The organism is Actinospica sp., from assembly GCF_035552695.1.
Lineage (GTDB): Bacteria > Actinomycetota > Actinomycetes > Streptomycetales > Catenulisporaceae > Actinospica.
Genome location: NZ_DASZKT010000266.1, coordinates 1 through 57,671 on the forward strand (window position 1 = coordinate 1; position 57,671 = coordinate 57,671).

At 70.2% G+C, this 57,671-nt stretch carries 48 protein-coding genes and 2 pseudogenes (1 of these 50 running past the window's edge); 20 read left to right on the plus strand and 30 right to left on the minus strand.

Going from position 1 to position 57,671, the window contains the following annotated elements; translation table 11 throughout:
- Positions 1 to 468: 468 nt before the first annotated feature.
- Positions 469 to 1,473, minus strand: a complete 1,005-nt coding sequence (locus VG296_RS30055; RefSeq protein WP_325571874.1) for a stage II sporulation protein M — start codon at positions 1,471 to 1,473, stop codon at positions 469 to 471.
- A 104-nt stretch (positions 1,474 to 1,577) separates the two neighbouring features.
- Between VG296_RS30055 and VG296_RS30060 the strand changes: the two genes are divergently transcribed.
- Entirely contained in the window at positions 1,578 to 2,444 is an 867-nt protein-coding gene (locus VG296_RS30060) for an RDD family protein (RefSeq protein ID WP_325571875.1), read from the plus strand.
- On the opposite strand, the gene ahcY is transcribed toward VG296_RS30060, so the two are convergent.
- The 6 genes from ahcY to VG296_RS30090 form a co-directional block, all read right to left on the minus strand.
- A complete protein-coding gene (ahcY, locus tag VG296_RS30065; RefSeq protein WP_325571876.1) occupies positions 2,362 to 3,825 on the minus strand; it encodes an adenosylhomocysteinase in 1,464 nt (487 codons plus the stop codon). The two genes, VG296_RS30060 and ahcY, sit on opposite strands and share 83 nt — an antisense overlap.
- Positions 3,826 to 3,914: 89 nt before the next feature.
- On the minus strand, positions 3,915 to 4,211 hold the full coding sequence (locus VG296_RS30070) for a WXG100 family type VII secretion target (RefSeq protein WP_325571877.1): 297 nt from the start codon (positions 4,209 to 4,211) through the stop codon (positions 3,915 to 3,917).
- A 153-nt stretch (positions 4,212 to 4,364) separates the two neighbouring features.
- Positions 4,365 to 5,501 carry an SIS domain-containing protein gene (locus tag VG296_RS30075; protein ID WP_325571878.1) on the minus strand — a complete coding sequence of 379 codons (1,137 nt, stop codon included), beginning with the start codon at positions 5,499 to 5,501 and terminating at the stop codon, positions 4,365 to 4,367.
- A gap of 6 nt (positions 5,502 to 5,507) precedes the next feature.
- Positions 5,508 to 5,690 carry a Trm112 family protein gene (locus VG296_RS30080; RefSeq protein WP_325571879.1) on the minus strand — a complete coding sequence of 61 codons (183 nt, stop codon included), beginning with the start codon at positions 5,688 to 5,690 and terminating at the stop codon, positions 5,508 to 5,510.
- 13 nt (positions 5,691 to 5,703) lie between these two features.
- Positions 5,704 to 7,095 carry a phosphomannomutase/phosphoglucomutase gene (locus VG296_RS30085; RefSeq protein WP_325571880.1) on the minus strand — a complete coding sequence of 464 codons (1,392 nt, stop codon included), beginning with the start codon at positions 7,093 to 7,095 and terminating at the stop codon, positions 5,704 to 5,706.
- Positions 7,096 to 7,143: 48 nt separating this feature from the next.
- Complete coding sequence (locus VG296_RS30090) at positions 7,144 to 7,551, minus strand: DUF3499 domain-containing protein (RefSeq protein ID WP_325571881.1); 408 nt, start codon at positions 7,549 to 7,551, stop codon at positions 7,144 to 7,146.
- A gap of 101 nt (positions 7,552 to 7,652) precedes the next feature.
- On the opposite strand from VG296_RS30090, the gene VG296_RS30095 reads away from it, so the two are divergent.
- A complete protein-coding gene (locus tag VG296_RS30095; RefSeq protein WP_325571882.1) occupies positions 7,653 to 8,114 on the plus strand; it encodes a metallopeptidase family protein in 462 nt (153 codons plus the stop codon).
- A gap of 130 nt (positions 8,115 to 8,244) precedes the next feature.
- Here VG296_RS30095 and VG296_RS30100 read toward each other — a convergent pair whose 3' ends face one another.
- From VG296_RS30100 to VG296_RS30110, 3 genes are all read right to left on the minus strand, one after another.
- Positions 8,245 to 9,834, minus strand: a complete 1,590-nt coding sequence (locus tag VG296_RS30100) for a DUF5719 family protein (protein WP_325571883.1) — start codon at positions 9,832 to 9,834, stop codon at positions 8,245 to 8,247.
- A 5-nt stretch (positions 9,835 to 9,839) separates the two neighbouring features.
- Entirely contained in the window at positions 9,840 to 13,940 is a 4,101-nt protein-coding gene (locus VG296_RS30105; protein ID WP_325571884.1) for a glycosyltransferase, read from the minus strand.
- A gap of 172 nt (positions 13,941 to 14,112) precedes the next feature.
- Complete coding sequence (locus tag VG296_RS30110; protein WP_349259758.1) at positions 14,113 to 14,370, minus strand: WhiB family transcriptional regulator; 258 nt, start codon at positions 14,368 to 14,370, stop codon at positions 14,113 to 14,115.
- A gap of 652 nt (positions 14,371 to 15,022) precedes the next feature.
- On the opposite strand from VG296_RS30110, the gene VG296_RS30115 reads away from it, so the two are divergent.
- Genes VG296_RS30115 through VG296_RS30125 form a run of 3 tightly spaced genes read left to right on the plus strand, consistent with a single transcriptional unit; the run spans position 15,023 to position 17,771 of the window.
- Positions 15,023 to 15,388 (plus strand): hypothetical protein, encoded by a 366-nt coding sequence (locus VG296_RS30115; protein WP_325571885.1) that lies wholly within the window; start codon positions 15,023 to 15,025, stop codon positions 15,386 to 15,388.
- 47 nt (positions 15,389 to 15,435) lie between these two features.
- Positions 15,436 to 16,422 carry a 2-phospho-L-lactate transferase gene (cofD, locus tag VG296_RS30120; RefSeq protein WP_325571886.1) on the plus strand — a complete coding sequence of 329 codons (987 nt, stop codon included), beginning with the start codon at positions 15,436 to 15,438 and terminating at the stop codon, positions 16,420 to 16,422.
- Positions 16,419 to 17,771, plus strand: a complete 1,353-nt coding sequence (locus VG296_RS30125; protein ID WP_325571887.1) for a coenzyme F420-0:L-glutamate ligase — start codon at positions 16,419 to 16,421, stop codon at positions 17,769 to 17,771. Before cofD ends, VG296_RS30125 begins: the two co-directional genes overlap by 4 nt.
- Positions 17,772 to 17,828: 57 nt before the next feature.
- Here VG296_RS30125 and VG296_RS30130 read toward each other — a convergent pair whose 3' ends face one another.
- The 3 genes from VG296_RS30130 to VG296_RS30140 all read right to left on the minus strand — a co-directional run bounded on the left by VG296_RS30130 (position 17,829) and on the right by VG296_RS30140 (position 21,530).
- Positions 17,829 to 19,286 (minus strand): GNAT family N-acetyltransferase, encoded by a 1,458-nt coding sequence (locus VG296_RS30130; RefSeq protein WP_325571888.1) that lies wholly within the window; start codon positions 19,284 to 19,286, stop codon positions 17,829 to 17,831.
- Between the two features lie 172 nt (positions 19,287 to 19,458).
- Positions 19,459 to 20,403 (minus strand): DNA-3-methyladenine glycosylase 2 family protein, encoded by a 945-nt coding sequence (locus VG296_RS30135; protein WP_325571889.1) that lies wholly within the window; start codon positions 20,401 to 20,403, stop codon positions 19,459 to 19,461.
- A 29-nt stretch (positions 20,404 to 20,432) separates the two neighbouring features.
- The gene (locus tag VG296_RS30140; RefSeq protein ID WP_325571890.1) at positions 20,433 to 21,530 is read right to left on the minus strand and encodes an NDP-sugar synthase; all 1,098 of its coding nucleotides are present in this window, start codon (positions 21,528 to 21,530) and stop codon (positions 20,433 to 20,435) included.
- 168 nt (positions 21,531 to 21,698) lie between these two features.
- Here VG296_RS30140 and VG296_RS30145 point away from each other — a divergent pair, with 168 nt between their 5' ends.
- Positions 21,699 to 22,439 carry a TIGR03089 family protein gene (locus tag VG296_RS30145; RefSeq protein ID WP_325571891.1) on the plus strand — a complete coding sequence of 247 codons (741 nt, stop codon included), beginning with the start codon at positions 21,699 to 21,701 and terminating at the stop codon, positions 22,437 to 22,439.
- A 95-nt stretch (positions 22,440 to 22,534) separates the two neighbouring features.
- Here VG296_RS30145 and VG296_RS30150 read toward each other — a convergent pair whose 3' ends face one another.
- Positions 22,535 to 23,551 carry a glycosyltransferase family 2 protein gene (locus VG296_RS30150; RefSeq protein ID WP_325571892.1) on the minus strand — a complete coding sequence of 339 codons (1,017 nt, stop codon included), beginning with the start codon at positions 23,549 to 23,551 and terminating at the stop codon, positions 22,535 to 22,537.
- Between the two features lie 25 nt (positions 23,552 to 23,576).
- On the minus strand, positions 23,577 to 24,095 hold the full coding sequence (locus VG296_RS30155; protein ID WP_325571893.1) for an acyl-CoA thioesterase: 519 nt from the start codon (positions 24,093 to 24,095) through the stop codon (positions 23,577 to 23,579).
- A gap of 72 nt (positions 24,096 to 24,167) precedes the next feature.
- Here VG296_RS30155 and VG296_RS30160 point away from each other — a divergent pair, with 72 nt between their 5' ends.
- Positions 24,168 to 25,499, plus strand: coding sequence for a hypothetical protein (locus VG296_RS30160; protein WP_325571894.1), 1,332 nt, complete (start codon positions 24,168 to 24,170; stop codon positions 25,497 to 25,499).
- Here VG296_RS30160 and VG296_RS30165 read toward each other — a convergent pair.
- Positions 25,484 to 27,232, minus strand: coding sequence for an APC family permease (locus VG296_RS30165; RefSeq protein WP_325571895.1), 1,749 nt, complete (start codon positions 27,230 to 27,232; stop codon positions 25,484 to 25,486). The two genes, VG296_RS30160 and VG296_RS30165, sit on opposite strands and share 16 nt — an antisense overlap.
- A 279-nt stretch (positions 27,233 to 27,511) precedes the next feature.
- Between VG296_RS30165 and VG296_RS30170 the strand changes: the two genes are divergently transcribed.
- On the plus strand, positions 27,512 to 27,862 hold the full coding sequence (locus VG296_RS30170) for a hypothetical protein (RefSeq protein ID WP_325571896.1): 351 nt from the start codon (positions 27,512 to 27,514) through the stop codon (positions 27,860 to 27,862).
- Complete coding sequence (locus tag VG296_RS30175) at positions 27,859 to 28,080, plus strand: hypothetical protein (RefSeq protein ID WP_325571897.1); 222 nt, start codon at positions 27,859 to 27,861, stop codon at positions 28,078 to 28,080. The genes VG296_RS30170 and VG296_RS30175 overlap by 4 nt, the downstream gene beginning before the upstream one ends.
- Before the next feature lie 101 nt (positions 28,081 to 28,181).
- Here the strand turns inward: VG296_RS30175 and VG296_RS30180 are convergent, their stop codons facing one another.
- A complete protein-coding gene (locus tag VG296_RS30180) occupies positions 28,182 to 29,348 on the minus strand; it encodes an acyl-CoA dehydrogenase family protein (protein WP_349259759.1) in 1,167 nt (388 codons plus the stop codon).
- 123 nt (positions 29,349 to 29,471) lie between these two features.
- Between VG296_RS30180 and VG296_RS30185 the strand changes: the two genes are divergently transcribed.
- Positions 29,472 to 30,815: a UDP-glucose/GDP-mannose dehydrogenase family protein gene (locus tag VG296_RS30185; RefSeq protein ID WP_325571899.1), complete on the plus strand. Its 1,344-nt coding sequence runs from the start codon at positions 29,472 to 29,474 to the stop codon at positions 30,813 to 30,815.
- Between the two features lie 6 nt (positions 30,816 to 30,821).
- On the opposite strand, the gene purE is transcribed toward VG296_RS30185, so the two are convergent.
- Together purE and VG296_RS30195 are read right to left on the minus strand one after the other, a co-directional pair.
- The gene (gene purE / locus VG296_RS30190; protein WP_325571900.1) at positions 30,822 to 31,331 is read right to left on the minus strand and encodes a 5-(carboxyamino)imidazole ribonucleotide mutase; all 510 of its coding nucleotides are present in this window, start codon (positions 31,329 to 31,331) and stop codon (positions 30,822 to 30,824) included.
- The gene (locus VG296_RS30195) at positions 31,324 to 32,499 is read right to left on the minus strand and encodes a 5-(carboxyamino)imidazole ribonucleotide synthase (protein ID WP_325571901.1); all 1,176 of its coding nucleotides are present in this window, start codon (positions 32,497 to 32,499) and stop codon (positions 31,324 to 31,326) included. Before VG296_RS30195 ends, purE begins: the two co-directional genes overlap by 8 nt.
- A 205-nt stretch (positions 32,500 to 32,704) precedes the next feature.
- Here VG296_RS30195 and VG296_RS30200 point away from each other — a divergent pair, with 205 nt between their 5' ends.
- Positions 32,705 to 33,256, plus strand: coding sequence for a GtrA family protein (locus tag VG296_RS30200; protein ID WP_325571902.1), 552 nt, complete (start codon positions 32,705 to 32,707; stop codon positions 33,254 to 33,256).
- Positions 33,257 to 33,423: 167 nt separating this feature from the next.
- Here VG296_RS30200 and VG296_RS30205 read toward each other — a convergent pair whose 3' ends face one another.
- Positions 33,424 to 34,668: a HAMP domain-containing sensor histidine kinase gene (locus VG296_RS30205; protein WP_325571903.1), complete on the minus strand. Its 1,245-nt coding sequence runs from the start codon at positions 34,666 to 34,668 to the stop codon at positions 33,424 to 33,426.
- Between the two features lie 29 nt (positions 34,669 to 34,697).
- Positions 34,698 to 35,369, minus strand: a complete 672-nt coding sequence (locus VG296_RS30210) for a response regulator transcription factor (RefSeq protein ID WP_212518839.1) — start codon at positions 35,367 to 35,369, stop codon at positions 34,698 to 34,700.
- A gap of 222 nt (positions 35,370 to 35,591) precedes the next feature.
- Here VG296_RS30210 and VG296_RS30215 point away from each other — a divergent pair, with 222 nt between their 5' ends.
- Positions 35,592 to 37,511, plus strand: coding sequence for an RICIN domain-containing protein (locus VG296_RS30215; RefSeq protein ID WP_325571904.1), 1,920 nt, complete (start codon positions 35,592 to 35,594; stop codon positions 37,509 to 37,511).
- Positions 37,512 to 37,572: 61 nt separating this feature from the next.
- On the opposite strand, the gene VG296_RS30220 is transcribed toward VG296_RS30215, so the two are convergent.
- Together VG296_RS30220 and VG296_RS30225 are read right to left on the minus strand one after the other, a co-directional pair.
- Positions 37,573 to 39,483: an ABC transporter ATP-binding protein gene (locus VG296_RS30220; RefSeq protein WP_325571905.1), complete on the minus strand. Its 1,911-nt coding sequence runs from the start codon at positions 39,481 to 39,483 to the stop codon at positions 37,573 to 37,575.
- Complete coding sequence (locus VG296_RS30225) at positions 39,480 to 41,189, minus strand: ABC transporter ATP-binding protein (protein WP_325571906.1); 1,710 nt, start codon at positions 41,187 to 41,189, stop codon at positions 39,480 to 39,482. The genes VG296_RS30220 and VG296_RS30225 overlap by 4 nt, the downstream gene beginning before the upstream one ends.
- Before the next feature lie 386 nt (positions 41,190 to 41,575).
- Here VG296_RS30225 and VG296_RS30230 point away from each other — a divergent pair, with 386 nt between their 5' ends.
- The 3 genes from VG296_RS30230 to VG296_RS30240 all read left to right on the plus strand — a co-directional run bounded on the left by VG296_RS30230 (position 41,576) and on the right by VG296_RS30240 (position 45,057).
- Positions 41,576 to 41,779 (plus strand): cold-shock protein, encoded by a 204-nt coding sequence (locus tag VG296_RS30230; RefSeq protein WP_325571907.1) that lies wholly within the window; start codon positions 41,576 to 41,578, stop codon positions 41,777 to 41,779.
- A gap of 147 nt (positions 41,780 to 41,926) precedes the next feature.
- Entirely contained in the window at positions 41,927 to 42,781 is an 855-nt protein-coding gene (fdhD, locus tag VG296_RS30235; protein WP_325571908.1) for a formate dehydrogenase accessory sulfurtransferase FdhD, read from the plus strand.
- Positions 42,782 to 42,984: 203 nt separating this feature from the next.
- Positions 42,985 to 45,057 carry a S53 family peptidase gene (locus VG296_RS30240; RefSeq protein WP_325571909.1) on the plus strand — a complete coding sequence of 691 codons (2,073 nt, stop codon included), beginning with the start codon at positions 42,985 to 42,987 and terminating at the stop codon, positions 45,055 to 45,057.
- Between the two features lie 82 nt (positions 45,058 to 45,139).
- Here VG296_RS30240 and VG296_RS30245 read toward each other — a convergent pair whose 3' ends face one another.
- The 7 genes and pseudogenes from VG296_RS30245 to VG296_RS30270 form a co-directional block, all read right to left on the minus strand.
- Complete coding sequence (locus VG296_RS30245; RefSeq protein WP_325571910.1) at positions 45,140 to 45,742, minus strand: class I SAM-dependent methyltransferase; 603 nt, start codon at positions 45,740 to 45,742, stop codon at positions 45,140 to 45,142.
- Between the two features lie 95 nt (positions 45,743 to 45,837).
- Positions 45,838 to 46,494: a GNAT family protein gene (locus VG296_RS30250; RefSeq protein WP_325571911.1), complete on the minus strand. Its 657-nt coding sequence runs from the start codon at positions 46,492 to 46,494 to the stop codon at positions 45,838 to 45,840.
- A gap of 27 nt (positions 46,495 to 46,521) precedes the next feature.
- Positions 46,522 to 47,103, minus strand: coding sequence for a GNAT family N-acetyltransferase (locus tag VG296_RS30255; protein WP_325571912.1), 582 nt, complete (start codon positions 47,101 to 47,103; stop codon positions 46,522 to 46,524).
- Positions 47,104 to 47,306: 203 nt separating this feature from the next.
- A pseudogene (locus tag VG296_RS33085) lies at positions 47,307 to 47,516 on the minus strand (response regulator transcription factor); the annotation flags it as partial.
- A gap of 210 nt (positions 47,517 to 47,726) precedes the next feature.
- Positions 47,727 to 47,885: pseudogene (locus tag VG296_RS33335) on the minus strand (response regulator transcription factor); the annotation flags it as partial.
- A gap of 364 nt (positions 47,886 to 48,249) precedes the next feature.
- Entirely contained in the window at positions 48,250 to 50,073 is a 1,824-nt protein-coding gene (locus VG296_RS30265; RefSeq protein WP_325571914.1) for an ABC-F family ATP-binding cassette domain-containing protein, read from the minus strand.
- Positions 50,074 to 50,139: 66 nt separating this feature from the next.
- Complete coding sequence (locus tag VG296_RS30270) at positions 50,140 to 51,927, minus strand: dolichyl-phosphate-mannose--protein mannosyltransferase (RefSeq protein ID WP_349259760.1); 1,788 nt, start codon at positions 51,925 to 51,927, stop codon at positions 50,140 to 50,142.
- A gap of 46 nt (positions 51,928 to 51,973) precedes the next feature.
- On the opposite strand from VG296_RS30270, the gene rsmI reads away from it, so the two are divergent.
- The 5 genes from rsmI to rsmA form a co-directional block, all read left to right on the plus strand.
- Positions 51,974 to 52,837 carry a 16S rRNA (cytidine(1402)-2'-O)-methyltransferase gene (gene rsmI, locus VG296_RS30275; protein ID WP_325571916.1) on the plus strand — a complete coding sequence of 288 codons (864 nt, stop codon included), beginning with the start codon at positions 51,974 to 51,976 and terminating at the stop codon, positions 52,835 to 52,837.
- Between the two features lie 26 nt (positions 52,838 to 52,863).
- Positions 52,864 to 54,462 carry a methionine--tRNA ligase gene (metG, locus tag VG296_RS30280; protein ID WP_325571917.1) on the plus strand — a complete coding sequence of 533 codons (1,599 nt, stop codon included), beginning with the start codon at positions 52,864 to 52,866 and terminating at the stop codon, positions 54,460 to 54,462.
- A gap of 52 nt (positions 54,463 to 54,514) precedes the next feature.
- Positions 54,515 to 55,411 carry a TatD family hydrolase gene (locus VG296_RS30285; RefSeq protein ID WP_325571918.1) on the plus strand — a complete coding sequence of 299 codons (897 nt, stop codon included), beginning with the start codon at positions 54,515 to 54,517 and terminating at the stop codon, positions 55,409 to 55,411.
- Positions 55,412 to 55,694: 283 nt separating this feature from the next.
- Positions 55,695 to 57,527 (plus strand): ubiquitin-like domain-containing protein, encoded by a 1,833-nt coding sequence (locus VG296_RS30290; RefSeq protein ID WP_325571919.1) that lies wholly within the window; start codon positions 55,695 to 55,697, stop codon positions 57,525 to 57,527.
- 31 nt (positions 57,528 to 57,558) lie between these two features.
- Positions 57,559 to 57,671, plus strand: partial view of a 16S rRNA (adenine(1518)-N(6)/adenine(1519)-N(6))-dimethyltransferase RsmA gene (gene rsmA / locus VG296_RS30295; protein ID WP_325571920.1) — the 5' end (the start) only. The gene runs 817 nt beyond the window's last position; only the first 113 of its 930 coding nucleotides appear in the window; its start codon is at positions 57,559 to 57,561; its stop codon lies beyond the right edge, outside the window.

The window sequence follows — 57,671 nt, forward strand, 5'->3', positions numbered from 1 at the left end:
CTCTCCAAAAAAGAATTCCATACCTGGCCAATCAACATCCCGACGGAGGTCGGGATCAAATCAGCCAAACAAAACATTTGGCATCATAGACAAATGACACACTGTTGAGTTCTCAAGAAACAGACACACTCACCGCCTACCCGAACCCCAACGAGTCCGTATCAGCGACCGGCGCTACTTCGGTTTTGTTGCTCTGCGGTAAACCTTACCACAGTCGGCGATTGCCTCTTGCGCTTCACTTGATTTGGTCTTAAGCTGATGCTTTTCGACCTTATCGCTGCGTCTCGCTTGACCGCAACCCTTCTACCCTAGCCATCCGACCCTCTCGGGTCAAGCGGCCGGAGTCCCGAACTTCTCGGTCCGTTCCTCCGGGGCGGTGTTTAAGAGTATGCACCACGGGGCAGCGTTCTGGCCAATCCCCAGGTGACGTGAAGTCAGAAGCCTTGGGGCGGCCGGTTCAGCACGTGGCTAGGCCACGACCGGAAGCTCGTCGCTGCGGTCCATCGCACTCAGGTCACCGGTCTCGCCACGCAGGTAGGCGCGCCGACCGAGGACGAAGACGTAGCCGAGAAACGCCAGCTCAACGACCCCGCCAATGCCGATCCGGGCCGCGGTCGGCAGACCCGAGGGCGTCACGAAGGCCTCGATCAGCCCAGAGCAGGCCAGCGTCAGCATCATCCCGATCGCGACCACGCCGGTGATCCGGCCCTCCTGTTGCAGGGCCATCACACGGGAACGCGCTCCCGGCGCGATCAGTGTCCAGCCCAGCTTGAGGCCGACTCCCGCGGCGATGAAGACGGAGGTCAGTTCGAGCATCCCGTGCGGCAGGATCAGCTCGAAGAAGACGTTGCCGCGACCCGCCGAGACCATGTACGCGCCGTCCACGGCGATGTTCGCGCTGTTGACGAACAGCATGGGCAGCACCGGGATGCCGAGCAGGATCCCGGAGAACAGCGCCTCCCACGAGATGAAGAAGTTGTTCGTCCAGACCTTGAACGCGAAGTCCCGCGCCGGCGCCGAGCGGTAGTACGTCTCGAAGTCACCGCCCGGCTTCGTCAGCTGCTGCACGTAGTCCGGCGGCAGCAGCTCGTTGCGCGCGGCCGCGTCGTGGGCCAGCCAGATTCCCAGCACCAGGGCCAGCAAAAGCGACAAGATCGCGGTGATTCCCCACCACCAGCGGGCGCGGTAGAGCGCCGCGGGCAGTTTCGCCGTGAAGAAGTCACCGACCACCGTCCAGCGGGCCACGCGTGGCGCGGTCAACGCGGCCCGGGACAACGCGAGCGTGCCCGAGAGCCGGCCGACCATCTCGGCGTCCGGCAGGTTCGTGCGCACCACGGACAGGTCGCGAGCCGTCGCCTGGTGCAGCGCGAGCAACTCGTCCACCTCCGTGACGGTGAGGCGGCGCTGCCGGGCCAGGCGGTTGAGCCTGTTCCACTTGGGAGCGTTCTTCACCACGAACGCGTCGATGTCCACGGGCACACGCTAGTGGTCCGCGCGGGTTCCCGGCCAGGGCGGCGGTGCCGTAGCTTGGTTCTCCGCAGCAGATCCGTGGACCGATGCGAGGGTGGGAGCAGGCCGTGTCCGAACTGGTGGTCGCCGAAGGGGTCGCGCTGGAGCTGCGCCCCGCCAGGCTCGGCAGCCGGGCCGCGGCGCTCGTACTCGACCTGATCCTGATGGCCGTGCTGTATGAGATCTGCTACCAGCTGCTGCGGGCGCTCGCCGGATCCGGCGCCTCCGACGACACGGTCTCCGCGCTGGACATCGTCTCGATCCTGCTGGTCGCGGTCGGCTATCCGCTCGTGTGCGAGACGATCAGCTCGGGACGCTCGGTCGGCAAGCTCGCGGCGGGGCTGCGCGTCGTGCGGCTCGACGGCGGCCCGGAGCGCTTCCGGCACGCGATGGTGCGCGCGATGGCCTTGCTGTTCGCGGACATCGGGCTGCCGATCACGCTCATCACCGGGCTTCCGGTGCTCATCCTGCTCGGCCTGCCCGGCGCCGTCGCGGTGGCCTGCTCACGGCAGGGCCGGCGGCTCGGCGATCTGCTCGCCGGGACGATCGTGGTCCGGGAGCGCAGCGAGACCAGTCCGGGCACGATGCCGATGCCCCCGCATCCGGAGCTGGCGCGCTGGGCGACGACGGCCCGGGTGGAGGACGTGCCGCCCGGACTGATCCTGGCGGCACGTCAGCTGCTCTCCCGCGTCTTCGAACTCGACCGGACCGCCGCGGCCGAACTCACCGAGGAGCTGGCCCGGCAGGTCGCCGAGCACGTCTCCCCGCAGCCGCCCCGCGGTGTCGCGCCGTACCAGTACCTGGTCGCGGTCACCGCGGAGCGGTATCGCCGGGAGATCGGCGTCAACGATCCTAGTAACGGTACGTATCGGGCTTATAGGGGCCCTCGACCGGGATTCCCAGGTACGAGGACTGGCGCTCGGTCAGCGTCGTGAGCTTCACGCCCAGCGCGTCGAGGTGCAGCCGGGCGACGCGCTCGTCGAGCTGCTTCGGCAGCGTGTAGACGCCGATCGGGTACTCGTCGGGCTTGGTGAACAGCTCGATCTGCGCGAGCACCTGGTTCGCGAACGAGTTGGACATCACGAACGACGGGTGTCCGGTGGCGTTGCCCAGGTTCAGCAGCCGGCCCTCGGAGAGCACGAGCACGGTGTGGCCGTCCGCGAAGCGCCACTCGTGCACCTGCGGCTTGATCTCCTCGCGCACGATCCCCGGCGTCTTGGCCAGGCCGGCCATGTCGATCTCGTTGTCGAAGTGGCCGATGTTGCCGACGATCGCCTGGTGCTTCATCCGGCCCATGTGCTCGGCCAGGATGATGTCGCGGTTTCCGGTGCAGGTGACGAAGATGTCGCCGATGCCGACCACGTCCTCGAGGGTGGTCACCTGGTAGCCGTCCATCGCGGCCTGAAGGGCGCAGATCGGGTCGATCTCGGTGACGATGACGCGCGCTCCCTGGCCGCGCAGCGATTCGGCGCAGCCCTTGCCGACGTCGCCGTAGCCGAGCACGACCGCGACCTTGCCGCCGATCAGCACGTCGGTGGCCCGGTTGATGCCGTCGATGAGCGAGTGCCGGCAGCCGTACTTGTTGTCGAACTTCGACTTGGTGACCGCGTCGTTCACGTTGATCGCCGGGAACTTCAGGGTGCCGGCCTGGGCCATCTCGTACAGCCGGTGCACGCCGGTGGTGGTCTCCTCGGTCACGCCCTTGATCGAGTCGGTGACGCGGGTCCACTTGGTCGGGTCCGCGGCGAGCGAGGCGCGCAGCGTATCCAGGATGACGAGCCACTCCTCGGCGTCGTCGGCGGCGGCGTCCGGGACTTCCCCCGCCTTCTCAAACTCGGCGCCCTTGTGCACGAACAGGGTCGCGTCGCCGCCGTCGTCCAGGATCATGTTCGGGGTCTGGCGCTGTGCCTGATCATCTGGCCAGGTCAACGCCTGCTCGGTGCACCACCAGTACTCCTCCAGGGTCTCGCCCTTCCAGGCGAAGACCGGCACCCCGCGCGGCTCCTCGGGGGTGCCCTCGGGGCCGACCGCGATGGCCGCGGCCGCGTGGTCCTGGGTGGAGAAGATGTTGCAGGAGGCCCAACGCACCTCGGCGCCGAGCGCGACGAGGGTCTCGATGAGCACCGCGGTCTGCACGGTCATGTGCAGCGAGCCGGTGATCCGCGCCCCTTGCAGGGGACGGGAATCGGCGTACTCGCGGCGCACCGCCATCAGGCCGGGCATCTCGTGTTCGGCCAGCCGGATCTCCTTGCGGCCGAAGTCGGCCAACGAGAGATCCCGCACCTTGAAATCGGTCAGCACTGCGAGCTGGGTCATGACGACCAGATCCTCCACGCTAGTTAGGCAGGCACTACGCAGCGCGAGTCTAGTCACGACGGTGATTCCGCGTCATGAGGCGGGCGGGATCACGCCGTCCAGATCGTCGCGACCTCGGCCTCGGCCTGGCTGTAGCTGTCATGGGTTTCCAACAGCAGGGTGGCGATGTCGCGCAGCACGGTGTTCAGGTCGTCCGAGGCGTTGGCCCATTGCTGGTGCTGGTACTGGAAGGTCTCGGCCGCGGCACCCGCCCACGTCGCGAACAATGGGGCCACCTGGCGATAGAGGTCGTCAAGCAGCGCCTGGATGGCCGAGTTGGTAGACCCGGCCTTCCCTGCCATGTCCTCGATCTGCGCGAAGGTGACCTGCACTGCCCCGTCGGCCATGGTCGAGCTTCCCCCGGCTCCCTGTGCCTCTGTCGCCGCTGTTGCCGCTGTTGCTGCCGCATCGCTCACTTTATGAAATGCTACCGGCCCAGCGGCCTATGACAGAACCCCGTTATAGCTTAGTTAGTAACTCCGCTCGGTTACCGCGGTCGATCACTGCGCGGTGCGCAGCTTGAACTCCTCGATCGCCTTGCCCTGATCCGGTCCCGCGCCGACGGCGATCGCCAGGTAGCACGCGGTGAAATCGGCCAGCGCGATCAGGTACGCGGCGCGTTCCAGCGTCGTCGCCTGCTCGGCGACGACCGTGCTGAGCGGCAGATTACGTTCGTTCAACATGGCTTCGACGACGGCCGCGCGCGGCTCGACCTGGGCCTCGGAGAGCAGCACGAAGGCGGGCGCGGCGCTGCCGGTGCGCGGGCCGTCGACCTCCGGGTCGTAGAAGAGGTCTGCTTCGGATGAGGCCGCCGCGGAACCGTCGAGCAGGCCGAGCTGGCCACGGCCGAGATCCGGCAGCGAGGCGTGCAGAACCGGACGTCCGGCGCGCAACGCGGCCTGGTCCGCGAGACGCCCCGCGGCGACTGTCGCGATGGGTCCGGCCGACCACGCGGCGAGCGGGTGCTCGGCGCAGCGCAGCGCGATCTCCTTGGCCGGGTTGACGAACGGCTCCTGGCTCGGCCGGAAGCGCACCGCCGCGTCGTCCGCCGCTGCCGCCGCCGCCTCGTAGGACTGGGCCGGCAGGATCCCCGCGGCCTCGACCGCGAGCAGCGCCGGAATGGCGACGGACCACAGCCGGGCCCACACCGGTGCCGAGGCGTCCGCCATGCCGAGCAGGGCCGCCCTGGCGGGCCCGGCGAGCCGGGCCAGCTCGGAGGTCGGCGGGGCCACCACGACGATGCGGCAGCCGCGCCGGCCGGCCTCGGTCAGCGCGGCGGCGATCTCCGGGGAGCGGCCGGTGGTGGAGGCCACCACGACCAGGTCCAGCGGGCCGATCCAGCCGGGCAGGGCGGGGCCGGGCACCGAGAGGATCGGCACGCTCGCCCCGGCGCCGACCACGGCCGAGATCAGCTTGGCCACGGTGGCGCCGGTGCCGTAGCCGAGCAGCACCAGGGCGCGCGGACGGCCGTCCGCCGCCACCGCGTCCAGCACCGGCCCGGCCTCCGGGTCCAGCTCGCGCAGCGCGGCGGCCCGGCGGATCCGGGCGCCGCTCATCGCGACCAGGCGCAGCGTGCCGCCCTGGTCGGCCTCCTCCAGGGCCTGCGGGTCGGCCAGCAGCTCCTCGGGATTCGTCACGGCGGGTTACGCGGCCTTCCGCGCCTCGTCGATCAGCAGCACCGGGATGTGGTCGCGCACCGGATAGGCCAGCCCGCAGGCGGCGTCGGTGCACACCAGCTCTCCGGCCTCCGCCTCCTCGCGCAGCGGCGCGTGGCAGTTCGGGCAGACCAGGATCTCCAGCAGGCTCGGCTCGATCAGCGTGCTCATGTACTCAGGCCTCCTAGGCGCGGACGATGGCGAGGACCTCGTCGCGCAGCGCGGCGACCTCGTCGGTGCTGCGCGCCTCGATGTTCAGGCGCAGCAGCGGCTCGGTGTTGGACGGACGCAGGTTGAACCACCAGCCCTCGGCGGCCAGCGCCACGGTCATCCCGTCCAGGTCGTCGATCTCGATCCCGGGCCGGTCGGCGAAGGCGGCGCGCACCGCGGCGGTGCGCCCGGCCTGGTCGGCCACCTCGGAGTTGATCTCGCCGGAGGCGGCGTAGCGCGAGTACTCGGCGGTCAGCTCGGACAGCGGGCGCGGCTGCTCGCCGAGCGCGGCCAGCACGTGCATCGCGGCCAGCATGCCGGTGTCGGCCTTCCAGAAGTCCGCGAAGTAGTAGTGCGCGGAGTGCTCGCCGCCGAAGACCGCGCCGGAGTTCGCCATCTCCTGCTTGATGAAGGAGTGGCCGACGCGGGTGCGCACCGGGACGCCGCCGTGCTCGCGGACGATCTCCGGCACCGCGTGCGAGGTGATCAGATTGTGGATGATCGTAGCGCCCGGGTGCTTGGCCAGCTCGCGCACCGCGACCAGCGCGGTGACCGAGGACGGGGAGACCGGCTCGCCGCGCTCGTCCACCACGAAGCAGCGGTCGGCGTCGCCGTCGAAGGCCAGGCCGATGTCCGCGCCGACCTCGACGACCTTCTTCTGCAGGTCGACCAGGTTCTTCGGGTCAAGCGGGTTGGCCTCGTGGTTCGGGAAGGAGCCGTCCAGCTCGAAGTACATCGGCACCAGGTCGAGCGGCAGGCCGTGGAAGACGGTCGGCACGGTGTGCCCGCCCATTCCGTTGCCCGCGTCCACCACGACCTTGAGCGGCCGGATCCCGGTGAGGTCGACCAGCGAGCGCAGGTACGCGGCGTACGCGGTGAGCAGGTCGCGCTCGGAGATCGAACCCTGCTTCTCGGCCGGGGTGAAGACCGAGCCGGGCTCGGCCAGCTCCCGCGCGGCCAGCTCGCGGATCTCGGAAAGGCCGGTGTCCTGGCCGACCGGGGCGGCGCCGGCCCGGCACATCTTGATGCCGTTGTACCTGGCCGGGTTGTGGCTCGCGGTGAACATCGCGCCGGGCAGGTTCAGGTGTCCGGAGGCGAAGTAGAGCTGGTCGGTGGACGCCAGGCCGATCTTGACGACGTCGGCGCCCTGGCCGGCCGCGCCGCGCGCGAAGGCGTCGGACAGGTCCGGGGAGGAGGGCCGCATGTCGTAGCCGATGGTGATCGCCGTGGCGCCGAGGACGCGCACGAAAGCCGCGCCCAGGGCCTGCGCGATCGACTCGTCGAGCTGGTCGGGTACGGTGCCGCGGACGTCGTAGGCCTTCACCAGGTGGGTCAGGTCGCCTGCGGTCGGGTGCGGGGCGGTCACGGTGTCTCGGCTCCGTTTCGGGTCGGTCGGGGTCCGTCCCGGCAGAGCCTACCGGTTGGCCGTGAAGGCGGTGCCGTCCGAGTCGTCGACCGGACGCAGGTGGCCGCGGCGCGGCGGCCGGTCGCCCTGGTGCACCACGCGGTTGGGCGCCTCCGCGGGCGGGGCGGGCGCGGGCGCCGGGGCCCGGGCCGCCTCGCGCACCGCGTTGGCCAGCGCCTCGAGGTCGTCGGTGGACGGGGCGCGGCGGCCGGTCTCCGGCGGCGAGAGCCTGACGATCTGCCAGCCGCGCGGCGCGGTCAGCCGCTCCGAGTGCTCGGCGCACAGGTCGTAGCAGTGCGGTTCGGCGAAGGTGGCGAGCGGTCCGAGCACGGCGGTCGAGTCCGCGTAGACGTAGGTCAGCGTGGCGACCGCCTGGCGACTGCAGGCGCTGCGCGAACAGCGACGGACAAGGCTCACGTGCGCGAGTGTATTGCGATACGGGGCCGGGCGGCCATACGCCGCGCCCGTCGTTCTTCACACGAACGCGAGATGCCTGACTGTGTATTACTGTCAGTGGCGTGCATGGTAAGTCGGGTATCCCCTCCTCGCCGCCGCCTGGCCAGCCGCGACGCCGCAAGACGCGCGACCGCCGGGGGCGTGGCATCCGCGGGCCGCTGGCCCCGGCCGAGCTGCCGCTCAGCCTGACCCGCGCGGAGAAGTTCGACGATCTGGTGCTGGACGCGGTCGAGCGGCTCGAGCAGCGCTGGCCGCAGCTGGCGGCGGTGGAGTTCGCCGTGGAGCAGGTCCCGCCGCCGGGCGCCGAGTTCTGGTCGGCTGACCCGGTGCCGCTGGGCCGGGCGATCCGGGCGGCCAGTGGCGAGCCGGACCGGATCGTCGTCTACCGGCGGCCGACCGAGGTGCGCGCGGCGACCCAGGCCGAGCTCGTGCCGCTGGTGTACGAGGTCGTGGTCGAGCAGGTCGCCGAGCTGCTGGGGCTGGACCCGGAGATCATCGACCCGGAGACGGACGACGAGGAGTGACGGCCGGCAGCCGAATGCACGTCAGGTCGGATATCCGTTAAGTCAGCTGTCCGTCAAGCCGGCTGTCCTTCAGGTCGGCTGTTCTTCAGGTCGGCTGTTCTTCAGGTCGGCGGCCGCCGGTTCGCGCCGCTCAGTTCTGCGGCACGAGCCCCGAGGAGTCCTGTCCGACGGCCGGCACGGTGACCGTCTCGGCGGCCGTGGTCAGCGTCTGGATGCTCAGGTTGCTTCCCGTGGCGTAGATCCGCGCGGCGTAGACGTGCTGCGCGCCGTTCAGCGGCGTGACCATGAGTGCGAAGTCGCCGCTCGCGCCCTTCGGCTCGGCCAGCGGGGCGTTCACGGTCTGGCCGGCGGGCACCGAGACCGTGGCCCTGGCGCTCGCCGGGTTGTTGCCCGAGCCGGTCTCGGTGAGCTTGACCTGAGCCGCGCTGCTGCCGTTGTTGGTCAGCGTGACCACGGAGTTCGAGGTGTTGTCCGCCACGATCCCATCACCGCTGAGCGGCAGCACGGGGCTGATGTACGCGGTGTCCTGGCCGCCGTTGTCCGACTGGCTCACCTTCACCTCGCCGACGAGCGGGATCGCGCCGCCGCTGCCACCGGCGACCGGCAGGCACTGGTTGGAGGCGCTGTTCGCGCCGCACACCTCCAACGCGGCGAACTCCCCGGACTGGGGCACGGAGCTGAGGTCGACCGTCGCCGTCTTGCCTTGGACCAGGTTGCCGGAGAACGAGGAGCCGCCGACCGCCGGCTGGATCGTGGAGTGGCCGACCCAGCGCAGCGCCACGGCCGCGCCCGCGGTCGGGGACAGCACCGTGAGCTGAACCTTCTCGTTGTTCTCCGACTGCGGGATGCCCGGGAAGACGAGCATGGTCGCCGACTTCTGGCTGTCGACGAAGTCGCGCCCGCCGCCGTTGCCGTCCCAGTCGAGCACCGAGGCGGCGATCCGGCCGGAGCTCGCGACGACGTGGATCGCGTACGGCGCGCCCTGCTTCTGCGTGTCGAGCGTGTTGACCAGCTCGGACTTCTGCGACTTGGGCGAGATCGTGATGCCCTGCAGCGAGGTCGCCTCCTCGCCCTGCGCAAGCTGGCCGCCCGCGGTGTACATCGTGATGCTGACGCTGGCCGACTGGTTGTCCGCGTTGACCATGTTCAGCATCGCGTACGCCGAGGAGTCGGTGCCCAGGCCGACGAACCACATGTCGGTGTCCGGGCTGCCGCAGTTCTGCGAGGCCAGGCCGCGGGTGTTGCTGTTCGAGCCGGAGGGCATGGTCTCGGTCACGGTGAACCCGGCCGCGTCGGCGCCGGTGGCCGTGGCGATCACCGGGTTGTTGACGTCCTCCGCGGCCTCCGACCCACCGGAGACGCCGGACGCGGTGCTCAGCGTGCCCGCCTTGCCCGCGGTGAGCAGGCTGTTGCTGCCCTGCAGCTGGCCGACGGACTCGCCGGAACTGCCGGAGACCGACACCGTTCCCGGGGTGAAGGTGCTGATGTTCGTCGAGCTGCTGTCCTTGACCAGCGGGCAGACGACCGTGGCGCTGCTGATCGGGGTGGTCGTGGACTGCGCGGCCGACTTGCTTGCCGAGGCCGCCGAGCTGGCCGCGGGCTTGGCGTAGCCGTAGCCGACGCCGATCACCAGCGCGGCGATGACGACACCGGCGACCTGAATCCGCCGCCCGGCGCTAGCGGCCGGACCGAGCCGGGAGGACTTCTGATTGCTGCTCACCGGCCCTACCACCCTTCCTGACCGTGCTGCGGTTGCTGCTGCGGTTGCTGCGGTTGCTGATCTGGCTGCGCGCCGTAGCCCGGGTACTGCTCGAACTCCGGATAGTGCTCGGCGGCGGGCGACGGCTGCTCATGCTGCGGGTACTGCTCTTGGGGGTACTGCTCCTGCTGCTGGTACTGCTCTTGTTGCTGGTACTGCTCCTGCGGATATTGCTCGTGCTGCGGGTACTGCTCCTGCGAGTACTGATCTTGCTGCGGGTACTGCTCTTGCGGGTATTGCTGGTACTGCGAGTCCCGATATTGCTGCGGCTGCTCGTAGGGCTGCGGCTGCTCGTACGGCTGCTGCTGCTCGTACGAGGCGTACTGCTGCTGGGGCTGCTCCGCATAGCCGTACTGCTCATACGAGGCGTACTGCTGCTGCGGCTGCTCCGCGTACGGCTGCTGCTGTTCCGGGTAGCCGTACTGCTCGTAACCCTGCTGCGGGTACGCCTCGTACGACTGCTCGTAGTTCTGGTTCTGGTTCTGGTTCTGGTACGCGCCGGATTCGTAGCCGTACTCGGCCTCCGGCTGGTAGACCTCGGCGTTGACGGCCTGCGCGGTCTCGTAGACCGGGGCGTCGTATGTCTCGACGGCGGGAGCCTCGGCCTGCGTCGGCATGCTGACGGGCTCGGGCTCTTCTTCGTACGCCGCCGGGGCCGGCTCGTACGCGGGTTCCGGTGCGTACGCCGGTGGTGCGGGCTCGTACGCGGGCGCCGTGGCCCTGACGGGAGCGGGCTCGGGCTCCGCCTCGACGGCCGGGTCCGGCTCCATCTTGCCCGGCTCGCCGGCCGCCGCCGCGGCCTGCGCGTACTCGTCCTCCTCGTCGTGCTCGTTCTCGGGCCGACGGCCGAAGGGCAGCGCCATGATCGTGGCCGCGGCGAACGCGAGGGCCTCGCCGAGCAGCCAGAAGGTGTGCGTGTACGACTGGTAGCCGATGCTGATCGTGCCCGCGCCGGACGGGACGGTCCAGGCCTGCAGGCCGTTGGCCAGCGTGGTCGAGGGCAGCTTCTGACCGTTCTCCTTCGCGGTCCAGCCGCCGTCCGCCGCCTCGGCGAGCACCAGCACCCGGCCCGACGCGCCGGCCGGGACGTTCACCGACGCCGTCACGTCCTGGGAGCAGACCGCGGCGGAGCCCCGGGCCGTGCTGCCCGGGCTCGAGGTCGAGCCGGTGCACTGATACTGCAGCTGGATGGCCGCGCCCTTCGCGTCCTGCAGGGCGACCCGGCCGACGGTGCCGTTGACCTGCCAGTACTCGGTCGAGCTGCCGGTGCTGCCGGTCAGCGTGTCCTGGGTGAGGCCGGAGGTGCTGCCGAGCCCGTGGGTGATCGCGTCGGGCACGGAGGCGGCCGCCCAGATGTAGCCGATGTCCAGGCTGGCCAGGCCCTGCGCCACGTTGCCGCCGCTGCCGGAGAGCAGTTGGCCGACGATCCCGTCGAGCTTCGTGGTCTGAGCGGCCGTCAGGTGGATGTCCGCGTCGCCGATGATCGGGCCGGAGCCGCGGGCGACGGTGTAGGCCACGGTGCCGTTGGCGCCCGCGGTGAGCGTCAGGGTGCGTACCTGCGCGGCGCTCGCGTTCTCGGCCGCGAGGTACTGCGGCAGGCCCGCGGCGACCCGGCCCACGGGGTTCTCCGCGCCGCGCAGCAGCCACCAGCCGCCCGCGGCGACCGGGGCGAGCACGGCGGCGGCGGTGACCAGCACGCTGACCGGCTGGCGCCAGCCGAACGCGGCCCCGGCGATCCGCTCGCGGGCGCCCTCGGCGCCGACCATGGTCGCGGTGATCAGGCCGAAGCCGAGCAGCGCGGTGGACACGCCGGGCCACGGCACGACGCCGACCGCGGCGTCGGTCGGGGTGACGGTGGTGCGGGTCAGGACGAGCGCGGAGCCGAAGCCGAGCAGCGTGATCATCCACGCGGAGACCACGACGCGCCGCCGGGTGCCGCGCAGCAGCGCGGCCAGCGCCGTCAGCAGCAGGCCGGCGCCGAACCAGAACGGGTAGGTGCCCGGGCCGCCCGGGTCGCCGAGCAGCAGGCCGAGCGGCGAGGAGGTCGGCGAGTCCAGGCCGTAGCCCGCGGCGCCCATCTCGGTCAGGAACGAGCTCGGGTGCTGCAGCAGCGTGAGCGACCAGGGCGCGAGCACCACCATCGGGGTGCCGAGCACGATCGCCATGCGGATCGCGGTGACGAAGAGGTTCGAGCGGGTGCGCCAGGCGACCGAGACCAGCGCGACCGCGCCGGCGACCGCGGTGAGCGCCCAGACCACCGGGGCGAAGGCCGTCGCGAGCATCAGCATGAAGGCGCAGGTCCACGCGGAGCGGGTGTTGCCCGCGCGACTCGAGCTGCCGATCGCGCTCGCGGCCGTGGTGACGATCAGCGGCAGCAGCGCGACGGCCATCGCCGAGCCGAGCCGTCCGGTGGCGACCGCGCCGAGCGATACGGCGAGCAGGCCGTAGGCGTAGCCGCCCCAGATTCGCAGCCCGGCCGAGTCGGTCACCCGCTTGAAGGCGTAGGAGGCGCTCAGGCCCGCCAGCGGCACGGAGCCGAGCAGCAGCACCAGGACGGCGAGGCTGGCCTTGCCGAACAGGATCGTGCCGAGCAGCGCGACCAGGCCGAGGTAGGCGGGGGCGACGGAGTTGGTGCCGAGGCCGACGCCGTGCCAGGCGGAGACGTACTCGTGCCACACGTCGCTGGAGCCGCCGGGGGTGGGCAGCAGTGCGCCGCCCGCGAGCGTGCCGCTGAACAGCAGGCTGCGCCCGGCGATCAGCGCGACGGCGGTCAGGCCGATGCCGACCGCGATGATCGGCTTCCTGATCAGCCTCTTGACGAGGGCCAAGGAGTCGGTCTCCAGCGACTCGGCCTCCTCCGAGACCGGGCCGGACTCGGCCGAGCCGTGCCGGGAGGCGTTGACCCCGCCGTCCATGGCCTTGTCGCCGCGGATCTGCGTCCAGATGTTGTCGATCGCGGCCCGGGTGAGCGCGCCGCGCGGCGGCAGCAGCATGGCCACCTCGAGCGGGTCGGCCTCCCGGAACCTTCGGCGGGCCGCGCGGCCCCGCAGTATCCGGTCTGGCCGGGCGGCGAAGCCGAGCATCGCGAAGAACTCGTCGGAGGCCAGGCCCGGGCTCTTGGCGATCAGGTGGCCGAGCACCCGGAACAGGGTGCCGATGATCAGCCGGAGGTAGAGGAAGGGCCACAGGATGGACGGCCGGTTGACCGCCACGGCGTAGAGCGCGTGGGTGCGGTCGAGCAGCTGCGGCCGGTTGGGGCCGGCGTCCACCCGGCGGCGCTCGCGGGCCGAGGCCTCGGCGTGCCGGATGACGGCCTCGGGCGCGACGATGACGCGGTAGCCGGCGTTGTTGGCCCGCCAGCAGAAGTCGAGGTCGTCGCGGAACAGCGAGATGGCGCGGTCGAAGCCCTTGAGCTGGTCCCACACGTCGCGGCGGATCAGCATGCCGGCCGAGCCGACGGAGAGCACCGGGCGGACCTCGTCGTACTGGCCCTGGTCGTGCTCGCCGCGCTCCAGGCCGGTCCAGCGGCGGCCGTTGCCGGCGACCGTGACGCCGACCTCGAGCAGCTGCCTGCGGTCGTACCAGCCGTGCACCTTGGGGCCGATGGCGGCCACGTGGTCGCTCGGGTGCTCCGCGGAGTACTCCTCGGCGGTCAGCAGCAGCTGGCCGAGGCAGTCCGGGGACGGGGCGCTGTCGTCGTGCAGCAGCCAGACCCACTCGATGGGGGCGGCCGCGTCGTAGCCCATCTCGTCGAAGCCGACCGGCTCGGAGTTCTTCAGGCCGTAGGAGACCGCGGTGCCGTAGCCGGTGGAGCGCTTGCGCTCGAGCACGAGGTCCGAGCCGAGCGCGCCCCGCAACAGCTCGGCCGAACGGTCCCGGGAGCCGGTGTCGACGGCGATGATCCGCTGCACCGGGCGCTGCTGGCCGAGCAGCGACTCGAGCACGGTGGGCAGCCAGCGCTCGCCGTCGTGGCTGACCAGGACGGCGGTCACGACATGGCGGCGCAGCGCTTCGTGCGGGTTTGCGGCGTACGCGCGGGAGCGCGTTTGCGGTGCGTACTCTGACATGCGAGGCGACGACCCGGGTCTCGACGGCGGTTTTCACCCCGCCGCCACCACGCGTCCGCGCGGCTACGGCGGTTGCCCCACCCTAGTAGACGCGACCGGAAATCGGGGCGCCGTCGCGTTAATTGTCCGTATTGATACGGAAATCCGGGACAAAACGCAGGCTCGAGAAGGCTCAGGCAGCCTTCTTCTTCAGCCGTCGGCGCTCCCGCTCGGACAGGCCGCCCCAGATGCCGAAACGCTCGTCGTGGGCCAGCGCGTACTCCAGGCACTCGGCCTTGACCTCGCAGGCCAGGCACACCCGCTTGGCCTCACGGGTGGAGCCGCCCTTCTCCGGGAAGAAGGACTCCGGATCGGTCTGCGCGCACAGGGCGCGCTCCTGCCAGCTCATTTCCTCGTCGAAGCCGCCGAACAGCGGGAAGACCTCGGTCACGCCCTCGCCTCCCGTCCTGTGTGCCACGCACGGCGCGCGGAGGCTCGCCATCCGCCGCTGCCCCGGCATCGTCCGTACTTTTATCGCCATTGTCGTGCCGTATGAATACGGCCCGTGCCTATCGCGACCACCTCTGATGACGCGGCGTCACAAGCCGGTGGCCTGATGGAAATTACACGCGCGTCGTTCCACGGGCGTCAAGCCGGGATCTGATAGCGGGGGCCTTATTCACTCGGAGGGAGCAGCGGCAGGGGGTGCCACACGGCGTGTCCCGCAGCGGCGCCACCTGCGACGCGGTGAGCCGCATCGAAGGGCCCGTCGAAAGCGCTTGGTCCGATGAATTGCACCCGATCGAGTGAACAACCCTCTGACCACGGTGCGTAGGCACCCGAATGCACGGCGCCGTATGGGGGGTTGCGCGGCGACTTGTCGGGCCCGGTCGCCGTGCTACCCTCGACCCATCATGAGCGGGCCACGAGTAGTTCTCGGCACGCGCCCGGCCGGTCATCGGCCGGAGCGCGGCGCGAGCCTGCCCACGCTCATCTCCCGCAGCTGTTGTTGTCGCTGTAGCTGACCCCGTCCAGGGCGCGCGAACGCGGCGGACGGGGACTTCCTCCGCCGGCCGCAGCCCAACAGACGGGACTCACTCCTCATGGCTCCGCGTATCGCCGCGAACCCCGCCACCATCACGCCCGACCTGGCGATGGTGCTGCACGACGCCAAGCCGCACCCGCAGCTCGGCTCCCCCGCGCCGCGGCCGCCGAGCACCGCCCAGCTGGGCAACGCGGCGGCGGCCATAGCGGCCGGGCTCGCGCTGCCCCCGGGGGCGGACGCGGCGGAGCAGACGGACGCCGACCTCGCCGGGCTGCGCGCCTCCTATCTGCTGCCGCCGGGCACCCGCGCCCGGGTGCACCGGACCGGGCCGTCCGGCGTGCTGCTGCTCGCCCCGTCCGCCGCGCCGCGCGCCGTCGCGATGGCCGCGCCGGGCGTCTACGTGGTCGTCGAGGTCGCGGGCTGAGGGACTCCCCGGCCACGGCAGTCTGACGAGTGCCATAAGCTCATTTCGTGAGCGCTTTCGACAAGAAGAAGATCACTGTGCTGGCCGGCGGGGTCGGCGGGGCGCGGTTCCTGGAGGGGCTGCTGCACGCCGCGCCGGGGGCCGAGGTGACGGTGATCGGCAACACCGGGGACGACATCACGCTGCACGGGCTGCGGATCTGTGCCGACCTGGACACCGTGATGTACACGCTCGGCGGCGGCATCCATCCGGAGCAGCGCTGGGGGCGGGACGCGGAGAGCTTCGGCGTCGCGCGGGAACTCGCGGAGTACGGCGTCGGACCCGACTGGTTCACCCTCGGGGACAAGGACATCGCCACGCACCTGGTGCGCACCCAGATGCTCGAGGCCGGATACCCGTTGTCCGCGGTGACCGAGGCGCTGTGCAGCCGCTGGAAGCCGGGCGTGCGGCTGCTGCCCGCGACGGACGACCGGGCCGAGACGCACGTCGTGGTCCGCGACGAGGAGGGCAAGCGGCAGGCGGTGCACCTCCAGGAGTACTGGGTGCGGATGCACGCGCCGCTCGCCGAGCAGATCGTGTTCGTCGGCGCGGCCGAGGCCAAGCCCGCGCCGGGCGTGCTGGAGGCGATCGCCGAGGCGGACGCGATCATCCTGCCGCCGTCGAACCCCGTCGTCTCGATCGGCGCGATCCTGGCCGTGGGCGGCAGCGGCAAGAACATCCGCGAGGCGGTCATCTCCTCGGCCGCGCCGGTCATCGGCCTGTCCCCGATCATCGGCACCGCGCCGGTGCGCGGCATGGCCGACAAGGTGCTCGCGGCCGAGGGCGTGCAGACGACGCCGTCCGCGGTCGCCGCCTACCACGGCGCCGATCTGCTGGACGGCTGGCTGGTGCACGACGCGGACGCGGACCAGGTCGAGCCGGTCGAGCAGGTGGGCATCCGCTGCCGCGCGGTTCCGCTGCTGATGAAGGACCTCGAGGCGACGGCGGCGATGGCCCGCGAGGCGCTGGACTTCGCCGCGGAGCTCGCGCGATGAGCACTCGGGAAGGTCTCGCCGATCAGGTCTCCGTACACGCCGTTCCCGGCCTGCCGGAGATCCGGCCGGGCGACGACCTCGCCGCGCTGCTGTCCGACGCCCTGACGGCGCTCGCCGCGGCCGCCGGGCCGCGGCTGGAGGAGGGCGACATCCTCGTCGTCACCTCGAAGATCGTCTCCAAGGCCGAGGACCGGATCCGGCAGGCGGCCGACCGCGAGGCGGCGATCGACGAGGAGACCGTCCGCGTCGTGGCCCGCCGCGGTCCGCTGCGCATCGTGGAGAACCGGCTCGGCCTCGTGATGGCGGCGGGCGGTGTGGACGCGTCGAACACCGCGCCGGGCACCGTGCTGCTGCTGCCCGAGGATCCCGACCGCAGCGCCGTCGAACTGTCAGATGCCCTGCTCCGCACGCACGGTGTGCGCGTCGGCGTGATCGTCTCGGACACCTTCGGGCGCGTTTGGCGGGCCGGATTGGTGGATCAGGCGATCGGCGCTGGGTACGTGTCTGTAGTACGGGATCTGCGCGGCGCGGCCGATTCGCACGGAAACGAGCTCGCCGTGACGGTCACGGCGGTCGCCGACGAGCTGGCGGCCGCGGGGGAACTGGTCAAGGGGAAGCTGGGAGGGGTTCCGGTGGCGCTGGTCAAGGGCCTGAGCGCGGCGGTCACGAAGGATCCGGGTCCGGGAGCGCGGACGCTGCGGCGGCCGAGCGAGGAGGACCTCTTCTCGCTGGGCACCGCGGAGGCGCGGGCGCTCGGCCGGTCGGAGGCGGTGTTCGCTCGCCGCACGATCCGCTCGTTCACGCCGGATCCGGTGGACCCGCAGGCGGTCGAACGCGCGATCGCGGCCGCCATCACCGCGCCGGCGCCGCATCACACGACGCCGTGGTCCTTCGTCGAGGTGCGCACCCCCGAGGTGCAGTCGCGCCTGCTCGACGAGATGCTCGCCGACTGGATCAAGGACCTGCGCGGCGACGGCTTCAGCGACCTCGCGGTCGACAAGCGCACCAAGCGCGGCGACGTACTGCGCGGCGCCCCCGTGCTGCTGGTGCCCTGCCTCACGATGGAGGGCTCGCACACGTACCCGGACGCGCGGCGCAACGCCGGGGAGCGCGAGATGTTCCTGGTATCCACCGGCGCGGCGATCGAGAACCTGTTGGTAGCACTCGCCGTCGAAGGTCTCGGCGCGGCATGGATCTCCTCGTCGATCTTCTGCCGCCCCACCGTCCGCCGAGTGCTCGAACTGCCGGACCACTGGGACCCCATGGGCTGCGTAGCCGTCGGCCACCCCGCAGCCCCCGCCCCCGACCGCCAGCCCCGCAAGGTGGAGTCGTTCCTGCTGCGGCGTTAGTCGGGTTCGCGGGCTGCGGACAGTCAGTGTCCTGCGCGACTTTGACGTCTAGCCGGCCTAACTGCCGGCGAGCTGTTTGACCAGCCGTCGGCACACGTATACGCGCTCGAATTCGGCCCTGACCTGCTGTTCGTGCTCACGTTGGGCGTGCGCGAAGATGATCACCGGCCGGAACGGGTCGCGGGGCTCGGCCATGCGCGAGGTGTTGGCCGAGCCGTAGCCCGAGTACGCATGCAGATACGTGTGCTCCTCGACGAAGCCGTGTGCCGAGTACCAGGCCAGTGCTGACGCGTCCTCCCTGGTCCACGCGTCGAGTACCCGGGCCGGGCTGCCGTCGAGTCGCTGGATCGCCTCGCGCAGCAGGCGGGTCGCGATCCCGTACCGCCGGTGGTCCGGGTGAACGCACACGGTCTCGATCGTGGCCAGATCTCCGCGCACGGCGACGTCCAAGATCCCCACGACCTCGTCGCCGTCGACGGCGACGAGGTCGATGACCGCGTCCGCTTCCTCCACGGGTTTGCGCGGCTCGACTGCGTCGTAATAGGCGGTGTCGAGGAACGCTACGGCGCGGCATCGGGCCCATTCCGTTTCGTCGGCGGGCCGATAAGCACGAATGCGGGCCGGGTCCAGGTAGGCCTTGGCGTCCGCGAGTCCTCGCTCGTTCTCGGCCGGATCGGCGATGCCGGTCATGTCGCCGGTCGCGATCCGGTGCGCGAAGTAGTAGGCCTGACTGGCCCAGCGCCAGCCGAGCATCGCGCCGAGCGCCCTCTCGACTTCCGCCGAGCTCAACGCTCCCTCGGCCAAGTAGGCCTCGATCAGCGGCCGCGACTTCTCCGGGCTACCGGCGTACATGACGGCCGACGCCAGGTCGAATACGCGCGGGCCCACGGTGTACGCGCCCCAGTCGATCAGCCCCACGGTTCCGGCGTCGGGGTCGACGAGGAACGCCTCCGCCGCTGGATCTCCGTGCAACGGACCCCAGGTGAGGGTGTCCGGGGCCAACGCCTCGACCGCCGCGCGCGCCGCGGCGAGCGCGGGCCGGATCCACGGACGTATCCACAGATGCGGGGCAGCCGGGTCCAGGCGCGGTTCGATGTGCGCTCGCGCCGGCGCGCCGCCCAGGGCGAGGTGGGCGCGGGCCAGTGTGCGGCCGACGAGTCGCATACCGTCGGTCGTGTGCTGCTCGACGGGGCTGCCCTCAACCCAGGAGAGCAGCGCGACGGCCGCACCGTCGTCCTCGACGGTCAATGCGCCATCGCGCGTGGGTATGGGCGCGCCCGCCGGAATCCCGGCCTCGTCCAGGCGCGTGGCAGCGGCGAGACCGGACGCGAACCGCTGCCCGTACCGTTCGGCGGACACCGCCTTCGCCAGCCATCGCCGCGCACCCTCGGTGACGACCCAGGTGGACGAGCTCATCCCGCCGTCGTGCGCGGTGATCTCGGCCGTGGAGACTCTCCACTGCTCGGCAAGTAGGCGTGCGAGCGCGGAGGGGGAAAGCAGAGCTGAATCAGACATGCGTGATCTCTCCAGAGTACGGAAGGGAAGCACTTCGGAACGGCTCCGAGGACTTCGGAGCGCACGAACCGGGAGAGGTCTGGTCAACGCACGGAAGCGAGCGTAACGGCCCGATCTACTACGGAACAAGCCGTTTTCCGTGGCGGCGATGCGGAGCGCGAACGCGACGCACTCACCGCTTCTGCAGCAGCAACCTGACGGCTCGCTGGCGGTGCGGGGCGAAGGGGGCGAGCAGGCGCAGCATCTTCTCGTCATCGTACGAGGTGTCGCCGGGCTCGCCGAGGATGCCGCAGATGATTCTTGGCAGGTGCAGGTCGCCGACGCTGACCAGGTCCTGGGCGCCGTGGCTGCGCTGCAGGGTCTCGGCGGCGGTCCAGGGGCCGATGCCGGGGATCGTCCGCAGTTTCTCGGCGGCGGCGTCGACGTCGGCGTTCGCCAGGCGCTCGAGGGCGGCGGCACGGCGGCAGGCTCGGATGATGGCCTCGGCGCGCTTGCCGTCGACCTCGGCGCGGCGCCATTCCCAGGAGGGAATCAGAACCCAGACGTGCGGGTCCGGCATCACGTACATGTCCCGCGGCATCCACGCGGGGCCCGGCGCCGGAGTTCCGTATTTGCGCACGAGGCGCCGCCATGCCGTGTATGCGGAGAGGGTGGTGACCTTCTGTTCCAGGATCGCCGGGATGAGCGCCTGCATGAGTTGGCCGGTGCGCACCAGACGCACCTGCGAGCGGGTCCGGTGGGCCTCCGCGAGTATCGGGTGCGCGGCGGCGAGTTCGGCGAAGCCGGTGTCGTCGTCCTCGGCGCCGAGGATCGCAGGGGCCTGCTTGAGGAGCCAGTGCGCGCCCTCGCCCCACGCGTCGATCTCGACCTCGTCGTCCGCCGCGCGGCCGACGCGGATCCGCAGCGTGCCGGGGCCCTCCGGGGTCAGCGACGTGCGCCAGACCGCGTTCACCGGGCCGTCGTCGGGGCCGTACTCCACGCGGTGGGTCGGGTCGCCCGTGCCGCGGCGCAGCACCCGGAGCGTGCGCTGCACCTGCGTCGGGACACCGCGCACGGAGGCCGTGACCTGGTCCTCCGTGCCCGCGCGCCGCGCCGGAAGCGGCGCATGAGTCAACACGAAAGCGAGCTTAGCCTGCTGATCCGACGTCAGCTGGGGTCGTGGCTGAACCGGACGGAGGAGTCCGGCAGCGCGGAGTCGCAGGACACGCGCACGCCGCCGAGCAGTTCGTTGCCCGCGCCCACGTTCGCGCCGTCGCCCACGACCACGCCTTCGAGCACCGTGCCCGCGCCGATCCGGGCGCCGCGGCCGATGATCGAGTCGCGCACCGAGACGTTGTCCTCGACGACCGCGCCGGTGCCGATCACCGAGCCGTAGATCGCGGCGTCGGCACCGACCCGGCCGTCCCGGCCGATCGTCGTGCCCGCGCCGAGCTGCGCGCTCTCCGCGACCTCGGCGCCGTCCAGCACCAGGGCCTCGTCGTACCGCGGGCAGGTGGTGGCGGGCACGGCCGGGGAACCGATCGCGCCGAGCACCAGGTCCGCGGAGCCGCGCGCGAAGGCGGCCGGGGTGCCCAGGTCGAGCCAGTAGCTCTGCTCGACCACGCCGAGCACCTTGGCGCCGCGCTCGAGCAGGCCGGGGAAGGTCTCCCGCTCCACCGAGACCCGGCGTCCGGTCGGGATCCCGTCGATGATCGCCCGCTTGAAGACGTAGCAGCCGGCGTTGATCTGGTCGGTGACGATGTCCTCGGGGCGCTGCGGCTTCTCCCGGAACGCGGTCACCCAGCCTTCGGCGTCCGTCGGCACCAGGCCGAAGGCGCGCGGGTCGGCCACCTTGGTCAGGTGCAGGGTGACGTCGGCGCCGCGAGCGGTGTGCTCGGCGCGCAGGGCGGCGAGGTCCACTCCGCTGAGGATGTCCCCGTTGAAGATCATCACCGGCTCGTCCGGCGCGCTGACCAGGCGATCGGCCACGTTGCGGATCGCGCCGGCGGTGTCCAGCGGCTCGATCTCCTGCACGTAGACCAGTTCCAGGCCGAAGCGCGACCCGTCGCCGAAGTACTCCTCGAAGACCTCGGGCTTATAGGCCGTGGCGAACACGATCCGGGTGATCCCGGCCGCCTTCGCCCGCGCGAGCTGATGGCTGAGAAAGGGGACGCCCGCGACTTCGAGCATCGGCTTCGGGGTGTTGACGGTCAGCGGGCGCAGCCGGGTTCCCTTGCCTCCGACCAGGAGGATCGCTTCTGCCACGGTTCGAGGTCTTCCTACTCGTCTCAAAGTTCAGGGCTGGTGCGGCCATGCTTGCGGACTACGGTTAACAAACACTTCGTCGGACCTGAACCCTAACTGATAGGGCCGTCCCCAATAGCGCACAGCCTGCGCATCGGTACGTTGTTACAGGTTTGTAGGCTAGTGCGCATGGCTACGGATCGAACGGACCTCGCCGCGCTCTGGCGTTCCCAAGTCGGGCGCAACGGTCCGCGCCCCTTTCTGACGTACCACGACTTCGGCACCGGGGAAAGGGTCGAGCTGTCGTTCGCGACGATGGACAACTGGACCTCGAAGACGGCGAACCTGATCCAGGACGAACTGCTGGCGGATCCGGGCAGCCGCTTCCTGCTGGCCGCGCCGCCGCATTGGATGACGGCGGTCTGGGCTATCGCGCCGCTGCTGTGCTCGGCGGTCGTCTCGCCGTGGGGCGACGCGGCCCGGGCCCGATACGCGGTGGCCGGTCCGGAGACCGATCAGCTGGAGTACGCGCGGGCGTGCCGCGGCGAGCGGTACGCGCTTTCGCTGCTGCCGCTGGGACGGCCGTTCGCGGAGGTGCCGGAGGGGTTCGCGGATTACGTGGCCGAGGTCCGGATGCACGGCGACCGCTTCGCCGCCTTCGATCCGCCGAACGCCGACGCGCCCGCGCTGACCACGTCGTCCGGGGAGGCGCTGACGCATCGTGAGGTGCTGGACGAGGCCGCCGGCCGGGCGAAGGACGGGGCGCGGCTGCTGGTGCCGGTCGAGCGCACGTCGGCCGACGCCGAGGGGCTGATCGACTGGCTGTACGCGCCGTTGGCCGCGGGCGGTTCTGTGGTGCTGGCCCGCGGCGGCACGGAGGCGGAGCTCGCGAGGCTGGCCGAGGTGGAGAAGGCCCGGTTGGCGAGCTAGAGCGGTCGGCGCGAGCCCACCGGGGTCACGAAGCGGGACTCAACCCGCCTGCGTGGAGCGGTCGGCGCGAGCCCACCGCGGTCACGAAGCGGGACTCAACCGGCCTGCGTGGAGCGGTAGAGGGACTTCGGGGACGTCAGGAATCCCCAGCCCCAGGCGAAGTGCATGGTGGCGAGCACGAGCGGAAGGCGCAGCCGTACCCCGGCGGCCTTCCCCCGGCTCTCCCGCAGCGAGCCGAGGCCGATGCCGAGCAGGTAGCCGACCGGCGCGACGAATCCGATCGCCGGCCACGGCACGGTGAAGAGCGAGACGATGCCGAGCAGCGTGCCCAGGATGACGGCCAGCACGGCGAGCGGCGGCGCGAGGTAGCGCAGGCTGGCCGTGCCCGAGTGCGTGCGCATCACGACGCGGCGCCAGCGTCCGTATTCGAAGTACTGCCGCGCGAGCTTGCGCACATTCGGACGCGGCCGGTACGTCACATGCAGCTCGGGCGAGAAGTAGACCAGGCCTCCGGCGCCGCGGATGCGGTGGTTCAGTTCCCAGTCCTGCGCGCGGATGAAGGCCTCGTTGTAGCCGTGGTGCTTCTCGAGGATCTCGCGCTCGAAGACGCCCAGGTACACCGTGTCGGACGGTCCGGCGGCGCCGCCGGTGTGGAATTTCGCGTTGCCCACGCCCAGTTTCGAGGTCATCGCGACGGCGACGGCGCGCTCGAAGACGGTGACTCCCTCGGCGTGCATCACGCCGCCAACGTTAGCCGCACCGGTCTCGCGCATCAGCCGGACCGCCGCGGCGATGTAGCCGGGAGCGAGCAGGCCGTGCCCGTCCACACGCACCACGATCTCGTGCCGGGAGGCGGCGATCGCGGCATTGAGCCCGGCCGGCGTCCTGCCGCTCGGATTGGGCACGGTGCGCACCCGAGGATCGGCCGCGCACAGCTCGGCGGCGATGGCGTCGGTGCGGTCGCGGGAGGGACCGAGGGCGATGACGAGCTCGAGATCTCCCGAGTAGTCCTGGGCGAGGATGTGCCGCACGGCGTCGGCGAGGTGGCGCTCCTCGTCGAGCACCGGCATGATCACCGAAACGGTGGGCCACGTGAGGGAATTTTCGTTCATTGCGACACGGACCCTACACGGATTCTCAGCTGTCCCCGAAGGATTCCGAGTCCCGCGAGGCCGCGATCGCCGCGCGGCGGGCGAGCCGGTGCTTGCGGCGGATGGTGGCCTCGTGGAAGCGCCGCTCGTCCTCGGCGCAGTCCAGCTTGAGCGGCGGCACCTCGCGCGGCTTTCCGTCGGCGTCGATCGCGACGAAGGTGAGGAACGCCGTGGCCACGTGGACGGGCGTGCGGTCGGGCACGTTCCACGGCTCGGCCTCGACCCGCACGCCGACCTCCATCGAGGTCCTGCCGGTCCAGTTGACCTGCGCGAAGGTGTGCACCAGCTCGCCGACGTGCACCGGGAAGAGGAAGGCCATCTCGTCCATGGCCGCGGTGACGGCCGGGCCGAGGCTGTGCCGGGTCGCGACCATTCCCGCCGCGTCGTCGACCAGCTTCATCATCACGCCGCCGTGCACGGTGCCGAGCAGGTTCACGTCGGCACCCGTCATCAGGCGGCTGAGCGCGATGCGGGAGACGGACGGGGAGACGGGGTCAAGGCTCATGGGTTCATTCTCTCCCACGCCATGCCGCGTCGCCTTATTGTGGTGGCGACCTACTGGGAGGGGGGCCGGGCTGTGCCGGTGAGTGTGGTGCTCGCGATCGGCTGCGGCGTGCTGTGGGCCGCCGTGGTGGTGCGGGTCCGGTGGCGCGGGCCGCGTGCGTCGCGGTCGCTTCAGGTCCCGCAATTGCCGCCGGTCTCCGGAGCGGACGACGGGCCGGTGCCCGAGCCGGTCCGCCTGGTGCTGCGGCACACGCGGCAGTCGAACGATCCGGCCGTGCTCAACGCGGCGGTGCTGGAGCTGGCCGAGGCGGGCCTGTTCCGGATCGAACCCGCGGACTCGCAGCATCCTGCGATGGTGAGTCCGAACGTGTTGCCGCACGCGAGCACGTTGCCGCCCTATCAGGCGTCTGTCGTCGCCAGGCTGCTGCATCGGCGGGGCGTGGGCCAGAAGCCGGTGCCGCTGACGGCGTTGCAGCCGGGCGAGGACGACGCTGCGGCCAAGTGGCACAAGGACTTCGTCAGGCAGGTTCGGCAGGCCGCGACGGAGCGCGGGTTGCTGCAGCCGCCGGCCAGCGGGGCGCAGTTGGTGCTGGCGTTCGCCCTCGGAATCTTCGCGAGCGACCGGACGGCATCCGTGATCTCGCACTTCGGGCATGCGGCGTTGGTACCGCTCGTGTTCATTCCGCTTGCCGTACTCACGGTGGTCGGCGTGTTCTGGGCGGGTCGGGTGCGTCCGACGGCGGCGGGTCGGGCGCTGCTCGCGGAGATGCCGCGGCCTACGCCGACCGGGCCCGAGCCCACGTTCGCGGCCCCGCCGTCGACCATCCCGGCCGAGCCGCGCCGGCCCGCTTCCGCCCCCGGCCCGACCACCGTCATGGTTCTGCCGAATCAGCTCCAGCCGCTGCCCGCGAATCAGGTCTGGTCGGATTACGGCGGCTCCTGGCATCCGCTCGACATCGAGTCAAAGGAGACGTATTCCATCAACTCCGGGATACCAGGGTTCTTCATCCTGATCCTTTTCGCGGCCCTGAGCCTCGCCGGAGTGATCTTCGCCGGGCACGTCGGCGATCCGTCCGGCGCCGTGCCCTTCTTGGTCTTCGGCGCGCTGCCGGTCATCCTGCTGGTCGGAGCGGCCGCGAACCTGCTGCGGCGCAGGCGTCTGCCCAAGCGCGCCGTCGTCCGCGGCCAGATAGCGAAGCTGTGGACCGTCACGCACCGCGGCGGCGAGAGCAGCACGACGTACTACTACTGCTCGCTCGACACCGGCCGGGCGCCCGCGAGCGTCCGGCTCAAGATTCACCGGACCCTGTACGGCAGGCTGCAGGTCGGCGCGGAGATCGAGGTGCTGGTGAACCCGCGCCGCCGCAGCATCAAGGACGTGCGGTTCGGTCAGTCCGGTGGCTGACCGGCCGTGCCGGTGCCGGTACCCGTACCGGTCGTGGTGGGGGACTGCGACAGGGCGTCGATGTCCTCCGGGGCCGTCTCCGCCGTCGCTCCGATCTGCGCGTTGACGTCGCCGATGTACTCGCGCGCCTCGTCGTCGGGCAGCCGGACGGCCAGCGCCCAGTAGTAGACGATCAGGCTGAATCCGGCCACGATCACCAGGTCCCACCACTGCGGAACGGTGTTGCTCGCGCCGCACGTCGTCGTCGACGCGGGGCCGTTCGCGCAGTAGCGGCCCTTCCAGGACAAGATGCCGATGCCGACCAGATAGACCGGCAGCCACTGCGCGGAGCGCCAGTCCAGGTGCGGCAGGTGCGGGTTCAGCTTGAAGACGAAGTTCAGCGCGATCAGCCCGTAGCCGATCAGGATCGCGAAGCCGAGCTTCTGCAGCGTGTCCCAGCCGGACCAGTAGATGATCAGGCCGGACACCATGAAGGCGAGCGGAGACCAGATGTCGCCGGCGGCCAGCCGGAACGGCCGGTAGCGGTCCCGGTCCTGGCGGCGCAGCGCGCCGAAGGCCAGCGGCGCGCCCGCGTACATCAGCACGCTCGCCGAGGTGACGAAGCCGACCAGCGACTTCCAGCTCGGGAACGGCAGGAACGCGATGCAGCCGATGACGAACGCCGTGAGCAGGCCGAACCACGGCACCCGCCGCAGGTTCGTCTTCTCGAAGATCTGCGGCACGTATCCGTTGCGGGACAGGCCGTAGGACACCCGCGATGAGGCCGTCACGTAGATCAGGCCGGTTCCCGAGGGCGAGATGATCGCGTCGATGTAGAGGATCGTGCCCAGCCACCCGAGGCCGAGGACCGTGGCCAGGCCGGCGAACGGACCGGCGTCCCCCTTGAACGAGAGGTTCGCCCAGCCGTTCACGAGGGACGAGGAGGGCAGCGCGGCGATGAACACCACCTGGAGCAGGACGTATACCGCCGCGCCGAGCAGGATCGAGCCGATCACCGCGCGCGGAATGTCCTTCTGCGGATGGCGGGCCTCACCGGCGAGCTGGTCGGCCTGCTCGAAGCCCAGCAGCGCGAACATGATGCCGCTGGTGGAGACGGCCGAGAGCACGCCCTCCGAGCCGGTCGGCGCGAAGCCGTGGGCGCCGAAGTTCGAGCTATGCCAGTTCGTGGCCGCGAGCACGATGATCACGAACACCGGTACGGCGACCTTCCACCAGGTCGCGGCCGAATTCGTGTGCGCCAGCCAGCGCACGCCCAGGAAGTTGACCACCGTGAACAGCGCCATCAGGCCGATCGCGACCAGCAGGCCCTGCCAGGTCAGCGTGCCGTTGCTCTTCTGCAGCCAGCCCAGGTGCACCGAGGCGTACTTGATCGTCGCGTAGACCTCGATCGGCGCGACGGCGACCGCCTGCAGGTAGGAGAACCAGCCGAACGAGGCTCCGGCCACCGAGCCGAAGGCGTAGTGCGGGAACCGGCCGGTGCCGCCCGCGACCGGGTAGGCGCCGCCGAGTTCGGCGTGCACGAGGGCCAGGATGATGATCGCTACCGCGCCGATACCCCAGGAGAGCAGCGCGGCGGTGCCCGCGGCCTGGGCCGCGTAGTACGCGCCGAACAGCCAGCCAGAGCCGATGATCGAGCCCATCGACGCCCAGGTCAGGCCGACGAACCCGATCTCACGCTTGAGGGCGATACCACCGGGCTTGGCGCCCGGTGCGTTGAGCGAAGACGACGCCATGATCCACTCCGTTGGGAATCTGCCCGTGCCGCGGCGCGGGCGCAAGGCGGGCAAAGCGTATTAGCATAATGAGCGAGTCATTACAGTGAAAATCTAAGCAAACTCTGCTCAATTGCCTAGGGGTTGGCACGCCGAACGGACGGCCTCATGCGGTGAGCGGAAGAACTGTTATAAGGCCGTGACCAGGCCACTGTGATCCCGCCCACAGGTCTCACGCTCACCACGAGTCCTCATCTACAATCCCGTAGAAACAAGACGCGGCCGGAGACGGGAGACCGAGTGACGAGCCAGCCGGACAGCTCGGACGTGCTGATCGACGCCCTGCGCATCGCCCAGCGGGAGGGCAATCCGGTCGCCGCCGGCGACCTGCAACGCTGGTACCGCATCATCCGCATCACGCGGCGGCGTTGGGGCAGCTTCACGCGCCGCCACCCGTCCCCGGTGTCGGACACGTTCGCCGCGCGCGCCGAGGACCTCGCCCGCGCCCTGCTCGACCGCTGCGGGCCGCGCCCCGGCGCCGGGGAGCCGCTGGACATCACCGACTGCCGCGACCTGGCCCGACGGCTCGCGGCCGTGCTCACCGCGACGGACCCGAACCGCGGCATACACCCGGCGTGGGCGGCGCGATGAGCCGCGGTTCACCCACGCCCGGCCCCCGCCGCCGCGCCGCGCCGCGCCCCGTGCGAGCCACCCGCTCCGAGGCCCCGGGACGCGCTTCGCAGCGCTCGAACTCCACCAAGATGCTGATCGACGCCCTTCAGCTGACGTTCGGCGCGTGCCTGTCCCTGATGATCGGCGGCTTCATCCTGGGCCTGCTGATCGTCATCGTCATCTACGTCATGAAGTGACGAGAGCGACGCGAGCGCCGAGAGACGTCACCGGCACGACGAAGTAGTGCCCTGACGCGCTAGAACGCGCCAGGGCACGGATACGGCTTCGAGGACTCCGGTCAGCCCTTCAGCAGCTGACGCGCCATCACCACGCGCTGCACCTGGTTGGTGCCCTCGTAGATCTGGGTGATCTTGGCGTCGCGCATCATGCGCTCGAGCGGGTAGTCCTGGGTGTAGCCGTAGCCGCCGAGGAGCTGGACCGCGTCGATGGTGATCTCCATCGCGGCGTCGGAGGCGAAGCACTTGGCGGCGGCGCCGAAGTAGGTGAGGTCCGGGTCGTTGCGCTCGGACTTGGCGGCGGCCGTGTACGTGAGCTGACGCGCGGCGGTGAGCTTCATGCCCATGTCCGCGAGCATGAACTGCACGCCCTGGAGCTCGGCGATCGGCTTGCCGAACTGGCGGCGCTCCTTCACGTACTGCGTCGCGTACTCCAGCGCGCCCGCGGCCACGCCGACGGCCTGGGCGGCGATCGTCACGCGGGTGTGGTCCAGCGTGCGCATGGCAGTCCTGAAGCCGGTGCCGGGCTCGCCGATGATGCGGTCGCCGGGGATCCAGACGTTGTCGAAGTAGACCTCGCGGGTGGGCGAGCCCTTGATGCCGAGCTTCTTCTCGGGGGCGCCGAAGGACACGCCCTCGTCGGCCTTCTCGACCACGAACGCGGAGATGCCCTTGGTGCCGATGCCCTGCTCGGTCACGGCCATCACGGTGTAGTACTCGGATACGCCCGCGTTGGTGATCCAGCGCTTGACGCCGTTGAGCCGCCAGCCGTCGCCGTCCGGCACGGCCCGGGTGGTCATGCCGCCCGCGTCAGAACCGGCCTCCGGCTCGGAAAGCGCGTAGGAGAACATCGCCTCGCCGCGCGCGACCGGGGTGAGGTACTTGCGCTTGAGCTCCTCGGACCCGGACAGGATGATCGGCATCGTGCCCAGCTTGTTCACCGCCGGGATCAGCGAGGAGGACACGCAGGCGCGGGCCACCTCCTCGATGAGGATGCAGGTCGCGAGCGCGTCCGCACCGGCGCCGCCGTACTCCTCGGGGATGTGGATCGCGGCCATGTCGGCGGCGTGCAGAGCGTCGTGCGCCTCCTGCGGGTACCGGGCGTCGTGGTCGACGGCCGCGGCGTACGGCGCGATCTTGCTCTCGACGAGGCCGCGCACGGACTCGCGCAGCAGCTCGTGCTCTTCCCGGACGGCGTAGAGGTCGAATTCCTGGGTCACGAGCCCCATGTTACCCGTCGGTAGGGAAAATAAAAGAGTTCCACCGTGGACTGTGGCCGATGCCTCCTGACAAGCTTCAGGCTGCGTCGTTACTCTAGGGCGGTTGCTTTCGGCGAGAAGGGTTGGACAACGGTGAAGCGGATCACGGTCATCGGCACGGGATATCTCGGCGCGGTGCACGCCGCTTCCATGGCCTCGTTGGGCTACGAGGTTCTGGGAATGGACGTGGACGCCGAGAAGATCGCCGCGCTCGCGGCCGGGCGTCCGCCCTTCTTCGAGCCCGGCTTCGACGAGCTGCTCGGGGAGCAGGTCGCGTCCGGGCGGCTCAGGTTCACGAACTCCTACGCGGACCTCGCGTCGTTCGGCGGCGAGGAGCGCGGGGACACGGTGCACTTCGTGTGCGTCAACACCCCGCAGCGCAAGGGCGAGTACGCGGCGGACACCGCGTACATCGACTCGGTGATCGACAACCTGGCGCCGCTGCTTGACGTGCCGACGCTGATCATCGGCAAGTCCACCGTCCCGGCCGGCACCGCCGCCCGGCTCACCTCCCGGCTGCGCGCGCTGTCCCCGGCGGGTGACGAGATGCGGCTGGCGTGGAACCCGGAGTTCCTGCGCGAGGGCTACGCGATCGAGGACACGCTGCGCCCGGACCGCCTCGTCATCGGCGTACAGGACGCCGAGTCCGAGGCGGCGCTGCGCGAGGTCTACCGGCCGCTGACCGACGCGGGCATCCCGCTGCTGGTGACCGACCTGGCCACCTCCGAACTGGTGAAGGCGGCCGCGAACGCGTTCCTGTCCACCAAGATCTCGTTCATCAACGCGATGGCCGAGGTGTGCGAGGCCGCCGGCGCCGACGTGATGCTGCTGTCCAAGGCGCTGTCCTTCGACCCGCGGATCGGCGGCCGGTTCCTGGTGCCGGGCCTCGGCTTCGGCGGCGGCTGCCTGCCCAAGGACATCCGCGCCTTCATGGCCCGCGCGGGCGAGCTCGGCGCCGACCAGGCGCTCGCGTTCCTCAAGGAGGTCGACGCGATCAACATGCGCCGCCGCGCGCGCACCATCGACCTCGCGCGCGAGGAGTGCGACGGCTCGTTCCTCGGCAAGCGCATCGCCGTCTGGGGCGCGGCGTTCAAGCCGGACACCGACGACGTGCGCGACTCGCCCGCGCTGAACGTGGCCGCCTCGATCCTGCTGCAGGGCGCGCAGGTGACCGTGTACGACCCGAAGGCGAACGACACCGCCGCGAAGAACTTCCCGACGCTCACCTACGCGGACAGCGCGCTCGAGGCGGCTCAGGGCGCGGACCTGATCCTGCACCTGACCGAGTGGCGCGAGTTCCGCGAGCTCGACCCGAACGCGGTCGGCGAGGTCGTGGCCGAGCGCCGCGTGCTCGACGGCCGCAACGCCCTCGACTCCGACCTCTGGCGCGCCGCGGGCTTCACCTACCGCGCGCTGGGGCGGCCGAGCGCCGCGTAGCTCCGGCTACCCCTCCAGCGAGGCCCGCAGCGCGGCGCCCTTGGCCTTGGCCTCGGCGCCGAGCCGGGTCTGGAACTCACGCATGGCGACCAGCAGGTCGGGGTCCTGCGTCGCCAGGATGCGGGCGGCGAACAGGCCCGCGTTGCGGGCGCCGCCGACGGCCATCGTGGCGACCGGGACGCCGGACGGCATCTGGACGATGGAGAGCAGGGAGTCCATGCCGTCGAGGTACTTCAGCGGCACCGGAACGCCGACGACCGGCAGCGGGGTGACGGCGGCGAGCATGCCGGGCAGGTGCGCCGCGCCGCCCGCGCCCGCGATCACGACCTTCAGGCCGCGTCCGGCCGCGCGCTCGCCGTACTCGATCATCTCCTTCGGCATCCGGTGCGCGGAGACCACGTCGGCCTCGTAGCCGATGCCGAACTCGTCCAGCGCCTCGGCGGCGGCGCGCATGGTCGGCCAGTCCGAGTCCGAACCCATCACGATGCCGACCAGGGGGCTCTGGTGGTCACTCATCGATCTCGCCTCTCAGGTAGGCCGCCGCGTGGCGGGCGCGCTCGACGCAGTCGTCGAAGTCATCGCCGAGCACGGTCACGTGCCCGATCTTGCGTCCTGGCTTGACGTCCTTGCCGTAATTGTGGATCTTCAGCCCGGGGTCGCGGGCCAGGCAGTGCAGATAGGCCGGGTAGAGGTCCGGCAGGTCGAGGCCGATGACGTTCGCCATCACGGCCAGCGGGGCGTGCGGCGCGGGCGAGCCGAGCGGCAGGTCGAGCACGGCCCGCAGGTGGTTCTCGAACTGGCTGGTCAGCGCGCCGTCGATGGTCCAGTGCCCGGAGTTGTGCGGCCGCATCGCGAGCTCGTTGATCCACAGCCGGCCGTCCGCGGTCTGGAAGAGCTCCACCGCGAGCATGCCGGTGACGTCGAGTTCCTTGGCGATCGTCAGCGCGATCCGCTGGGCCTCGAGGGCGTGCGCCTCGTCCACGGCGGGCGCCGGGGCGTACACCTCGCGGCAGATTCCGTCCCTTTGCACCGTCTCGACCACCGGATAGGCCACGGCCTGGCCGTGCGGGGAGCGCGCGACCTGCGCGGCGAGTTCCCGGACGAAGGGCACCGCGGCCTCGGCGAGCAGGCTCACGCCGCGCTCGGCCGCCTCCGCGATCACCCGTGCGGCCGCGTCGGCGTCCTCGACCACCCACACGCCGCGGCCGTCGTAGCCGCCGCGGGTGGCCTTGAGCACGATCGGCCAGCCGGTCTTGCCGGCCAGGTCGGCGGCGTCGGCCGGGCCGGTCACCCGGGTCCACTCCGGGCAGGGCAGGCCGAGGCCGGACAACCGCTCCCGCATCTCGGCCTTGTCCTGCGCGTAGAGCAGCGCGCCCGGCCCGGGCCGTACCGGGACACCCGTCGCCACCAGCGCTTCGAGCACGTCGGCGGGCACGTGCTCGTGCTCGAAGGTGACGACGTCGCAGCCGCGGGCGAAGTCGAGGACCGCCCGCATGTCCCCCGGATGGCCGGAGACGACGTCGGGGACCACCTGGTTGGCGCAGTCCTGCGGGTCGGCGGAGAGCACGCGCAGCCGCAGGCCGAGGGCGATCGCGGCGGGCTGCATCATCCGCGCCAGCTGACCGGCGCCGATGACGCCGACGCGCGGGGCCGAGGGACCGAGGGAGGGGTGAGCCGGGTTCACGGGCGTCAAGCCTAACCGAAGCCGATTCACGGGCCGTTTTCATCCTTATATGCTCTAATTTACTGCTGGGGACGACGAGGCCCTCGATCGGCAAAGGCTCCGTCACAGCTCTGCTACGACCCGTCGCACGGCGGCGGGCGGTTGAGAAGGAGCCGCTAGTCTCGTTACACGAACCGCTCCCGGACTGTCAGGCAGGTACCCCACGGTGGCATTGGTCAGCGCTGTATACGGCAAAGTCGAGCATCTGATCCACGAGGTCGCGAAGTTCGGCATCGTCGGTGGCATCTCCTATGTCGTCACCATCGCGGTCAACTACGCCTACCTGATCTTCCAGAAGAACGACGAGCTCACCGCGTACATCGTGGCGAACGTCGTGGCGACCGGCGTCGCATACCTGGGCAACCGGTACTGGACCTACAAGGAGCGCGACGCCGCCGGCGACGCCCGCGAGGTGGTCCTGTTCGCGGCCATCAACGGAATCGCGATCGCCATTCAGACCGGCATCACGGCCCTGACGTACTACGTGATGCACATGGACAGCCACCTGGAGATCTTCTTCAGCAAGTTCATCCTGGCCATCGGCATCGGCATGGCCTTCCGCTTCTGGTGCTACCGGACCTTCATCTTCCCGAAGGCCGAGCCGGCGCTGGCCGCGGACGAGTTCCAGTACAGCGAGCCGCTGCCCACCTCGGAGCTCGCCTCCGAGGCCCCGAAGTCCGGCGCCGGCGCGCTGCTCTCGAGGGTCAGCCGCTTCTAGGCGAATCCAGGCGACGCGGTTCGTACGCTTACGCCACGGCCCCGCACCCCTCTCCGGGAGGTGCGGGGCCGATCGCTTTCCCGGGGACCTTCGGGGACCTTGCGGCCGTGGGCGCGACCCGTCGGCCGTGCCCCCGCCGCTCAGACCTGCCGCTCAGGCCCTGCCGCTCAGCCGAAGCGCGGCAGGAACAGCGCGAACACCGGGGGGCGCTGCTGCAGCAGTTCGAGCCGTCCGCCGTCCGCCTCGGCGAGTTCCCGGGCCACGGTGAGTCCGAGGCCGGTCGAGGCGCGGCCGGAGACCGCCCGCTCGAAGACGCGGGCACCGAGCTCGGGCGGCACTCCAGGGCCCTCGTCGGACACCTCGATGACCACCGAGCCGCCCGCCGTACGGGTGCGGATGGTGACCGGGCCCGCGCCGTGCATCAGCGAGTTCTCCAGCAGCGTGGCGAGCACCTGGGCGAAGGAGCCCGGCGTGGCGGCGGCGAGCAGGCCGCGGCCGCCGTCCACCCGGATCAGCCGGCGCGCGCTGCGGAAGGCCGGGCGCCACTCGAAGATCTGCTGCCGGATGATCAGGTCGATGTCGGTCGGCACCCCCGCGGAGTCCGCGCGCGTGTCGCCGGAGTCGGTGAGCAGCCGCTGAACGACGTCCGTAAGCCGCTCGACCTGGGTCAACGCGATCTCGGCCTCTTCCTTGACCGTCTCCATGTCGGCCGCCGCGCTGATCTCCTCGAGGCGCATCGAGAGCGCGGTCAGCGGGGTGCGCAGCTGGTGCGAGGCATCGGCGGCCAGCCTGCGTTCCTTGGCCTGGATCTTGGACACCCGGTCCGAGGAGTGGTCGATGACCTCGGCGATCCGGTCGAGCTCGGCGATGCCGTAGCGCCGGTGCCGCGGCCGCTGGTCGCCCGCGCCGAGCCGCTCCGCGGTGCTGGCCAGCTCACCGAAGGGACGCGAGATCCGGCGCGCCTGCAGGTAGGCGACGCCCGCGGCGGCGGCGAAGGCGGCCAGCGCGGCGGCCACCAGCAGCACCATCTGCAGCCGGATCCGGCCGGAGACCGAGGCCCAGGACTCGCTGACGATCACCCGTTCGCCGTACTTGCCCTGGTAGGTCTCGCTCGCGCGCGCCTGGTCGGTGATCGTCGGGCCGATGTACACCGAGGTGTGCGGGGAGCCCGTCGGGAAGGTGATCTGCGCGCCGCGGCCGGCGGACAGGTCCGCCGTCAGCGCGTGCGTGTCGAACTGACGGTTCGCCAGCTGAACGTCCGTCAGGATGCCGATCCGCTGGACCTCCTGGTTCAGCGCGTCCTGCGCCGAACGGGTGACGAACTTGGCATCCAGGAACGCGAAGGGCACGCCGAGCAGCGCGGTCACCACGAACACCGCGGTCACCATGGACCGCATCAACCTGCCGCGCACGCGTGTTGTCTCCCCTTCCGCGAGCCGCGTCAGCTGCGTTCGAAGCGGAAGCCGACCCCGCGCACGGTGGAGATGAACCGCGGGTTGCCGGCGTCGTCACCCAGCTTCTTGCGCAGCCAGGAGATGTGCATGTCCAGGGTCTTCGTGGAGGACCACCACGTGGTGTCCCAGACCTCGCGCATCAACTGCTCGCGGGTGATCACCCGGCCGGCGTCGCGCACCAGCACGCGCAGCAGGTCGAACTCCTTGGCGGTGAGGTTCAGCTCCTCGTCGCCGAGGTAGGCGCGGTGCGACTCCACGTCGATGCGCACGCCGCGCGCGGTGCTGGCCGACTCGGGGGCCCCGCGGCGCAGCAGCGCCCGCACCCGCGCGAGCAGCTCGGCCAGCCGGAAGGGCTTGGTCACGTAGTCGTCGGCCCCGGCGTCGAGGCCGACCACCGTGTCCACCTCGTCGGCTCGGGCCGTGAGCACCAGCACCGGGAAGCCGTGGCCCTCGGAGCGCAGCCGTCGGCACACCTCCAGGCCGTCCATGCCCGGCAGGCCGAGGTCGAGGACCAGCAGGTCCACCGCCCCGGACAGGGCGTGCTCCAGGGCCGTCGGCCCGTCGCCGCGCACCTGGACCTCGTAGCCCTCGCGCCGCAGCGCTCGCGCCAGCGGGTCGGCGATCGCGGTGTCGTCCTCTGCCAGCAATACCCGGGTCATGGGCAGATCGTAGGACTTCGCGGCCGATTTCGACATCACCGAGAGTAGTTATGTCCGTTTGATGGCGATTATTGGCCGCCTTTCCGCCGGTTCCGGAAGTGGCCTAGACCATTGACGCTGAACTCGGTGCGTGCTTTTCTGCGGATGCTGGAACTTTCTCAGCTTTGTTTCAGGATTTGTTACACGCCCACCCGCTGCGCGTGCCCACGCAAGAAAGGGACGATGATGCCCCCTCGCAGCAGATTCCTCGCGACCGCCGCGACCGTGGCCGTGGTCGCCGGAGGCCTGATCGCCTTCAGCGCGACACAGGCCTCCGCCGCGACCGCGGTCTCGGTCTGGGAGACCACCGCCGACGGCAGCCAACTGCTCTCCCCGCAGGCCGGAGCGGCCTTCGTCTCCGGCCCCGGCGGGGCGAGCGAGACGGTCACGGTCAACCCGTCGACCACGTACCAGAGCATGACCGGCTTCGGCGCCTCGTTCACCGACTCCTCGGCCTGGCTGGTCTACAACTCGCCCCAGCGCAACGCGATCATGACCAAGCTGTTCGACCCCACGAACGGCATCGGGCTCAGCTTCCTGCGCCAGCCGATCGGCGCGTCGGACTTCTCGACGTCCCTGTTCAGCTACGACGACGTGCCCTCCGGCCAGACCGACCCGTCCCTGGCGAACTTCTCCATCGCGCACGACCAGTCGTACATCCTCCCGATCCTCAAGCAGGCGCTGTCCCTCAACCCCTCGATCACGGTGATGGCCACGCCGTGGAGCCCGCCGGGCTGGATGAAGACCAGCGGCTCGATGATCGGCGGCACGCTCCAGTCCTCCGACTACCAGGCCTTCGCCGACTACCTGGTGAAGTTCGCGCAGGCCTACCAGGCCGCGGGCGTGCCGATCTCGCTGATGACCGCGCAGAACGAGCCGGAGTACTCGCCGTCGAACTACCCCGGCTCCACGTTTACGGCCGCCCAGGAGGAGTCGTTCATCGCCAACAACCTGGGCCCGGCGCTGGCGAGCTCGGGGGTGTCCACCAAGATCCTCGGCTACGACCACAACTGGAACGACACCAGCTTCCCCGAGACCGTCATCGGCAACAACGACTCCGGCCAGTACACCGTCGGCACGGCGTGGCACTGCTACTCCGGCGACCCCAGCGCGCAGAGCACGGTGCACAACGCGTACCCGAATAAGGACACATACTTCACGGAGTGCTCGGGCAGCCAGTCCGCCAACCCGGCGAACACCTTCGCCGACTCGCTCGACTGGCAGACCGAGAACCTGATCATCGGCGCCACCCGCAACTGGGCCAAGTCCGTGGTCACCTGGAACATGGCCCTCGACCCGAGCGGCGGCCCGAGCATGAACTGCACCACGTGCACCGCCGCGGTCACGGTCGACAACAACGCGGGCAGCGCGTCCTACAACGCCGAGTACTACTCGCTCGGCCAGGCCAGCAAGTTCGTCAAGCCCGGCGCCGTGCGCGTCGACTCGAACACCTTCGGCTCGGGCAACATCGAGGACGTCGCGTTCCAGAACCCCGACGGCTCCACCGCGATGGTCGCGCTCAACTCGGACACGTCCAACGCGCACAGCTTCAACGTCGAGGAGAACGGCCAGTCCTTCAGCTACACCCTGCCGGCTCGGGCCGTCGCCACCTTCACCTGGCCCGCCCTCAGTTCGGGCGGCAACGGCGGCATCAACTCGTCGACGTGGTACCAGGTCGTCAACAACAGCAGCGGCAAGTGTGTCGACGACGCCGGCGGTTCCACGGCCAACGGAACCGCGGTCCAGCAGTGGACCTGCGGCACGGGAAACAACAACCAGGAGTGGCAGTTCCAGCCGACTGACAGCGGCTACTACAAGGTGGTCACCCGCAATTCGAGCTCCGTGGCATGGGACGTGACCGGCGGGTCCGGCGCCACGGGCGACGGGACGCCGATCCAGCTGTGGTCGTACGGCGGCGGCACCAACCAGCAGTGGAAACCCACCGCGCTGTCGAACGGGACGTACACCTTCACCGCTCGCAACAGCGGCAGCGAATGCCTGGACGACACCAACCGGTCCACGGCCGACGGCACGCAGTTCCAGCAGTGGACGTGCACCGGCAACGACACCGCGCAGAGCTTCCAGCTCGTGCCGGTCGGCTGACCCCGGTCCTGCGCCCCGCCGCCTTCGCGGCGGGGCGCAAGCCGTCGTCCCTCTAGACCGTCTAGACCAGCGACTCGCGCCAGGCCTCGTGCAGGGCGGCGAAGCGCGAGGGCGCGTCCCCCTGGCCGTCCACGGCGCCGGCGACCAGCGCGTCCGGAGCACCGTCCTCGACGATCCGTCCCGCGTCCATCACCAGCACCCGGTCCGCGATCTCGACCGTGGACAGCCGGTGCGCGATGATCAGGGCCGTGCGATCGGCCAGAATCGTACGCAGCGCCCGCTGCACGAGCCGCTCGCTCGGCACGTCCAGCGAACTGGTCGCCTCGTCCAGGATCAGCACCGCAGGATCGGCCAGGAACGCGCGGGCGAAGGCGACCAGCTGGCGCTGGCCCGCGGACAGCCGTCCGCCGCGCTTCTTCACGTCCGTCGCGAAACCCTGCGGCAGCTTCTCGATGAACTCGTGCGCCCCGATCGCCCGGGCCGCCTGCTCGACCTCCTCGTCGGTGGCGTCCGGCTTGCCGAACCGGATGTTGTCCGCGACCGAACCGCTGAACAGGAAGTTCTCCTGCGTCACCATGATCACGGCGCGGCGCAGGTCGCGGTCGCTCAGATCGCGCAGGTCCAGGCCGTCGAGCCGCACGGCGCCCTCGGTCGGGTCGTAGAAGCGGCACATCAGCCTGGCCAGCGTGCTCTTGCCCGCGCCCGTCGCCCCGACCAGAGCCACCGTCTGACCCGCCGCGATGTCCAGGTCGAGATCGGGCAGGATCACCCGCGCCTCTTCGTCCTTGTCACGCTTCGGATAGGCGAACACCACGCCATCCAGTTCGACGCGGCCGCGCACCGGCTGGGCCAGCTGCTTCGGCTCGGCCGGCTCGGGCACCGCGGGCTGCTCCTCGAGCACGCCGGACAGCTTCTCCAGCGCGGCCGTCGCGGACTGGTACGAGGTGTAGAACACCGCGAGGTCCTGCATCGGGTCGAAGAACTTGCGCAGGTAGAGGATGTACGCGGTCAGCAGACCGATCTTCAGCGTGTGGTCCATGACCTGCAGACCGCCGAAGACCAGCACCGCGGCCGTGGCCACGCCGCCGACCGCCACGATGCCCGGCATGAACCAGCCGAACATCATCATCGCCTTGGAGTTGGCGTTCACGTTGTCCTGGTTCAGCTTGCTGAAGATGTCCCGGTTCCGGCGCTCACGCCGGAAGGACTGCACCGCGCGGATGCCGTTGAGCGTCTCGACGAACTGCACGATCACCGCGGCCACGGTCTCCCGCTGCAGCCGGTAGGCGACCCGCGAGCCCCTGGTGTACCAGGCCATCAGGGCGAGCAGCGCGGGCAGGCAGACCAGCACGATGATCGAGAGCATCGGGTCGAGCACGGCCAGCAGCGTGCCGATGACGACGACGTTCAGCAGGGCGCTGACGAGCCCGTCCAGGCTGCTGTTGATCAGGTCGTTGAGCGCGTCCAGGTCGTTGGTCAGCCGGGAGATCACCCGGCCCGAGGTGTACTTCTCGTGGAAGGCGATCGGCAGCCGCTGGAACTGAGTGAACACCTTGCGACGCAGTTCGAGCAGCATGTCCTGGCCCATCCGCCCGGCCAGGGTGAGGAACTTGAGCCGGAGCAGCGAGCCGACCAGCGCCGAGCCGCCGATGCCCGCCGCGACCAGCGCGATCGTGGTCCAGTCCCCGTGCTTGACGGCGGGCATGCCGTCGTCGATGCCGATGGACACCAGGTAGGGCGCGCACATCTCGAAGCAGGTGACCACGACGATCAGCACCGTGGCCAGCAGCAGGCCGCGCTTGTGCGGGCGCAGCAGTTCGGCGAGCAGCCGACGGGAGCGGGCGCGCAGGAAGATCCCGCCCTTAGCGGAGACCTCGTCCTTCTCCTCCGCGGCCACGCCGCGCCAGTCGTCGAGCGACTGCCTCGGTTCCTCTTCTGAGCTCTCCGGAACGGTGTCGACGGTGGTGGTCATCGGACGGCCTCCTCGGCGAGTTCAGCCAGATCAGAGCTCTGGGAGAGCAGGTCGCGATAGACGGACTCCGTCTCGAGCAGCTCGTGGTGGGTGCCCTGGGCGACGACGGTGGTTCCGCCGTTCTCTGCGGGCCCGAGCACGACCACCCGGTCGGCCAGCAGCACGGTCGAGGGCCGGTGCGCCACGACCAGGCCGGTGGTCTCGGCCAGCACCGAGCGCAGCGCCTGTTCGACCAGGCTCTCGGTGTGGATGTCCAGCGCGGACAGCGGGTCGTCGAGCACGAGCATCGACGGCCGCCCGAGCACCGCACGGGCCAGGGCGAGCCGCTGTCGCTGCCCGCCGGACAGCGACATGCCCTGCTCGCCGACCCGCGTGTCCAGCCCCCAGGGCAGGTCCCGCACGAAGCCCGCCTGCGCGACCCGCAGCGCCTCGGCGACCTGCTCCTCGTCCGCGTCCGGACGGCCGAGCACCAGGTTCTCCCGGACGCTCGCGGAGAACAGCGTCGGATCCTCGAACGCGCAGGCCACCCGGGAACGCAGCTCGGCCAGCGAGAGTTCGCGCACGTCCACGCCGTCGATCAGGATCCGGCCCTCGGTCACGTCGTAGAGCCGGGGCACCAGCGCGGTCAGCGTCGTCTTGCCGCAGCCGGTCGGGCCGACGACCGCCACGGTCTCGCCGGGCTCGAGCGCCAGGTTGATCCCGGTCAGCAGCGGCGCGTCCGAGCCCGGGTAGGAGAAGCCGACGTTCTCGAACACCAGTCGCCCCGAGCCCTGCGGGACCTTGGTGGGGGCGGGCTCGCGGATGGTCGGCTCGACGTCGAGCACCTCGAAGATCCGCTCGGCCGCCGTGTTCGCCTCCTGCGACGCCGCCAGCAGCCAGCCGGAGGACTCGATCGGCCAGACCAGCATCTGGTAGAGCGCGACGAAGGCGACCAGCGTGCCGAGGCTCAGATGCCCGGCGGCCACCGCGGCCACGCCGAACAGCGTGATCAGGGCGAGCACCGTCTGCGGCTGGGCGATGATCAGCGCCCAGATCTGCGCCAGGGTGCGGATCTGGCGCAGCTGCAGCGTACGCAGCCGGATCGCCTTCGCGTCGTACCGCGCGAAGAACAGGTCGCGGCGGCCGAAGGACTTGATCGCCCGGATGCCGAGGGCGGACTCCTCGATGTCGGTGGCCACCTCGCCCTGCTGGTCCTGCACGGCGCGGATGTTGCGCCGGTAGATCTTCTCGTAACGGAAGATCACCAGGCTGAGCGGGATGCCGAAGAGCACCACGATCCCGCCGAGCAGCGGGTCGATGACGATCAGCAGGATCCCGACCGAGAGGAAGGTGACCCCGTTGACCACCAGGAAGATCAGCGCGAAGCCGAAGAACCGGCGGATCGAGGAGATGTCGCTGGTCATCCGGCTGACCAGCTGACCCGACTGCCAGGAGTCGTGGAAGCCGACGTCGAGGTGCTGGATGTGCTCGTACAGGTCGTCGCGCAGGTCGCGCTCGATGCCGAGCACGCTGCTGGCCAGGGTGAGTCGGCGGGTCAGGATCAGCGCTGCCTCGGCGAGGCCGAACAGCAGCGCGTAGAGGCCGAGCAGCCACAGCGCGGCACGGTCCCCGCTGGCCAGCGGGCCGTTGATGATCGAGCTGGTGAGCAGCGGGACGCCGACCCCGATGAGGGTGGAACCGAGGGCGACGAAGAGCATGACGGTCATCTTGGCCCGGTAGGGCCGGGCATATCGGCGTAATCTCCACAAGGACGCGAACTGGCCCCCGAGGGGCGATGGGGAGGGCATGATAACGACCGTAGGCCGTCTGCGCCCCTGATTTCCACCGGTTTTCCGGGTGTCGGACCAGCGGCGGAATCACTCGTGCGAGTGACGCTGACAATGCGTCCCGCCGTGCTAGGGTGGTCGTGGTTGCAGCTGCAGTTCCCTGAATGCTTCGTTGAATGCCCGCGGGAGTACGGCCGCGGGCCTTTGTGTTTGCGGCGCCACCCTCCTTGCGGACCCAGCGGGCGGGACAGTCACGAAACGGCAACCCGAGGCGCACACGGTGTGCGTTTCGTTCGACGTCCCCCTGTTTTTCATCAAGGAGAGAAATGGCTTCCGGTACGGTCAAGTGGTTCAACGCGGAGAAGGGCTACGGCTTCATCTCCCAGGACGACGGCGGCGCCGACGTGTTCGTGCACTTCTCGGCGATCGATTCCACGGGCTACCGCTCGCTGGAGGAGAACCAGCGCGTCGAGTTCAGCGTCACCCAGGGCCCGAAGGGCCCGCAGGCCGAGCACGTGCGCGCGGTCTGAGCACGCCTGAGGTCCAAGCTGAACCCAGGTGAACCAAGCTCCAGCCAAGTCTTGAGCTCGGGACCCCCGATCCTCCCAGGGGAGGATCGGGGGTCTTGCCTTTCCCGTCCGGCCCGGTCCGCTCCCGATGCGGCATACGCTGGACCCATGGCTAAGGTGACGGCGCGCGCGGCGGTGCTCCGGCTGGACGGCGGCTCGGCCGTGGGCGCCCGGGACAGCGTGGCCGCCGAGGAGCCGCTGGAGATCCGGGTCGGCGGCCGCCAGGTGGCCGTCACGATGCGCACGCCCGGCGAGGACTTCGACCTGGTCGCGGGCTTCCTGCTGAGCGAGGGCGCGGTGCGCGGCCGGGAGGATCTGGCCCGGATGCGCTACTGCACCGACAACCGGAACGGCGAGGACGGCCACGAGCACGACCCGTACAACATCGTCGAGGTCGATCTCGCCCCCGGCGTGGCCGAGCCGGGCTGGTCGCTGAACCGCACGACGTTCACCAGCAGCTCCTGCGGGATCTGCGGCAAGAGCTCGATCGAAGCCGTGCACGCCAACGCCTGCTGGTCCGTCGCCGACGATCCCGTGCGGATCACCCCCGAGGTGCTCTACTCCCTCCCGGACCGGCTCCGCGAGCGCCAGAAGCTCTTCGACTCCACCGGCGGCCTGCACGCCGCCGGCCTCTTCGACGCCGCGGGCACGCTCTTCTGCATCAGGGAGGACGTCGGCCGGCACAACGCCGTCGACAAGACGATCGGCTGGGCCCTGCGCGAGGGCCGCCTCCCGCTGCGCGGCATGCTGCTCGCGGTCAGCGGACGCGCCTCCTTCGAACTCGTGCAGAAGGCCGCCGCCGCCGGGATCCCCGTCCTGGCGGCCGTTTCCGCCCCCTCCTCGCTCGCCGTCGAACTGGCCGACGCGTCCGGACTCACACTCGCCGGTTTCGTCCGCGGCCGCCGTGCCAACGTGTACAGCCGCCCCGATCGCGTCGCGCTGCCTGACAGTTTCGGACAATAGGGCATATTCACCCCCTGATTTATCTCAGTTGGATCACGGCTGGGCGACAAGCACGGAACTATGAAGAAATGCAAAGAGATTCCCTACCGGCGCGTAGCCACCTTGCGTTATCAAGGACTGCGATGCCGTGTGGCATCGGGGCATTGATGCCCCCGGGGGACCTGGGGCCGGCCCCCACGCGCTAGCGAATCGAGAAGAACCGTATGGGGAACACCCGCATCCCACGGACCCGAATATCCGCCGGTTCGCGAACCCGCGCCCTGCGGATCGGGGCGCCGATCACCGCTCTGGCCGTCGCCATCGCGATGGGCACCGCGCAGGCGGACGCCGCCACGAGCGCCGTCTCACACACCCCCACCGCGGTCGGCTCCATCGCGACCGTGCCGGCCGGGGCCAAGAGCGCCGCGGCGCCGAGCGACTCCACCAAGATCAACGTGGACATCGCCCTCGAGCCGCGCAACGCCGCCGAGCTCGGCCAGTACGCGCAGCTGGTCGGTGACCCGAACTCGGTGTTCTACAAGCAGTACCTGACGAAGTGGCAGACCCAGCTGCTGTTCGCCCCGTCGCAGTCCACGGTGAACGCGGTCAGCCAGGCGCTCACGGCGGCCGGCCTGACCCCCGGCGCGGCGATCGACGACAACTTCTACGTGCCGGTGAGCGCCACGATAGGCCAGCTCAAGCAGGCCTTCAAGATCGGCTTCGCGGGCTACAAGCTGGCGGACGGCCAGACCGCGTTCAACGCGACCTCGCTGCCGAAGCTGGACCAGTCGGTCTCGAGCGACGTCCGCGGCATCATCGGCCTCGACGACTTCCTCAAGCTGAGCGCGGACCACCAGACGCCGGCCAAGAACTCCCGGAGCGCGGCGGCCTCGGTCACCACGGCCGGCAAGTCGTCGGGCAAGAGCGGCGCCGTCCCCGCGATGTGCTCCACGTTCACCACCGCGATCGACTCGTACCTGACGCACTTCGGCTACGCCGGCAAGGACGGCGGCACGTACTACTCGCCGACCGCCATGGCCAGCGCGTACGGCTACGCCAGTCAGCTCACCTCCGGCAACCAGGGCCAGGGCGTCACGGTCGCCGTCGAGGAGTGGGAGGCCGTGAACCACCAGGCGGTCTCCGACTACGAGAGCTGCGTCGGCTCGCACAGCAAGGTCAGCTACGACACGTCCGCCGCCGGCACCACGGTCCAGCCGACCGCGACGAACAACGTCGGCGTCGAGGCCTCGCTGGACATCGAGGCCATCTCCTCGATCGCCCCGAAGGCCTCGATCGTCGACTTCGAGGGCCCGGACATCACCGCCTCGTTCACCGACGCCGACTGGCTCGACACCTTCGCCGCGCCGGTCGCCGCCGACTCCGCGAACGTGATCTCGCTGTCCTGGGGCGGCTGCGAGGCCGGCGCGATCGACAACACGCTGGAGAACGGCCAGACCACCACGCTGCAGCTGGCGGCGGTGCAGGGCCAGAGTTTCTTCACCTCGTCCGACGACAACGGCTCCGAGGGCTGCAACTCCGCGGCCCAGCAGGACCCGACGGTCACCGTGGACGACCCGGCCAACAACTTCTGGATCACCGCCGTCGGCGGCACCTACATGCAGGGCCTGAGCAACCCGACCGTCACCCCGTGGAACGACTCCGCGGTGCAGGGCGGCGCGACCGGCGGCGGCGTGTCGATCTGGCAGAGCCTGAGCGGCCGCGCCAACTACCAGGCGGGCTTCGTCGGCGCCGGCTACAGCGACGTCTGCGGCGCGGCCACCGGCGCCACCTGCCGCCAGGTCCCCGACATCTCGGCCCTCGGCGACTGGCGCTCCGGCTTCCCGCAGATGAACTACGCGGACAGCAACGGCGACTACGTCCTGGTCGACGGCGGCACCAGCCTCGCCACCCCCGTCATGGCGGCGATCACCGCCCTCGCCGACAGCTCCCGCGGCTGCACGGTGAACGGCCCCGCCGGCTTCATCAACCCGACGATCTACAACCTGGCGAAGAACCCGGGCAGCTACGCCAAGGACTTCCAGGACGAGACGACCGGCAACAACGCCTACTCGCCGTCCGGTTACACCGGCAGCCTGTTCCAGGCCACCAAGGGCTACGACATGGCCTCCGGCCTCGGTTCCCCCAAGGCCGCGACCCTGATCCCCGCCCTGTGCGCCCCGAACAGGTACATCGGCTGGATCTTCGGCCAGAGCCAGCTCGGCACCGCCGCGCAGCACGGCCAGTCCAGCATCGACAAGGCGGTCTCCACCGAGTCCGCCGAGGAGAACGCCCGCTGAGTGAGGGTCTCCGTACCCTGACCCAAGGCACGTCCGGCGCCCCCACCGTGAAGTCAGGTGGGGGCGCCGGTTCTGTGCGCGGTCAGTGTCCGCTGACCAGCGCGTAACGCTCGTCCTGGATGGGCCCGCCCCACAGCGATGGAGCATCCAACCTGTGCACGGTCGCCTCCTGCCGGTGGCGAAGGACCAGGGACCGGCAGTCGACCGCGCTCAACCCGGCTCCCGTGAACCACCTGCCCTCGATCAACACCAGACGTCCACCAGGACGCAACAGCCCTACCCATCGCCCCAGCACGACGGCCGGATCGGGCAGTGCCCACAAGACATGCCGCGCCAGGACCACGTCGCACGACGCCGGCGGGTAGGGCGGTGCCGCCGCGTCGCCCCACTGGAAGTCCACGCGCACGCCGGCCGCCGCGGCCTTCTGCTCGGCGAGAGCAAGCATCTTCCCGGAAAGGTCCATACCGCGCACCTGATGGCCTGCCTGGGCCAGCAGCACCGCGAGGCTGCCCGTCCCGCACCCGAGATCGATCACAGCCGCAGGTGACGACGGCATCAGCGGCAGCAGAACATCCCTCCACGCCGCCCGCACCGCCGGATCCCGCAGCCCATGATCGGGCTGCTCGTCGAAACTCGCGGCCTGCTCATCCCAGAACTCTTGCGCCTGCTCCATCACACGCGACATCCTGCCCAATCCCACCGACATTCGCGGCGGCGAAGCCTCGGCCTGAATCGCCGAAGCAGCCCTCCCACCCGTCCTGAGCCTTCGGGATGCGACATTCAGCGGGCTGGACAGTCCGCGAACTCATCGGACAGCAGCGAGCCGACCCACAGGTCCTTGCGTACGCCACGGTGAAGTAGCTGCGCGCGTCGGGTGCCTTCGAGCGCAAAGCCGTTGCGGAGCGCCACCTTCAACGATCCCTCATTCCCGACGATCGCATCCCACCTGATGAGCGCGAGCCCGAATTCTCCGAATCCCCACCGGCACACCGCGCCGACCGCTTCGGACGTGTATCCGCGCCGTCGCGCCCACGGGGCGGTCCAGTAGCCGATCCCCGCGCTGCCACCGGCCGGTTCGTCCAGTTGCGCAAGGTTGTGCAGACCTACCGCCCCGACCAGAGTCGCCGTGTCCGCCGCGTCCGCCGTGAAGACTCCAAACGCCGCATCCGTTCCGGCGGCGCGTCCGCTCGGGCAGATCTCGCGGACGAACTTCTCAGCGTGGGTCCGCCGATAGGGCACCGGGAGCATCGTGAAGCGCTCGATCTCGCCGTCCTGGCACGCCTCGGTGATCGCGTCGATATCCGCCTCGCGAAACTCGCGCAGCACCAGCCGGGACGTCGCGAGCCCCACACCGGTCAGATCTCGAACGGACGGAGTCTCAGCGACCCGATCGGCACTCGTCATGCCAAGTACCGTAATCCGGCCCGAGCCCAGCACGGAAAGGAATTTCGCCGCCGACGCGTGTCAGAGCAGCTTGAAGCTCAGCTGGGCACCGAGTTCGCGAAAGCCCAACGCGGTGGCCACGCGGCGGGACGCCGCCGGTCGGGCGCGCCACTGCGGAAGCAACCCGGCCGTCAACGCGTGAGCCACCGCGCTCGAAGCCACCGCGCGAGCGAGTCCCTGACCCCGCCGGCCCGGCGCAGTCAGAACGCTGATATGCGCGATCCGGCGCGGCCAGATCCGATACCCGGAAGCCGCGGCCACCACGCCGCCGATCCGGATGGCAAAGGCCGGCGAGGTGATCTCGCCGAGTCCGGCCTCATCGGCATCGGCTTCGCCCGCCGACTGCTCCAACTCGTGCAACTCGGAATTCCCAGCGGCCAGTTGGTCGACGACGTGCGACCCGGTCGGCATTTGGCGGAAGTCGCCCTCGGCGAGATATCCCAACGTCGCCGGACCGAGCGCCTCGGCAACGGGGAGCACCGAACCGACCGCCTCGGCATTCGCCACTGCTTCAACCGTCAAGCCGGAAAACGCCTCGCCGATCACCGCAGCAGCGGCCTCACTCGGTGCGGCGACGATCGCCGAGCCGCCGAGAACCACCACTCCGACCCATCCTGGAGGACACATCCACGACTCCGGCGACACCACCACCCGCAGCCCCCTAGCGGATCGAACGACACCGGCACGCGGGCCAACTCTTCCCACAGCCCGCGCGCTTCAGCCAGCAGAGGATCCATCGACATGCCTTGATCCTCCCAGCCCTCCCACCACGGCGCCCACAACATTTCCCGGCGTCCGCCCCCTGGTCAGGCGGTCTCCTGTGGGGTGACGCCGGCTCGGCGGGCGAGGGCCATGGCGGCGAGGGCGGAGTGGACGTCGAGCTTGGCGAGGATGCGCTGGATGTGGGTGCGGACGGTGTGGGGGGACATGAAGAGGCGCTTCGCGATCTCCGTGCGCCCTATGCCGGCGGCGATGCAGCGGAGGACTTGGGTCTCGCGGGGGGTCAGGGCGGATATGGCCGAGGGTGGGGGTGCGGACGGGGACGGGAGCGGCGGCGCGGTTGGAGGTGCGAGCGGGGGCGCGGACAGGGACAAGGATGGGAACGGCTGCGCGGTTTGGGATGCAAGCGGCGGCGCGGGAGGGGACGGCGATGCGGATGGGCACGCGGACGGGGGTGAGGGCGGGGGCGGTGCCGGCGCCGGGGGCGGGAGGGCGGCGGCTTGGAGGCGGGTGGCTACGCCCAGCTTGGTGAGGACGCGTTGGACGTGGCAGCGGACGGTGGCGCGGGTGATGGCGAGGTCGCGGGCGATCTCCTTGCTGGAGCGGCCTTCGCGGACCAGGGAGAGGATCTGGTTCTCGCGGGGCGTTAGGGAGGTATCGGTCATATCGCCACGTTAGGGACGTGGCTTCGGGAACGGCGGCGGGGCGGGGGAAATCGCGGGGATGGCGGAGTTGTGGGGTTGTATGAGGGCTACGTGCGGGTCACTCGGATGGCGGGAAGTTGTGACTGGACGGCGTCGAGTTCGGCTGTCTGCGCGCGGGGATGCGGAGGACGAGGGTGCGGAGGTTGGGGAGTTGACTCAGCTCGGCGATCTCTTCGAAGCTGGACGGCGCTCTCCAGGACGTGCGCGACCAACTCGCCGACGACGTTCTGCGGTAGGACGTTCTGCAGCAGATTGCTGAGAACCGAGATCTCCGCCCCGCTCGGCATGCTTCCGGTGTCGCAGGCCGCGGGGGTTGCGGGACGGGCTAGTCGGCGAGCGTCAGCCACTCCTCTTCGAGGCGCTCGCGCTCTTCCGTCAGTTCCCTGAGCTTGGCGTCGAGTTCCGCGACCTTCTCGTAGTCGGTCGCGGCGGCCGCCATCTGGTCGTGCAGGTCCTTCTCGAGACCGGAGACCTTGTCCAGCCGGCGCTCGATCCTGGCCATGTCCTTCTGCGCGGCACGCTGGTCCTTGGCTGCGGAGGACGAAACAGGCGCGGTCGGGGCGGCGGAGGCCGGGACCGGGGCCGAAGCGGCGGTCGCGGCACGGCGCTGGAGGTATTCGTCGACGCCGCCGGGGAGCATGCGCAGCGTTCCGTCGCCGAGCAGCGCGACGATGTGGTCGGTGGCGCGCTCCAGGAAATACCGGTCGTGCGAGATGACCAGCAGCGAGCCGGGCCAGCCGTCGAGCAGGTCCTCCAGCGCTCGCAGCGTGTCGATGTCCAGGTCGTTGGTGGGCTCGTCGAGGAGGAGGACGTTGGGTTCGCCCATGAGCAGCCGCAGCAGTTGGAGTCTGCGCCGCTCGCCGCCGGAGAGGTCGCCGACCGGGGTCCACTGCTTCTCGCCGGTGAAGCCGAAGCGTTCGAGCAGTTGGGACGCGGTCATCTCGCGGCCCTTGCCGAGGTCGATGCTGGTCTTGATCTCCTCGACCGCCTTGAGCACCTTCAGGTTCGGGTCGATGCTGTGTTCACCCGGCGCGCGTTGACCGGTGATCTCCTGCGAGAGCACGGCGGGCTTCACGGTCACGCCGGTGACGACGCGGCCGCCGGCGGGCTGGACGGTGCCCGTGAGGAGACGCAGCAGGCTCGTCTTTCCGGCACCGTTGACGCCGACCAGGCCGACGCGCTCGCCGGGGCCGAGCTGCCAGGTGACCTGCTGCAGCAGGGTGCGCTGCGTATCGCCCTCGCCGACGCGGTACGTGACGTCTTCGAGCTCGTAGACGGTACGTCCCAAGCGTGCCGAGGCGAAGCGGGTGAGCTCGGCGCTGTCCCGCACGGGCGGCTCGCTGTCGATCAGCTCGTTGGCCGCCTCGATGCGGAACTTGGGCTTCGACGTGCGTGCCGGGGCTCCGCGCCGCAGCCACGCGAGTTCCTTGCGCAGCAGGTTCTGCTTGCGGTCCCAGTCGGCGTCGGCGATCCGCGCGCGCTCGGCCCTGGCCAGGATGAACGCCGAGTAGCCGCCCTCGTAGGCATGCACCTGGCCGCCGGCGACCTCCCACGTGTGGTCGCAGACCTCGTCGAGGAACCAGCGGTCGTGCGTGACGACGAACAGCGCGGAGCGGCGCTGCCTCAGGTGCCGGGCCAGCCACGCGATGCCCTCGACGTCCAGATGGTTCGTCGGCTCGTCGAGCAGGATCAGCAGGTCGCTCGCGTCCGGCTCGATCAGCGCCTTCGCCAGCGCGACACGACGGCGCTCGCCGCCGGAGAGCGGGCCGACGAGCGTATCAAGGCCCTGCGGAAAGCCGGGCGCGTCGAGGCCGCCGAACAGGCCGGAGATCACGTCGCGGATCTGCGACTGACCGGCCCACTCGTGCGCCTCGCGGCCGCCGAGCAGCTGTGCGCGGATCGTTGCGTTCGGGTCGAGTTCGTCGTGCTGGCCGACCACGACCACGTGCGTGTTGCCGCTGTGCACGACGCGGCCCGAGTCCGGCTGCTCCTGCTTGGCCAGCAGCTTGAGCAGGGTCGACTTGCCGCCGCCGTTGCGTCCGACCATGCCGACCCGGTCGCCCTCGGCCAGGCCGAGCGACACCCCGTCCAAGAGCGTGCGAGTGCCGTAGGCCTTGCTGACTGACTCGATATTGACCAGATTCGCCACGCGGAAAGCCTACGCGGTCCGCGCCGAGCCCAGATCCATTTCAGCCCAGCCCAGCCGTGCTCCCGGCTAGATCCAGGATTGGAACCACATGTGCGAGGACCAGTCGTTATAGGAGATCGTCTGGTCCGTGTAGATCGGGTAGAAGTAGATGAAGATGCCGATGATCGCCACGACCATGGCCCCGCCGACCGCGGCGCCCCAGGCTCGGCGGACCGGTGGCGCGTCCGCCCGGCCGATGATCGCGCCCACGCTCGTCGCCGCGGCCAGGCACATGAACGGCACGAAGATCACCGCGTAGAACGAGAAGATCGTGCGCTCGGAGTAGTGCATCCACGGCAGGATGCCCGCAGCGATGCCGCACAGGATCGCCCCGGCCCGCCAGTCGCGGCGGCCGATCCAGAGCCAGAGCAGGTAGACGATCGAGGCCGTGGCCAGCCACCACAGGAACGGGTTGCCGAGCGCGAGAATCTCCTGCGAGCAGCTGTGCATCGCCGCGGTGCAGCCGTTGGTGCCCACCTTCGGCGAGGTGTAGTCGAAGGCGACCGGGCGGCCCATGACCAGCCAGGACCACGGATTCGACTGGTATGGATGCGGGGATTGGAGGTTCGCGTTGAACTGGTACTCGGAATGCACGTAGTTCCACAGCGAGCGCAGCCAGTCCGGCACCAGCCACTGCGTCAGCTGCCTGCTGAACGGGACGTCCGGGAAGCCGGCGGCCGGGTTCGAGTTGGCCCAGAAGCGGTTGTAGCCACCGCCGTTCGAGGTGTTGAAGATCCAGCCCGCGTACGACGCGATGAAGACGACGGCCATCTGCACCGGCAGCGTCAGGAAGGCCCAGCCCACGTCGCGGCGCAGCGTGGCGATCGACGGGTTGCGCAGGCCGAGGGAGCGGCGCGTACCCCGGTCCCACACGACGGTGAGCACCGCGAACGCCGCGACGAAGAACACCGCGTTCCACTTGGTCGCGGTCGCGCAGCCGAGCATGAAACCGGCGAGGATCCGCCAGGGGCGCAGGCCGAATTTGGGTCCGTGCTCGCCCTTGAGCAGCGGTGTACCCGTGAAGTGGTCCTCGGCCCAGGCCGCGGCCTTCTCCCGGACCTTGTCGCGGTCCACGACCAGGGCGCCGAACGCCGCCAGCACGAAGAACATCTGGATGCCGTCGAGCAGGCCGGTGCGCGCCATCACGAAGGCGAGGCCGTCGAAGCTGAGGAACAGGCCCGCGAGGACGCCGATGAGCGTGGAGCGGAACATCCGGCGCGCGGTGCGGGTGAGGATGAGGATCGCGAGGGTGCCGAGCACGGCCTCCATCAGCCGCCAGCCGACCGGGTTCAGGCCCCAGATCTTCTCGCCGAAGCCGATGATCCACTTGCCGACCGGCGGGTGGACGACGTACTCGGGGCCGGAGGCGAAGCTGGCCGCGCCCTGGCTCCCGTAGCCCCCGCCGACCGCGAGCTTCGGGTCGGCGGCGGAGGAGGTCTGCCAGTTGTGCTCCCAGCCGTAGACCCACATCGACCAGCCGTCTTTGGCGTAGTACGTCTCGTCGAAGATGATCTTGTTGGGCCTGGCCAGGTCCCAGAAGCGCATGATCCCGCCGATGAACGTCACGACCACCGGCAGGATCCAGCCGGCGCCGCGGAAGAACTCCGGGTAGTACGGCGGGTTGAGCCGCTCGGCCAGCGGCGGGCGCTCGGCCGGCCGCGGCCCGCCCGCCGGCCGCCACCAGACCTTGCCGCGCTCGATCCGCCGCCAGCGCCGCCGCGGGCTCGCCCCGGCGGGCAGGCCCTGGTCACCGGCCTCGACGACCTCGTCCTCGATCAGGTTGGCGTCATCCACGTCGCTCTCCACGCGCGCCATCGTATTGATTGCTTCTGAGAACGCGTAGTAAGCGAAGATGGTCGTCGTGAAACAGCTACAAAACGAGGGTCTGCTGGTGCTCGCCGGGACTCCGATCGGCGACCCCGCGGACGCCCCGCCCCGGCTGGCCGAGCAGCTGCGCACCGCCGACGTGGTCGCCGCGGAGGACACCCGGCGGCTGCGCCGGCTGACCCGGGAACTCGGCGTGGAGCCGGCCGGGCGCGTCGTGTCCTATTTCGAGGGCAACGAGGCGGCCCGCACCCCGGAGCTCGTCGCGCGGCTGGTCGAGGGCGCGCACGTGCTGCTGGTCACCGACGCCGGGATGCCCTCGGTCTCCGATCCCGGCTACCGGCTGGTCGCGGCCGCGGTCGAGGCGGGAATCCGGGTCACGGCCGTGCCCGGGCCGTCCGCCGTGCTCACCGCGCTGGCGCTGTCCGGGCTGCCGGTGGACCGGTTCTGCTTCGAGGGGTTCCCGCCGCGCAAGGCCGGGGAGCGCAAGCGCGTACTCGCGGCGCTGGCGGACGAACCGCGCACGATGGTCTTCTTCGAGGCCACGCATCGGATCACCGAGACGCTGACCGCGATGGTCGAGAGCTTCGGCGCGGACCGGCCCGCCGCCGTCTGCCGCGAACTGACCAAGACGTATGAAGAGGTCAAGCGCGGCACGCTCGGCGAGTTGGCCGCGTGGTCGGCGGACGGGGTGCGCGGTGAGATCACGGTCGTGGTCTCCGGCGCGTCGCCCACCGGACCGGCCGACCACACGCCGGAGTCGCTCGCCGCGCTCGTGACCGCGCGCGAGCAGGCCGGGGAGCACCGGAAGACCGCGATCGCGGCGGTGGCGGCCGAACTCGGGCTGCCCAAGCGCGCGGTGTTCGACGCCGTGGTCGCGGGCAAGACCGGGACCGAGTGAGGTTCGCCACCCCGTAGAATTCCGACATGGCTTCCAGCGACCAGTCCTACTACGTCACCACGCCGATCTATTACGTGAACGACGCGCCGCACATCGGCAGCGCGTACACGACGACGGCTGGTGACGTGCTGACCCGGTGGCACCGGCAGCGCGGCGAGAGCGTGTGGTACCTCACCGGCACCGACGAGCACGGCGAGAAGCTGCTGCGCACCGCCCGGGCGAACGGCGTGAGCCCGCAGGAGTGGACCGACAAGCTGGTCCGCGAGGCCTGGCTGCCGGTGCTCGAGACGATCGACGCCGCGAACGACGACTTCATCCGGACGACGGAGAAGCGGCACACCGAGCGGGTGCAGGAGTTCTGGCAGAACCTGTACGACGCCGGCGAGGTCTATAAGGGCTCGTACGAAGGCCTGTACTGCGTGGCCTGCGAGGAGCACAAGCTCCCGGGCGACGTCGAGGACGGCACCGGCGAGTACGCGGGACAGCTGGTCTGCAAGATCCACCATCGTCCGGTGGAGACGATCCGCGAGGAGAACTACTTCTTCAAGCTGTCGCAGTACACGGACAAGCTGCTCGCCTACTACGAGGAGCACCCCGGGTTCGTGCAGCCGGCGACGGCGCGCAACGAGGTGGTCTCGTTCGTCAAGCAGGGCCTGCAGGACCTGTCGATCTCGCGCACCAGCTTCGACTGGGGCATCCCGATCCCGTGGGACCCGAAGCACGTGCTGTACGTGTGGATCGACGCGCTGCTGAACTACGTCACCGCGGTGGGCTACGGCTCGGACGAGGAGAAGTTCGAGCGGACCTGGCCGGCGGACGTGCACCTGGTCGGCAAGGACATCCTGCGCTTCCACGCGGTGATCTGGCCGGCGATGCTGATGGCGGCCGGGCTTCCGCTGCCGCGCAAGGTCTTCGGCCACGGCTGGCTGCTGGTCGGCGGCGAGAAGATGTCGAAGACGAAGCTCACCGGCATCGCCCCCGCGCAGATCACCGATCACTTCGGCTCCGACGCGTACCGCTACTACTTCATGCGCGCGATCCCCTTCGGCCAGGACGGCTCGTTCTCCTGGGAGGACCTGAGCGCGCGGTACACCTCGGAACTGGCCAACGACTACGGCAACCTCGCGTCGCGGGTCGCGGCGATGGTCAATCGGTACTTCGACGGCGTGCTGCCGGCCGCGGCCGACCACGGCCCGGCCGAGCAGGCGATCACCGGCGCGCTGGCCGGCGCGGTCAAGACGGCCGACGAGCGGATCGGCGAGGCGCTGGACTTCCAGGGCGGGCTGAACGCGATCTTCGACTTCATCAAGCTGGTCAACGGATATCTGACCGAGCAGGAGCCGTGGAAGGTCGCGAAGGACACGTCCGAAGCGGCCCAGGCGCGGCTCGCGACGATCCTCTACACCGCGGCCGAATCGCTGCGCGCCGTCGCCGTCCTGCTGAACGCGGTCATGCCCAAGTCCTCCGCGGCGCTGTGGGACTCGCTCGGCGCCGAGGCCTCGCTCGGCGAGCTGGCCGAGCAGCCGGTCCAGGACGCGGGCCGCTGGGGCCAGTTGCCGGCGGGCTCGGTCGTGACCAAGGGCGCGGTGCTCTTCCCGCGGCTGGAGGAGCGGGCCGAGGGCTGAGGCTGACGCCCTTCTCCCAGGCAGATGGTGCACGGCCCGTAGACTCGGGCCCATGGCCAGGAGCAAGTCGCAGGAGTCCAAGCAGGACGTGCCGCCGCCGGTGCCGGAGCCGCTTCCGGGGCCGGTGGCGGATTCGCATACGCATCTCGACATGCAGGAGCGCACGCCCGAGGAGTCGCTGAAGCTCGCCGCCTCGGTCAACGTGACGACACTGGTCCAAGTGGGCTGCGACGTACGTTCGTCCGAATGGGCGGTTCAGCAGGCTTCTGCCTTCGCGGCAATCCACGCCACCGTCGCGCTACACCCGAACGAGGCGCCGCGGCTCGTATTGGGCGATATGGATGAGTGGGCCGGGCGAGGGGCGCACCGGGGCGCGGGCGGGGCGACGGCGCTCGACGAGGCCATCGCACGGATCACCGAACTGGCGGGGCGGCCCGAGGTGGTCGGGATCGGCGAGACCGGGCTCGACTACTTCCGCACGGGGCCCGAGGGCGTTGCCGCGCAACAGGAGTCGTTCCGGCGGCACATCGCGCTGGCGAAGGAGTTCGGCAAGACGCTGGTGATCCACGACCGGGACGCGCACGAGGACGTGCTGCGAATTCTTGGCGAGCAAGGGGCTCCCGGGCGGGTCGTGTTCCACTGCTACTCCGGGGACGCGGCGATGGCACGGGTGTGCGCGGAGGCGGGGTACTACCTGTCGTTCGCGGGTCCGGTCACCTTCAAGGCGAACGAGGCGCTGCGCGAGGCTCTGCGCGTCACTCCACTGGATCGCGTGCTCGTCGAGACCGACGCTCCGTTCCTGACGCCGGTGCCGTACCGGGGGCGGCCGAACGCTCCATATCTGATCCCGTACACTGTGCGTTCAATGGCTGAGACGCTGGGCGTGGACCTGCGCGATCTGTGCGCGGCGCTGGATGCGAACACCCGACACGCCTTCGGACTCGTGTAACCATTTCTCGACAACCTCTTCGAGCTAGGCCAAATAGGTCATTGGTAGGAGAAAGCTCACACTCTCGGCCGGTAGGCTGCCCCGGAATGCACTGATTTGGCGGTGCAGGCTACTCGCTTATCGGACAATTCGACCGCCTCCAAAACCCATGCGGGCTATGGCGACCTTGGCCCGGAGTCGGTTAAAGTCCGATGCTCGGTAGCCGGATCGGTGGAAACCGGCGCGGGCCCCGGTCCGCGCTCGGCGGCGCGATACGCACGACCGCGCCGCTTCGGAATCCGCCGTGCCCGGGATCAACGAGGTCTGGAGTCTTGTGAGCGGTACGCGCTCGAACCCCCCTCATAGCCCCGACTATGGAGCCGACTACTCGCAGGGCGGCTACGCCGACCTGACGGGCGGTCAGACCGGCGGATACGCCGGGGCCCCGTACGCGGGCGCCGAAGGGTCGTCCGAAGCCGCCGAGTACTACTACGAGGACCAGTACAACCAGCAGCAGTACCAGCAGTACGACCAGTACGGCCCGCAGGGCCAGTACGCCGAGTCCTCGGCGGATTACTACCAGCAGGCCGAGCCCGAGCAGTCCGGCTATCAGAGTCGGCATGGCCAGCACGGCCAGAACAGCTACGAGCCGGCCTACTCGACCGACGCAGACGCCACCTATGACGCGAATGCCCAGTCCTACGGCGAATATGCGCCGTACGGCGAGTACGCGGACACGGGCTACGCGGAGACGGGCTACGCGAACAGCTACGCGGAGCCTTCGTACGCTGAGAACCAGTACGCGGCCGAGCAGTACTCCGCGGGCACCGCGCTGGCCACCGACACAATGGTCGCCGACCCGTCCACACTGGACACGTCGTCCCTCGGCGACTACGGCCTGGACGCGCCGGTGGCCGAGCCGGTCCCGGACACCGCCACGGTGCCCGTCCCCGGACCGCGCCGCAGCCGGGCGAAGGGCTCCGCCGCGCCGACGCGTCCGGAGACGAAGACCGACGGCGTCGGCAAGCCGCCGAAGGTGCTGCGCACCCGGCCGCGCACCGGCCCGCTCGGCCGGATCGTGCAGGGCACGGTGCTCGCCGCCCTCGTCGCGGGCGCGGTCACGTATGTGGCCTTCGACAAGTCGATCACGCTGAGCGTCGACGGGCAGACCCAGACCGTGCACACCTTCGCCGGCAGCGTCGGCGCGGTGCTCACGGCGGACGGGATCAGCACCGGCGGCAAGGACGTGGTCAGCCCGGCGCCCGGATCTTCGGCCTCGAACAACGAGACCATCACCGTGCGCTACGGCCGTCCGCTGAACGTCAGCGTGAACGGCGTGAAGACGACCGCCTGGGTGCACTACCCGACGGTCGCCGCCGCGCTGCAGGAGCTCGGCGTGCGCACCACCGGCGCGCAGGCGTCCAAGCCATTGTCCGCGGACATCCCGCGCGCCGGGATGAGCGGCCTGGTCGTCTACACGATGCGGCACGTCACCTTCCTGGTGGACGGCAAGTCCCTGCCGCTGAACACCACCGCGCCGACCGTGACCGCGGCGATGGCGCAGGCCGGGATAACGCTGCACAACCAGGACGCGCCGTCGGTCGCGGCGAACTCCGTGCCGGCGGACGGCGAGACGATCTCGATAAACCGGATCACCGGCACGACCGAGACGAAGCAGGTCTCACTCCCGTTCCAGACGACCAAGGTCAACGACTCGACCCAGTACGTCGGCACGAGCTCGGTCAAGACGCAGGGTGTGGACGGCGAGGAGACCGTGACGTACGCGGTGCTCGTGGTCAACGGCGCCAAGCAGTCCCCGAAGCAGATCTCGGAGTCGGTGACCAAGCAGCCGGTCAACGAGGTCCTCTCGGTGGGCACCAAGGCGCTGCCCACGAGTGCGTCGAGCCTGAACTGGACGGCCCTGGCGACCTGCGAGTCCGGGGACACCCCGAGCGAGAACACCGGCAACGGCTTCTACGGGATGTACCAGTTCACGATCGGCACCTGGGATTCGCTGGGCGGCTCCGGTCTGCCCTCGGACGCGAGCGCGGCCACCCAGACGGCGCTGGCCGAGAAGCTGTACACCGAGGCCGGCTCCGGACAGTGGCCGGTGTGCGGACACTACCTGTTCAGCTGAGCACGCGCTCGTCACCTCTAGAATCGGTGGCATGCGGCAACCTGCACAGCTGAACGGCGCCGAGGACGATTCGGCGGGACCGGGCGGAGGACGAGCCTCCCTCCTCGGTCCCGCCGACGTGCGTCGGCTGGCGGACCGGCTGGG

What these genes read in the sequence shown, in the direction of transcription:
- VG296_RS30220 (WP_325571905.1), bottom strand. Translation starts at nt 39,483, where the DNA reads ATGACCACCACCGTCGACACCGTTCCGGAGAGCTCAGAAGAGGAACCG.
- VG296_RS30215 (WP_325571904.1), top strand. Translation starts at nt 35,592, where the DNA reads ATGATGCCCCCTCGCAGCAGATTCCTCGCGACCGCCGCGACCGTGGCC.
- VG296_RS30115 (WP_325571885.1), top strand. Translation starts at nt 15,023, where the DNA reads ATGGCTCCGCGTATCGCCGCGAACCCCGCCACCATCACGCCCGACCTG.
- metG (WP_325571917.1), top strand. Translation starts at nt 52,864, where the DNA reads ATGGCTTCCAGCGACCAGTCCTACTACGTCACCACGCCGATCTATTAC.
- VG296_RS30210 (WP_212518839.1), bottom strand. Translation starts at nt 35,369, where the DNA reads ATGACCCGGGTATTGCTGGCAGAGGACGACACCGCGATCGCCGACCCG.
- fdhD (WP_325571908.1), top strand. Translation starts at nt 41,927, where the DNA reads ATGGCTAAGGTGACGGCGCGCGCGGCGGTGCTCCGGCTGGACGGCGGC.
- VG296_RS30130 (WP_325571888.1), bottom strand. Translation starts at nt 19,286, where the DNA reads ATGTCTGATTCAGCTCTGCTTTCCCCCTCCGCGCTCGCACGCCTACTT.
- VG296_RS30145 (WP_325571891.1), top strand. Translation starts at nt 21,699, where the DNA reads ATGGCTACGGATCGAACGGACCTCGCCGCGCTCTGGCGTTCCCAAGTC.
- VG296_RS30240 (WP_325571909.1), top strand. Translation starts at nt 42,985, where the DNA reads ATGGGGAACACCCGCATCCCACGGACCCGAATATCCGCCGGTTCGCGA.
- ahcY (WP_325571876.1), bottom strand. Translation starts at nt 3,825, where the DNA reads ATGACCCAGCTCGCAGTGCTGACCGATTTCAAGGTGCGGGATCTCTCG.
- VG296_RS30070 (WP_325571877.1), bottom strand. Translation starts at nt 4,211, where the DNA reads ATGGCCGACGGGGCAGTGCAGGTCACCTTCGCGCAGATCGAGGACATG.
- VG296_RS30080 (WP_325571879.1), bottom strand. Translation starts at nt 5,690, where the DNA reads ATGAGCACGCTGATCGAGCCGAGCCTGCTGGAGATCCTGGTCTGCCCG.
- VG296_RS30230 (WP_325571907.1), top strand. Translation starts at nt 41,576, where the DNA reads ATGGCTTCCGGTACGGTCAAGTGGTTCAACGCGGAGAAGGGCTACGGC.
- VG296_RS30155 (WP_325571893.1), bottom strand. Translation starts at nt 24,095, where the DNA reads ATGAGCCTTGACCCCGTCTCCCCGTCCGTCTCCCGCATCGCGCTCAGC.
- VG296_RS30105 (WP_325571884.1), bottom strand. Translation starts at nt 13,940, where the DNA reads ATGTCAGAGTACGCACCGCAAACGCGCTCCCGCGCGTACGCCGCAAAC.
- VG296_RS30125 (WP_325571887.1), top strand. Translation starts at nt 16,419, where the DNA reads ATGAGCACTCGGGAAGGTCTCGCCGATCAGGTCTCCGTACACGCCGTT.
- VG296_RS30180 (WP_349259759.1), bottom strand. Translation starts at nt 29,348, where the DNA reads ATGGGGCTCGTGACCCAGGAATTCGACCTCTACGCCGTCCGGGAAGAG.
- VG296_RS30270 (WP_349259760.1), bottom strand. Translation starts at nt 51,927, where the DNA reads ATGGCGCGCGTGGAGAGCGACGTGGATGACGCCAACCTGATCGAGGAC.
- VG296_RS30165 (WP_325571895.1), bottom strand. Translation starts at nt 27,232, where the DNA reads ATGGCGTCGTCTTCGCTCAACGCACCGGGCGCCAAGCCCGGTGGTATC.
- VG296_RS30245 (WP_325571910.1), bottom strand. Translation starts at nt 45,742, where the DNA reads ATGTCGCGTGTGATGGAGCAGGCGCAAGAGTTCTGGGATGAGCAGGCC.
- purE (WP_325571900.1), bottom strand. Translation starts at nt 31,331, where the DNA reads ATGAGTGACCACCAGAGCCCCCTGGTCGGCATCGTGATGGGTTCGGAC.
- VG296_RS30225 (WP_325571906.1), bottom strand. Translation starts at nt 41,189, where the DNA reads ATGACCGTCATGCTCTTCGTCGCCCTCGGTTCCACCCTCATCGGGGTC.
- VG296_RS30150 (WP_325571892.1), bottom strand. Translation starts at nt 23,551, where the DNA reads ATGAACGAAAATTCCCTCACGTGGCCCACCGTTTCGGTGATCATGCCG.
- VG296_RS30175 (WP_325571897.1), top strand. Translation starts at nt 27,859, where the DNA reads ATGAGCCGCGGTTCACCCACGCCCGGCCCCCGCCGCCGCGCCGCGCCG.
- VG296_RS30285 (WP_325571918.1), top strand. Translation starts at nt 54,515, where the DNA reads ATGGCCAGGAGCAAGTCGCAGGAGTCCAAGCAGGACGTGCCGCCGCCG.